The sequence below is a fragment of the Vibrio sp. 10N.286.49.C3 genome, assembly GCF_041469545.1.
GTDB classification, from domain to species: domain Bacteria; phylum Pseudomonadota; class Gammaproteobacteria; order Enterobacterales; family Vibrionaceae; genus Vibrio; species Vibrio tasmaniensis_A.
The window spans coordinates 1-57,671 of the sequence record NZ_JBFRKT010000020.1 but is presented as its reverse complement, the minus strand read 5'-3'; the positions used below and the strand labels follow the sequence as shown (position 1 = coordinate 57,671).

The 57,671-nt window shown below is 43.6% G+C and carries 53 protein-coding genes; 19 read left to right on the top strand and 34 right to left on the bottom strand.

What is annotated here, in order from left to right:
• Positions 1-212 precede the first annotated feature (212 nt).
• Together AB4180_RS09010 and AB4180_RS09005 are read left to right on the top strand one after the other, a co-directional pair.
• Positions 213-1,187, top strand: coding sequence for an integron integrase (locus AB4180_RS09010; protein ID WP_017097347.1), 975 nt, complete (start codon positions 213-215; stop codon positions 1,185-1,187).
• Between the two features lie 177 nt (positions 1,188-1,364).
• On the top strand, positions 1,365-2,738 hold the full coding sequence (locus AB4180_RS09005; RefSeq protein WP_017097346.1) for a cytochrome P450: 1,374 nt from the start codon (positions 1,365-1,367) through the stop codon (positions 2,736-2,738).
• Positions 2,739-2,795: 57 nt separating this feature from the next.
• Here AB4180_RS09005 and AB4180_RS09000 read toward each other — a convergent pair whose 3' ends face one another.
• The 3 genes from AB4180_RS09000 to AB4180_RS08990 form a co-directional block, all read right to left on the bottom strand.
• Positions 2,796-3,086 (bottom strand): hypothetical protein, encoded by a 291-nt coding sequence (locus AB4180_RS09000; RefSeq protein ID WP_102250206.1) that lies wholly within the window; start codon positions 3,084-3,086, stop codon positions 2,796-2,798.
• Between the two features lie 130 nt (positions 3,087-3,216).
• Positions 3,217-3,612 carry a DUF3465 domain-containing protein gene (locus AB4180_RS08995; protein WP_029222999.1) on the bottom strand — a complete coding sequence of 132 codons (396 nt, stop codon included), beginning with the start codon at positions 3,610-3,612 and terminating at the stop codon, positions 3,217-3,219.
• A gap of 67 nt (positions 3,613-3,679) precedes the next feature.
• Positions 3,680-3,931 carry a TIGR03643 family protein gene (locus AB4180_RS08990; RefSeq protein WP_102250209.1) on the bottom strand — a complete coding sequence of 84 codons (252 nt, stop codon included), beginning with the start codon at positions 3,929-3,931 and terminating at the stop codon, positions 3,680-3,682.
• Between the two features lie 517 nt (positions 3,932-4,448).
• Here AB4180_RS08990 and AB4180_RS08985 point away from each other — a divergent pair.
• On the top strand, positions 4,449-4,640 hold the full coding sequence (locus tag AB4180_RS08985; protein ID WP_009847119.1) for a hypothetical protein: 192 nt from the start codon (positions 4,449-4,451) through the stop codon (positions 4,638-4,640).
• A 209-nt stretch (positions 4,641-4,849) separates the two neighbouring features.
• Entirely contained in the window at positions 4,850-5,269 is a 420-nt protein-coding gene (locus tag AB4180_RS08980) for a BLUF domain-containing protein (protein WP_017097344.1), read from the top strand.
• A 93-nt stretch (positions 5,270-5,362) separates the two neighbouring features.
• On the opposite strand, the gene nrdF is transcribed toward AB4180_RS08980, so the two are convergent.
• From nrdF to nrdH, 4 genes are read right to left on the bottom strand one after another with little or no spacing between them, the layout of a single operon-like run.
• Positions 5,363-6,334 carry a class 1b ribonucleoside-diphosphate reductase subunit beta gene (nrdF, locus tag AB4180_RS08975; RefSeq protein WP_017097343.1) on the bottom strand — a complete coding sequence of 324 codons (972 nt, stop codon included), beginning with the start codon at positions 6,332-6,334 and terminating at the stop codon, positions 5,363-5,365.
• 16 nt (positions 6,335-6,350) lie between these two features.
• Positions 6,351-8,483 (bottom strand): class 1b ribonucleoside-diphosphate reductase subunit alpha, encoded by a 2,133-nt coding sequence (gene nrdE, locus AB4180_RS08970; RefSeq protein ID WP_102250205.1) that lies wholly within the window; start codon positions 8,481-8,483, stop codon positions 6,351-6,353.
• Entirely contained in the window at positions 8,476-8,874 is a 399-nt protein-coding gene (gene nrdI, locus AB4180_RS08965; RefSeq protein WP_009847123.1) for a class Ib ribonucleoside-diphosphate reductase assembly flavoprotein NrdI, read from the bottom strand. Before nrdI ends, nrdE begins: the two co-directional genes overlap by 8 nt.
• Positions 8,874-9,095, bottom strand: coding sequence for a glutaredoxin-like protein NrdH (gene nrdH / locus AB4180_RS08960; RefSeq protein ID WP_009847124.1), 222 nt, complete (start codon positions 9,093-9,095; stop codon positions 8,874-8,876). The genes nrdI and nrdH overlap by 1 nt, the downstream gene beginning before the upstream one ends.
• 185 nt (positions 9,096-9,280) lie before the next feature.
• On the opposite strand from nrdH, the gene AB4180_RS08955 reads away from it, so the two are divergent.
• The 6 genes from AB4180_RS08955 (at position 9,281) to AB4180_RS08930 (ending at position 14,841) form a co-directional block, all read left to right on the top strand.
• Complete coding sequence (locus tag AB4180_RS08955) at positions 9,281-9,649, top strand: iron-sulfur cluster assembly accessory protein (protein WP_009847125.1); 369 nt, start codon at positions 9,281-9,283, stop codon at positions 9,647-9,649.
• A 71-nt stretch (positions 9,650-9,720) separates the two neighbouring features.
• Complete coding sequence (gene sufB, locus AB4180_RS08950) at positions 9,721-11,217, top strand: Fe-S cluster assembly protein SufB (protein WP_102250208.1); 1,497 nt, start codon at positions 9,721-9,723, stop codon at positions 11,215-11,217.
• A 1-nt stretch (position 11,218) separates the two neighbouring features.
• A complete protein-coding gene (gene sufC / locus AB4180_RS08945) occupies positions 11,219-11,965 on the top strand; it encodes a Fe-S cluster assembly ATPase SufC (RefSeq protein WP_102250204.1) in 747 nt (248 codons plus the stop codon).
• Positions 11,955-13,211 (top strand): Fe-S cluster assembly protein SufD, encoded by a 1,257-nt coding sequence (gene sufD / locus AB4180_RS08940; RefSeq protein ID WP_241909281.1) that lies wholly within the window; start codon positions 11,955-11,957, stop codon positions 13,209-13,211. The genes sufC and sufD overlap by 11 nt, the downstream gene beginning before the upstream one ends.
• Positions 13,204-14,436, top strand: a complete 1,233-nt coding sequence (locus tag AB4180_RS08935) for a SufS family cysteine desulfurase (protein WP_102250202.1) — start codon at positions 13,204-13,206, stop codon at positions 14,434-14,436. Before sufD ends, AB4180_RS08935 begins: the two co-directional genes overlap by 8 nt.
• Positions 14,437-14,439: 3 nt before the next feature.
• A complete protein-coding gene (locus AB4180_RS08930; RefSeq protein ID WP_102250201.1) occupies positions 14,440-14,841 on the top strand; it encodes a SufE family protein in 402 nt (133 codons plus the stop codon).
• 116 nt (positions 14,842-14,957) lie between these two features.
• On the opposite strand, the gene AB4180_RS08925 is transcribed toward AB4180_RS08930, so the two are convergent.
• The 9 genes from AB4180_RS08925 to AB4180_RS08885 all read right to left on the bottom strand — a co-directional run bounded on the left by AB4180_RS08925 (position 14,958) and on the right by AB4180_RS08885 (position 26,997).
• Positions 14,958-16,841 (bottom strand): methyl-accepting chemotaxis protein, encoded by a 1,884-nt coding sequence (locus tag AB4180_RS08925; RefSeq protein ID WP_102250200.1) that lies wholly within the window; start codon positions 16,839-16,841, stop codon positions 14,958-14,960.
• Between the two features lie 298 nt (positions 16,842-17,139).
• Positions 17,140-18,711: a BCCT family transporter gene (locus AB4180_RS08920; RefSeq protein ID WP_004733395.1), complete on the bottom strand. Its 1,572-nt coding sequence runs from the start codon at positions 18,709-18,711 to the stop codon at positions 17,140-17,142.
• Positions 18,712-18,982: 271 nt separating this feature from the next.
• A complete protein-coding gene (locus AB4180_RS08915) occupies positions 18,983-20,581 on the bottom strand; it encodes a BCCT family transporter (RefSeq protein ID WP_102250199.1) in 1,599 nt (532 codons plus the stop codon).
• 169 nt (positions 20,582-20,750) lie between these two features.
• Positions 20,751-21,389 (bottom strand): response regulator transcription factor, encoded by a 639-nt coding sequence (locus AB4180_RS08910; RefSeq protein ID WP_004733393.1) that lies wholly within the window; start codon positions 21,387-21,389, stop codon positions 20,751-20,753.
• A complete protein-coding gene (locus tag AB4180_RS08905) occupies positions 21,382-22,737 on the bottom strand; it encodes a cache domain-containing protein (RefSeq protein WP_017078693.1) in 1,356 nt (451 codons plus the stop codon). The genes AB4180_RS08910 and AB4180_RS08905 overlap by 8 nt, the downstream gene beginning before the upstream one ends.
• A gap of 104 nt (positions 22,738-22,841) precedes the next feature.
• Positions 22,842-24,125 (bottom strand): TRAP transporter large permease subunit, encoded by a 1,284-nt coding sequence (locus AB4180_RS08900; RefSeq protein WP_009847136.1) that lies wholly within the window; start codon positions 24,123-24,125, stop codon positions 22,842-22,844.
• Between the two features lie 9 nt (positions 24,126-24,134).
• Positions 24,135-24,707 carry a TRAP transporter small permease subunit gene (locus tag AB4180_RS08895; protein ID WP_049779139.1) on the bottom strand — a complete coding sequence of 191 codons (573 nt, stop codon included), beginning with the start codon at positions 24,705-24,707 and terminating at the stop codon, positions 24,135-24,137.
• A 198-nt stretch (positions 24,708-24,905) separates the two neighbouring features.
• A complete protein-coding gene (locus tag AB4180_RS08890) occupies positions 24,906-26,000 on the bottom strand; it encodes a TRAP transporter substrate-binding protein (RefSeq protein WP_017060957.1) in 1,095 nt (364 codons plus the stop codon).
• 604 nt (positions 26,001-26,604) lie between these two features.
• Positions 26,605-26,997 carry a hypothetical protein gene (locus AB4180_RS08885; protein ID WP_004733388.1) on the bottom strand — a complete coding sequence of 131 codons (393 nt, stop codon included), beginning with the start codon at positions 26,995-26,997 and terminating at the stop codon, positions 26,605-26,607.
• A 220-nt stretch (positions 26,998-27,217) separates the two neighbouring features.
• Here AB4180_RS08885 and AB4180_RS08880 point away from each other — a divergent pair, with 220 nt between their 5' ends.
• Positions 27,218-28,048 (top strand): DUF2982 domain-containing protein, encoded by an 831-nt coding sequence (locus AB4180_RS08880; protein WP_102250198.1) that lies wholly within the window; start codon positions 27,218-27,220, stop codon positions 28,046-28,048.
• Between the two features lie 104 nt (positions 28,049-28,152).
• Here the strand turns inward: AB4180_RS08880 and AB4180_RS08875 are convergent, their stop codons facing one another.
• The 15 genes from AB4180_RS08875 to nrfB all read right to left on the bottom strand — a co-directional run bounded on the left by AB4180_RS08875 (position 28,153) and on the right by nrfB (position 42,888).
• The gene (locus AB4180_RS08875) at positions 28,153-28,806 is read right to left on the bottom strand and encodes an MBL fold metallo-hydrolase (RefSeq protein ID WP_004733386.1); all 654 of its coding nucleotides are present in this window, start codon (positions 28,804-28,806) and stop codon (positions 28,153-28,155) included.
• Between the two features lie 100 nt (positions 28,807-28,906).
• Positions 28,907-29,455, bottom strand: a complete 549-nt coding sequence (locus tag AB4180_RS08870; RefSeq protein ID WP_102250197.1) for a YcbK family protein — start codon at positions 29,453-29,455, stop codon at positions 28,907-28,909.
• A 199-nt stretch (positions 29,456-29,654) separates the two neighbouring features.
• Entirely contained in the window at positions 29,655-31,193 is a 1,539-nt protein-coding gene (locus tag AB4180_RS08865) for a murein L,D-transpeptidase (protein WP_102250196.1), read from the bottom strand.
• Between the two features lie 81 nt (positions 31,194-31,274).
• Positions 31,275-32,363 carry a DUF1513 domain-containing protein gene (locus tag AB4180_RS08860; RefSeq protein ID WP_102250195.1) on the bottom strand — a complete coding sequence of 363 codons (1,089 nt, stop codon included), beginning with the start codon at positions 32,361-32,363 and terminating at the stop codon, positions 31,275-31,277.
• Positions 32,353-33,414, bottom strand: a complete 1,062-nt coding sequence (locus AB4180_RS08855) for an imelysin family protein (protein WP_102250194.1) — start codon at positions 33,412-33,414, stop codon at positions 32,353-32,355. The genes AB4180_RS08860 and AB4180_RS08855 overlap by 11 nt, the downstream gene beginning before the upstream one ends.
• A gap of 158 nt (positions 33,415-33,572) precedes the next feature.
• Positions 33,573-34,961, bottom strand: coding sequence for a di-heme oxidoredictase family protein (locus AB4180_RS08850; RefSeq protein WP_102250193.1), 1,389 nt, complete (start codon positions 34,959-34,961; stop codon positions 33,573-33,575).
• A 110-nt stretch (positions 34,962-35,071) separates the two neighbouring features.
• Positions 35,072-36,331 (bottom strand): imelysin family protein, encoded by a 1,260-nt coding sequence (locus tag AB4180_RS08845; RefSeq protein WP_017083887.1) that lies wholly within the window; start codon positions 36,329-36,331, stop codon positions 35,072-35,074.
• Between the two features lie 176 nt (positions 36,332-36,507).
• A complete protein-coding gene (gene ribA / locus AB4180_RS08840) occupies positions 36,508-37,104 on the bottom strand; it encodes a GTP cyclohydrolase II (RefSeq protein WP_004733379.1) in 597 nt (198 codons plus the stop codon).
• A gap of 249 nt (positions 37,105-37,353) precedes the next feature.
• The gene (locus tag AB4180_RS08835) at positions 37,354-37,530 is read right to left on the bottom strand and encodes a hypothetical protein (protein ID WP_017098202.1); all 177 of its coding nucleotides are present in this window, start codon (positions 37,528-37,530) and stop codon (positions 37,354-37,356) included.
• A gap of 89 nt (positions 37,531-37,619) precedes the next feature.
• Positions 37,620-38,060 carry a heme lyase NrfEFG subunit NrfF gene (gene nrfF / locus AB4180_RS08830; protein WP_061021629.1) on the bottom strand — a complete coding sequence of 147 codons (441 nt, stop codon included), beginning with the start codon at positions 38,058-38,060 and terminating at the stop codon, positions 37,620-37,622.
• Positions 38,057-38,611 carry a DsbE family thiol:disulfide interchange protein gene (locus AB4180_RS08825; protein WP_004733376.1) on the bottom strand — a complete coding sequence of 185 codons (555 nt, stop codon included), beginning with the start codon at positions 38,609-38,611 and terminating at the stop codon, positions 38,057-38,059. Before AB4180_RS08825 ends, nrfF begins: the two co-directional genes overlap by 4 nt.
• A complete protein-coding gene (locus AB4180_RS08820) occupies positions 38,592-40,508 on the bottom strand; it encodes a heme lyase CcmF/NrfE family subunit (protein WP_102250192.1) in 1,917 nt (638 codons plus the stop codon). The genes AB4180_RS08825 and AB4180_RS08820 overlap by 20 nt, the downstream gene beginning before the upstream one ends.
• 128 nt (positions 40,509-40,636) lie before the next feature.
• Positions 40,637-41,611, bottom strand: a complete 975-nt coding sequence (gene nrfD / locus AB4180_RS08815) for a cytochrome c nitrite reductase subunit NrfD (RefSeq protein WP_102250191.1) — start codon at positions 41,609-41,611, stop codon at positions 40,637-40,639.
• Between the two features lie 2 nt (positions 41,612-41,613).
• A complete protein-coding gene (nrfC, locus tag AB4180_RS08810; protein ID WP_004733373.1) occupies positions 41,614-42,300 on the bottom strand; it encodes a cytochrome c nitrite reductase Fe-S protein in 687 nt (228 codons plus the stop codon).
• A 3-nt stretch (positions 42,301-42,303) separates the two neighbouring features.
• The gene (gene nrfB, locus AB4180_RS08805) at positions 42,304-42,888 is read right to left on the bottom strand and encodes a cytochrome c nitrite reductase pentaheme subunit (protein ID WP_004733372.1); all 585 of its coding nucleotides are present in this window, start codon (positions 42,886-42,888) and stop codon (positions 42,304-42,306) included.
• Between the two features lie 481 nt (positions 42,889-43,369).
• On the opposite strand from nrfB, the gene nrfA reads away from it, so the two are divergent.
• Together nrfA and AB4180_RS08795 are read left to right on the top strand one after the other, a co-directional pair.
• Positions 43,370-44,800: an ammonia-forming nitrite reductase cytochrome c552 subunit gene (nrfA, locus tag AB4180_RS08800; RefSeq protein WP_017101428.1), complete on the top strand. Its 1,431-nt coding sequence runs from the start codon at positions 43,370-43,372 to the stop codon at positions 44,798-44,800.
• A gap of 127 nt (positions 44,801-44,927) precedes the next feature.
• Positions 44,928-45,272: a rhodanese-like domain-containing protein gene (locus tag AB4180_RS08795; RefSeq protein ID WP_009848845.1), complete on the top strand. Its 345-nt coding sequence runs from the start codon at positions 44,928-44,930 to the stop codon at positions 45,270-45,272.
• 51 nt (positions 45,273-45,323) lie between these two features.
• Here the strand turns inward: AB4180_RS08795 and AB4180_RS08790 are convergent, their stop codons facing one another.
• Both AB4180_RS08790 and gyrA read right to left on the bottom strand, forming a co-directional pair.
• Positions 45,324-45,953 (bottom strand): hypothetical protein, encoded by a 630-nt coding sequence (locus tag AB4180_RS08790; protein WP_102250190.1) that lies wholly within the window; start codon positions 45,951-45,953, stop codon positions 45,324-45,326.
• 274 nt (positions 45,954-46,227) lie between these two features.
• Entirely contained in the window at positions 46,228-48,900 is a 2,673-nt protein-coding gene (gyrA, locus tag AB4180_RS08785) for a DNA topoisomerase (ATP-hydrolyzing) subunit A (RefSeq protein ID WP_009848847.1), read from the bottom strand.
• A gap of 258 nt (positions 48,901-49,158) precedes the next feature.
• On the opposite strand from gyrA, the gene ubiG reads away from it, so the two are divergent.
• From ubiG to yfaE, 4 genes are all read left to right on the top strand, one after another.
• A complete protein-coding gene (ubiG, locus tag AB4180_RS08780) occupies positions 49,159-49,902 on the top strand; it encodes a bifunctional 2-polyprenyl-6-hydroxyphenol methylase/3-demethylubiquinol 3-O-methyltransferase UbiG (RefSeq protein WP_017078713.1) in 744 nt (247 codons plus the stop codon).
• 507 nt (positions 49,903-50,409) lie between these two features.
• Positions 50,410-52,692 (top strand): class 1a ribonucleoside-diphosphate reductase subunit alpha, encoded by a 2,283-nt coding sequence (nrdA, locus tag AB4180_RS08775; RefSeq protein WP_004733366.1) that lies wholly within the window; start codon positions 50,410-50,412, stop codon positions 52,690-52,692.
• A gap of 101 nt (positions 52,693-52,793) precedes the next feature.
• Entirely contained in the window at positions 52,794-53,927 is a 1,134-nt protein-coding gene (nrdB, locus tag AB4180_RS08770; RefSeq protein ID WP_004733365.1) for a class Ia ribonucleoside-diphosphate reductase subunit beta, read from the top strand.
• Complete coding sequence (yfaE, locus tag AB4180_RS08765; protein ID WP_102250189.1) at positions 53,927-54,205, top strand: class I ribonucleotide reductase maintenance protein YfaE; 279 nt, start codon at positions 53,927-53,929, stop codon at positions 54,203-54,205. The genes nrdB and yfaE overlap by 1 nt, the downstream gene beginning before the upstream one ends.
• 248 nt (positions 54,206-54,453) lie before the next feature.
• Here the strand turns inward: yfaE and AB4180_RS08760 are convergent, their stop codons facing one another.
• On the bottom strand, positions 54,454-55,689 hold the full coding sequence (locus AB4180_RS08760) for a CinA family nicotinamide mononucleotide deamidase-related protein (RefSeq protein ID WP_102250188.1): 1,236 nt from the start codon (positions 55,687-55,689) through the stop codon (positions 54,454-54,456).
• A gap of 208 nt (positions 55,690-55,897) precedes the next feature.
• Between AB4180_RS08760 and AB4180_RS08755 the strand changes: the two genes are divergently transcribed.
• Together AB4180_RS08755 and AB4180_RS08750 are read left to right on the top strand one after the other, a co-directional pair.
• Positions 55,898-56,809: a DUF3943 domain-containing protein gene (locus tag AB4180_RS08755; RefSeq protein WP_102250187.1), complete on the top strand. Its 912-nt coding sequence runs from the start codon at positions 55,898-55,900 to the stop codon at positions 56,807-56,809.
• A 253-nt stretch (positions 56,810-57,062) separates the two neighbouring features.
• Positions 57,063-57,575 (top strand): glycine cleavage system protein R, encoded by a 513-nt coding sequence (locus AB4180_RS08750; protein ID WP_017098194.1) that lies wholly within the window; start codon positions 57,063-57,065, stop codon positions 57,573-57,575.
• The last annotated feature ends 96 nt before the right edge of the window (positions 57,576-57,671 follow it).

Genomic DNA, 57,671 nt, shown 5'->3' with positions numbered 1-57,671 from the left:
ACAGCTCTTAGACAGAAAAATTCTGCATTTAAATGTAGAATTTTTCTATCTAGTATCTTGATGAAGTTAACCATACCCCGTTTTTATGAAAACTAACAGCAACTTAAGCACTACGAGCATCTGCCTGAATCCCAAAATACAGATTTTTTCTATATAGCATGAATTGATGTGCCAAACTGAAACTCATGTATATATAACCAGTTAAAATTAAAATGCAAAAATCACCATTTCTAGCCTACATACAAGAGTATATGTTGGGGAGACACTATGCTCTTCGTACTACACAGGCGTACATTTATTGGATTCACCAGTACATTCTTTATCATAATAAAAAGCATCCCAGAAGTTTGACTTCAAGGCATGTAGAAGACTTCTTGACGCACTTAGTTGTTGATAGGAAGTCAGCACAGAAAACGCAGAGCCTAGCCCTCAATGCGATAGTCTTTTTATACAAAGAAATCATCCAAGAACCCATTGAACTTGATATGCAGTTTCGCCGTTCAGACAAATCCCGAAAGTTGCCAACGGTTATGACTCCAGAAGAAATTGGCAGGTTCTTTAACCACTGCTCACCTAACTTCAAATTACCTTACCAATTAATGTATGGGTCAGGCCTACGGTTGATGGAGTGTCTACGCTTACGAATGCAAGACATCGACTATGACTACAAATCAGTGCGAGTGTGGCAAGGAAAAGGAGGAAAGAACCGTATAGTGACAATAGCCCCCGAGCTTTTTCCCGCAATCAAGTTACAACAACAGAAATCCGCAGAATACTATCAGCAAGATATACATGATAAAGCTTTTTCTGGCGTATACCTGCCCGACTCTCTAGCTAAAAAATACCCGAGTGCAGAAAGAAGCTTAAATTGGCAATTTCTTTTTCCTTCTGCTCGTCTGGCCCCCGATTTACGAACAGGTGAATTACGTAGGCATCATATTCATCCAACAGCGCTACAAAAACACATTAAGGTCGCTAGCCAAAAAGCCGACATTGAGAAAAACATTTCCTGCCACACTTTAAGGCATTCATTTGCGACGCACCTTCTTCAAAGCGGTGCTGATATTAGAACAGTTCAAGAACAGCTTGGACATACCGATCTAAAAACAACGCAAATATATACTCACATCATAGATAGAGGAGCCAACGGCGTAATTAGTCCACTATCAAGAATATTCGTTAAGTAATTGTCGGGGAATCTCGGGTTCCGAGGTTTCGTAAACTTAGCGGCTAACCACTCACTTACATACCTTTACTTAACAAACCAGGAAACTTGCTAAATTAAATGGTGACTTTTACTTATCGCTCTAGCCGTAACTTCCGTATTGTTACGCGCCATCAATGATATACATAAGGAAATGCAAATGAAGCGAATTGAGCAACTACCAATGCCACCCACTTCTGGTGTTTTAGGACATGTGAGCTATTTAAAAAAGTCCAATGTTCATCAACAAATGTTGTGTTGGATTAAAGAGTACGGTGCTCATTTCCGTTTAAAGCTAGGCTTGAAGGATGTACTTGTATTGTCTGATGCAGCTCAAATCAAGTCCGTGCTAAAGTCTCGACCTGAGGAGTTTCGCCGCCTAAAGAATATCGAGAGTGTCTTTGATGAAGCTGGGCTTAATGGCGTATTCTCTGCTGAAGAGGAACGTTGGAAGCATCAACGAAAATTAACAGAACCTATGTTTCAGCCGGGTCATCTGAAAAATTTTCACCCTCAGCTAAGTGTGATTACGGAGCGTTTGGGAAAGCACCTTGAAATGCTAGCGGAATCAGGAGAAGTGGTCGAACTCGTAGCAGAGTTTAAAAAATACACGGTTGATGTAACATCTCTGCTAGCGTTCGGGGAAGACTTTAACTCTATAGAACAAACAACTGTGCCACTAAGTAAAAGCTTACAAAACGTATTTCCGGTAATAAATCAACGCTGTAGTTCTCCAATTCCATTGTGGCGTTTTTTCAAAACGAAAAAAGACAAGCTGTTTGATACCAGTTTGGAAGACATAGGGCATTTCGTTTATGGGTGTATTGAAAAACAACGCGCTCGTCTGGTTCACGAACCAGCCCTTAAAGACTCACCAGAGAACATGCTGCAAATCATGTTATTGGAACAAGAACAAGATTCCTCATTAACTGACCAAGATATTGTTGCAAATGCTATTACCCTTCTATTAGCAGGTGAAGATACCACAGCGAATACACTGGCATGGATGGCATTCTTAGTCAGCGGCAATCGCAGTAGTGAGTTGGCCTTACAAGATGAACTTGACGCCCTAGGGAAGAGAAAAGTCTTAGAATGGCCGCTTCCTCGAACACCTTATATGACAGCGGTGATGTATGAAGCCATGCGATTAAAGCCGGTAGCACCACAACTTTATTTGGAACCCACACGAGACACTCAGATTGGTGACATCGAAGTAAAAAAAGGCACGCCTGTTTTTGTAATGCTACACGCGAATGGTTTTGACCCTGATTTATTTGAAGATCCAACAACGTTTAACCCGAATCGTTGGGTAGAAAAAGATGGCGCTTCCTTCTCTAACCTTCAGCCGTTTGGTGGAGGAGCAAGGCTATGCCCTGGACGCTCATTGGCCATGATGGAAATTAAACTCGCCTTTCATACATTGTTTAAAGAATTCAGCATTGAGCCACAACAAGCCCCTGAAACTGTGGTTGAACAGTTTGCGTTCACGATGTCTCCCGTTGGGTTTAATGTAAAAATAACCAAGCGAAGCTAGCTTACAAATAGACCTATCGAGAGCCAATGATAGAGCCGAACTATCGGCTCTTTTCGTCTATTTCAACTCATCCAACACTTCATAGCATTCCGTGTCTATTTTCAGATAAGTACCTTGATCTAAAGCTATCGTATGAAATTCTGGGTCACCCACATCATTAACCAAATTGACTTCAAGCCAAATTTTGCCAAATTCATCGATATACCAAACTCGCCACAAAAGATTAGACTGTACAAGCAGCTGATAAAGCTTGTAGGTCATATACAAGTCTGAACCCGCTTTCTGTGATGCTTCAATGAGATCATCAGGAATACTAACGACTTGAACTAAATAATTCACTTCAATCATAAAGCCTCAAATTATTAAATTACAAAAAAACAAGTTACAACAAAACCCAGTGAGAGACATGCTTTCCACCGCCTATCTCTAACACTCTATAGATACTCTTTAATGGCAGAGATGCCATGCCAAGTGTCGTCTATTCGTATATTTTCCCATTATGCTTCAGCCAGCCATGAGCATGGTGATTCCGAGGGTCTTTGTGGGTCCAGTGCATCACGCCACCTTTCTTGTTCCATTCATACTCCCCATAAAATTCAACTCTATCGCCCTTTCTCAATCCCTGAATACGAGGAGCTAAATCAATATTATGTGCCACCAGCAAAGTTTGTCCGCTGTCGAGCCTTAAGATAAACTTCTGATGTCGAGAGCCTTTATTATCGTCTGGAAGCAATCGTGAAACTAAACCCGACCCACGTACTTGAACATCACTTTGGTGATTTTGGTAAGCTTGCTTAAGTCGCGCATCATTGGCCTGAACATGGCTGACACCAAAGCAGAGCAATACCAAAAATAGAGTAATAAACTTTTTCATTCCTTTTATTCCTTTCTTTTCCATACAGAGATATCCATTGAGGCTACAAATCTACGTAAGTATCAATTTAACGATGCTTATACTGAGTTGGGCAATAACCTCTAGATACATCTGACCTACGAAGTTTTACGTGCTTGGTAGAGCGCCCAGAAACGCGAGTACGCCACAACTTGAAACTGCCAAGCTTCAAACGACTGCGCATCAAGAGAATCACCTCTGATTCATTTAAACCAAATTGCAGTTCTATTGCTTCAAACGGCGTTCTGTCTTCCCACGCCATTTCAATAATTCTTGATTCAGTCTCTTTAGATAACATCATTACCTGCTCATCTTCAATTAAATGAACAGAATTACGTTCCTTCTTGCCCATTAGATCAAAGACTTATCGCTTAAATTGAAAAAACCCAACATCCAAAAAGCAACGGCAGAATTACTAATCCATCAAGTCATCAAGTCATCAAGTCATCAAGTCATCAAGTCAGTTTATGGCTAAAGATTAAAACAGGATGCCGAAGATGCGACATCGCAATAACCTGAACCAATACAAAGTAATTTCGAAAAACGTAAAACCACAAACCACACTAGTTCGATTTGTAACCACTTATTACATTGAATTTTTAGATAAATTTCTATCCCAATATTATACTGAACGGTGGTCACATTACGCCATATTTATCATAGGTAATACGACCACCCACCCTCTTATTCATCACATTTTGGAATGCCAAAATCATTCAATTGAACTCATCAACACAGCTTATTGATTAAGCAATTGAACTCATAACGTAGACCCTGTACGCTTACACTATGCACACGGTTACTTAATGGAGATCACAATGAACGAACTACTGACAAGCGCCATGGAACAGAAACAACGAACAACAGTGACCAGTTTATTCGCAAGGAATGGATTTAAGATCGCAGCCACTGATTTTGATGATGTGACTTTTGAACGTGAAAGCGTATTGGTCAATGTTCGATTCGATGCATCTTCCAACGTCGAATCGATTTCGGTTCTTAACGACTAACGAGAGACTCGATGCAAGCAGGTCGCTAGAATGATTGAATGAACAACATTCGGCTCATTTTAGCGCATCTTGCTAGCTGTCCTTTGCTACTTCATCACCATCCTCTCTTCCAAAAGCCACCGAGTGACAATTAGGCCAATAACTCGCAATTCCATGAGCTTGGCTTATATTTATTAATACCCTTTGAACAAAAATTCGAAATGATGCCTATGTTCCTAACTCGGTTAATTTATGTCAGTACACTTTCCGAATGTTGTGATTCCAAAGCACTGGATGAAATACTCACTATCTCACGAGACCACAATCGGCAGAGCCATCTAACAGGGCTTCTCAGTCATAATCAAAAGTACTTTCTTCAATGCATTGAAGGCTCTAGGGAGGCGGTAAACCATACCTACAATCACATCCTAAACGATAAGCGGCACGAGAGAGTGACCATACTGTATTTTAAGGAAGTTGATTGTCGAGAGTTTGGAGATTGGTCAATGGGAGACATTCCGCAGTCTAATTTGACTGAACTGTTGAACTTACAATTTTCGACTTCGGATCAATTTAACCCATACGAAATGTCTGGCGAAAGTGCTTATAAAATGCTTTTAGAGTTAAAGCAAAATCTGCCGTCTGAGTGACCTAATTTTCAAACGGCAAGCCTTAGAACGATGATGTCGATTCAAGGGTAAGTAATCCTCTTTCAAGCCCGAGTTCATACTCGGGCTATTCGTTCAAAAATCCCAGTCATCGTCTTCGGTCGCGACAGCTTTACCTATGACATAAGAAGATCCAGAACCAGAAAAGAAGTCATGATTTTCGTCAGCATTTGGCGACAGGGCGGCCATGATAGCAGGGTTAACCTGACACAACTCATCCGGGAACAATGCTTCAAACCCGAGATTCATCAATGCTTTGTTGGCATTGTAATGTAGAAAATGCTTCACATCTTCAGTTAAGCCAACAGGATCATAAAGCGATTCGGTATATTGTGTTTCGATTTCATAAAGAGAGAACATTAATGAATAAGCTTCATCCTTAACTCTCGCCTGTTCTTCCTCACTAAGAGATTGGTAAGCGAGTTGAAATTTGTATCCAATGTAGTAACCATGAATCGCCTCATCACGAATAATCAGACGGATCAAATCCGCTGTATTGGTCAGTTTTGCCCGACTCGACCAATGCATGGGTAGATAAAAACCAGAATAGAATAAGAAACTCTCTAGAAAAACACTGGCCACTTTTTTCTTTAGCGGATCGCCTTCAGCCAAATAATCATCGAGGACAATCTGTGCTTTTTTCTGTAACAGAGGGTTCTCTTCAGCCCAGCGAAACGCTTCATCAATTTGCGGCGTAGTACACAAAGTTGAGAAGACCGATGAGTAGCTACGAGCATGAACTGCCTCCATAAAAGCGATGTTAGTTAATACCGCTTCTTCATGAGGTGTTCTCGCATCTTCCATCAAGGCTGGCGCACCCACCGTATTCTGAATCGTGTCGAGTAACGTTAAACCGGTAAAAACTCTAATCGTTAGCGTTTGCTCTTCTTCAGTTAGTTGCTTCCATGTTTGAATATCATTGGATAAAGGTACCTTTTCAGGCAGCCAAAAATTAACCGTCAGGCGATTCCAAATCTCTAGATCTTTACCATCAATCATACGATTCCAGTTAATCGCTTGAACAGGTCCGGATTCCATTTTTTTCATTGCGTTTATCCCTTTATTACAGTGAGCACGACACGCACCCTTCGACTTGAGTACCTTCTAATGCTTTCTGTCGCATTCGGATGTAGTAAAGCGTTTTAATTTTCTTTTTCCATGCGTAGATCTGAGCTTTGTTGATATCTCTCGTCGTTACCTCATCGTCAAAAAACAAAGTTAATGAAAGGCCTTGATCAACATGTTCGGTGGCCGCTGCATAGACATCGATTATTGCCTTAGGGCCTATGGAAAAGGCATCACGGAAGTACTCTAAATTGGAGTTATTCAAATACGGCGCAGGGAAGTAAACTCGCCCAATTTTACCCTCTTTTCTTATCTCCACTTTAGCGGTAACGGGATGAATAGAAGCGGTAGAGTCGTTGATATAGCTAATTGAGCCTGTAGGAGGAATGGCCTGTAAGTATCGGTTGTATAGCCCTGAGCTCATGACGAGTTGTTTCAATTCGCTCCACTCAGACACGGTGGGTATTCGTATATCTAAACGGCTAAAGAGATCTTGGACCACGTCCAATTTTGGCGAGAAATCCTGCTGCAAATATTTGTCGAAGAAAGACCCATCACTGTAACTAGAATCTTCGAACCCTTTGAACGTACTCTTTTTCTCTTGTGCCAACTTATTGGAAGCCGCGAGACAGTGATATAAGACACAGGCAAAATAACTGCTGGTGAAATCAATGGCCTCAGGTGAATCATAGTGAATGCGTTCTCGAGCCAAAAAACCATGCAAGTTCATCTGACCTAAACCGATAGCATGACTTTCATCGTTGCCCTTTCTTATCGAAGGAACACTGTTGATTGCGCTCATCTCTGACACTGCATTTAATGCTCGAATTGCGGTATCAACGGTTTGAGATAGTCGACCTCCATCCAAGGCTTTGGCAATGTTGATCGAGCCTAAATTGCACGAAATATCTCGCCCGACATGACTATAGTTCAAGTCATCATCATAATTTGACGCCTCGTTGACCTGCAATATTTCAGAACACAAGTTAGACATATTTACACGCCCCTGAATGGGGTTAGCCTGATTAACCGTATCTTCGAACATAATGTATGGATAGCCCGACTCAAATTGGATCTCGGCAAGCGTTTGGAAAAGCCCTCTTGCACTCATTTTCCCTTTGCGGATCCTCGGGTCATCCACCATTCCATGGTACTTCTCCGTCACGCAAATTTCAGAGAAAGGTACGCCATACACTCGCTCAACATCATGAGGAGAAAACAAGTACATATCTTTGTTTTGCTTGGCTAATTCCAAAGTAATATCGGGAATGACAACACCAAGGCTCAAGGTCTTAATTCTAATTTTCTCATCGGCATTTTCTCTTTTTGTATCAAGAAATTGCATGATGTCTGGATGATGAACATTGAGATAGACAGCGCCGGCGCCTTGCCTAGACCCCAATTGGTTTGCATACGAGAAACTGTCTTCAAGCAATTTCATCACAGGGACGACACCTGAACTTTGATTTAAGATCCCCTTAATGGGCGCACCTTGCTCTCTTAAATTCGTCAGAAGTAAAGCAACACCACCGCCACGACGTGAGAGTTGCAACGATGAGTTAATCGCACGACCGATGCTCTCCATATTGTCTTCAATTCTCAACAAAAAGCAGGAGATCAATTCACCACGGCTCTTTTTGCCGGAGTTAATAAAAGTGGGCGTAGCCGGTTGAAAGCGCTGATGAATGATTTCTTCCATTAGTGCCAGTGCAAATTCACAGTCACCACGAGCCAGTAACAGTGCAGTCATAACCACTCGGTCTTCGAACCTTTCTAAATATCGCTTACCATCACGAGTTTTCAATGCATAGGAAGTAAAAAACTTATAAGCACCTAAGAACGTTCGGAATCGAAATTTGGCTTGATAGGCGTTTGCCCAGATTTGATGAAGAAAACTGCGATCATATTGCTCAATAACTTGAGCCTCGTAATATCCCTCTCTAAGCAAATAGTCGATCTTCTCGTCTAAATTATGAAAGAAAACGGTATTTTGATTAACGTGTTGTAAGAAAAACTGTCGAGCCGCTTGCTTGTCTGCCTCAAACTGAATCGTCCCTTGTTCATCAAGTAGATTCAACATTGCGTTTAAAGCATGGTAGTCAAGGGACTCGTTCTCAAAGTGGTTATCCATGATGTTTCCAAAATTGTTCTAACCCATTTGTCACGATATCAATATCGCTCTGGGTTCCAGATAGTTCGAAACGATACAACAGCGGCACATTGCATTTTTCAGCGACAATGGCACCTCCGCGAGCAAAAAGAGCTCCAAAGTTTCGATTTCCCGATGCAATCACACCTTTAATCAATGCTCGATTATTCGGGTTATTCAAAAGACTTATAACGGAGTTAGGCACAGCGCCTCGCCCCTCACCATCAGCATAAGTCGGGCATATGAGTACGAATGGTTGCTCAATCTCTAGCGTCCTTTCATTGGCCTCAGTAGGAAGCCTGATCGCAGGTAATCCTAGCTGTTCAACAAACCGCTTCGTATTCCCTGAGGCGCTAGAATAGTAAACAATCATTAACCTAACGCGCTGATCATGTCAGGTCTAAAACCGGACCAATGGCGGTCATTGGCGACAACCACGGGAGCTTGTCGATAACCCATTGATTGAACTCTTTCCATTGCGATTTCGTCGCACGTTAAATCAACAACTGTATGCTCAATACCTTTGCTCTGTAACGCCTTAACCGTTGCTGTGCATTGCACACACTGTGGCTTGGAATAAACGATGACATCCATATTATACAACCTCAATTAAATCTTAATGATAATCATTATTAATAAATAATGGCACATATAGTATTTGGGATTTATGTTTTGTCAACATATTGATCCCCGACCTAAAGACCATAGACAATACATGGTTGATATGCAAATGATAATCAATATCATCTATTATCACCAGTCAAATATGGAGCAGTAAGGTGAGTATTTCGAGTTCCGGTTCTAATGACATATCCATACATGATATGGAGTGGCAAGGCGTTACGTTAAGTGAAAGTGCCGCAAACAGAATTTCCCAGTTATCACATGGGCAAAAGCACTTCCACCTCACGGTTAAGTCCTCTGGCTGTACGGGGTTTGCATATGAAGTGGCGCTGATCGATTCGCCATCCGATGACGACATCAAGTACGAATCACATGACGTCATTTTCTATATTGCACTCAAAGCCCTACCTATGATCGATGGCACAGAGATCGACTTTGTGCGTCAGGGTTTAAACAGTAATTTTGTATACAATAATCCCAAAGTGAAGAACCTTTGTGGATGTGGCGAGAGTTTTGGAGTTTAACCATGTGCGCATTAGAAACGCAGTCTGAAGCTAAAACGCTACTTGACGTTGAAACGCAAACAAAAATTGAAATGCGACCAGACGCTGAAACGCGACCTGAAATTGACACGCAGCCTGAAGTTACAGAGTTACTGCACAGCAGTCACTATCGTGAAGGTTTCTACACTGATTTATCTTCAGATACTTTGTCGAAGGGAATCAACGAACAAGTCGTTCGAGCAATCTCCGCAAAACGTAACGAACCCGAATGGATGCTGGAGTTTCGTCTCAAAGCATTCCGTAAATGGCGAACAATGGAGGAACCGCATTGGTTAAAAGCCGATTATCCAGACCTAAATTACCAAGATTACAGTTACTACTCCGCACCAAGTTGCTCTAGTTGCGACAAAGATAGTTGTGATAAAGATAGTGATGATGGCTCGAATGAATTTTTAACCGAAGAAGTCGAGACAGCCTTTGAAACACTTGGGATTCCAGTTAGAGAAGGTTCTGAAATTGCTGTCGATGCAATCTTCGATTCAGTTTCCGTCACCACTACCTATCAAAACGAACTGAAAGAACTCGGAATCATCTTCTGTTCATTCAGCGAAGCTATCCAAGAATACCCTGAACTCGTGCAGCAATACCTAGGCACCGTTGTTCCACCAGAAGATAACTTCTTTGCGGCTTTGAATGCCTCTGTTGCCTCTGACGGCACTTTTGTTTACATCCCGAAAGGTGTGAGATGCCCAAGAGAACTCTCTACCTACTTTCGAATAAACCAAGCAAAAACAGGCCAGTTTGAAAGAACAATTTTAGTGGCTGATGAGGACTCATACGTCAGCTACATTGAAGGTTGCTCTGCCCCGATGAGAGATACCTATCAGCTTCACGCCGCCGTCGTAGAAGTCGTCATTCACAAGCGTGCTGAAGTTAAATATTCCACAGTGCAAAACTGGTTCTCAGGAGCAGAGGATTCACAAGGCGGCATACTCAACTTTGTAACCAAACGTGCGGTTTGCGAAGGCGAGTACAGCAAAATGTCTTGGACTCAATCAGAAACAGGTTCTGCGATAACGTGGAAGTACCCAAGCGTAATTCTCAAAGGAGACTACTCTGTTGGTGAGTTTTTCTCCGTCGCTTTAACGAATGGCGTTCAACAAGCCGATACCGGCACTAAGATGGTTCATATAGGAAAACACTCTCGCTCTACCATCATTTCAAAAGGGATTTCAGCAGGCAAAAGCCAGAACAGTTACCGAGGGCTGGTTAAAGTCACCCCTAACGCAGAAGGTGCGAGAAACTTCACTCAGTGCGATTCAATGTTAATCGGCGCTGAATGTGGGGCTCACACTTTTCCTTATATCGAAGTCAAAAACCCGTCTGCTCACGTTGAACACGAAGCGACGACCTCTCGAATTGGCCAAGATCAACTGTTTTACTGCACCCAAAGAGGGATCAGTGAAGACAACGCGATATCCATGATCGTCAATGGTTTTTGTAAAGACGTATTTTCAGAATTACCACTCGAATTCGCTGTTGAAGCGCAGAAACTTCTATCAATCAGCCTCGAGCATAGTGTGGGATAAAATGTTAGAAATTAAAAATTTACATGTCAGCGTTGAAGAAAATACTATCCTAAAAGGTATTAACCTAACTGTTAAACCTGGTGAAGTTCACGCAATTATGGGACCGAACGGTTCAGGAAAAAGTACCCTATCCGCCACACTGGCAGGCAAGGATGATTACGAGGTCGTCAGTGGTGAGATTGTTTTCAAAGGTCAAGATCTTACAGAGCTAGATCCAGAGGAAAGAGCCGGTGAAGGGGTATTTTTAGCCTTTCAGTACCCTGTCGAAATTCCAGGTGTCAGTAACAAACTCTTTCTAAATACAGCTCTCAACGAGGTTCGTGAATATCGAGGCTTAGAACCGATCGATCGTTTTGACTTTGAAGATCTATTGGAAGAAAAAGCGCAATTGTTGAAGATGCCGGAAAATTTACTCCAACGCTCTGTCAATGAGGGATTCTCTGGTGGAGAGAAAAAGCGCAATGACATTCTACAAATGGCGGTGCTCTCACCTGATCTTTGTATACTAGACGAGACCGACTCCGGTCTAGATATTGATGCTCTTAAAGCCGTCTCTGAAGGTGTAAACGCGCTACAGAATGAAAAACGAGCTTTCATTTTAGTCACGCACTATCAACGTATCCTCAATTACATCAAACCAGATTTCGTGCACGTGTTGTACCAAGGGAAAATTGTAAAATCTGGTGACCATACGTTAGCTCAAGAATTAGAAGAGAAAGGCTATGGGTGGATCATTGATGAACAATAAACATTCATTGCTTGATTCATTTGAAACCCTTGTTCGACCGCATGAGTGGCAAAAAAAACAATGGTCTAAATTGCTTGGGGTTGAGTTACCGTCCCCTCAACATGAGGACTGGAAATACACGCCTCTTGACCGATTAAACGAACTAGAGCTAAGCAGCGCACCACAGCAGTCGACAGCTAACACGCCATACAACAAATTCAGTTTAGACATTGATGCTTATCGATTAGTCTTCGTCGACGGCTTCTTTTTAGCTCGATACTCCGACTGGATTCCAAAAGTTCGAGTGACTCCCATCTGCGCGCTCTCTCCAATTGAAATCGATGAACTATCTCGTTCAATAAAGCCAGACGCTTTTACCTATATTACTGATGCTACCGCTTCAAGTGGCATATTAATCGAAGTCGAAGCGAATACGCAGATATCGAAACCTATTTATCTTCTGCATATCAATTCCGGAAAACAAGGTGATGTATCAAGCTACAGAAGCCATATTGAAGTCGCAGATCATGCGGAAGTCACCGTCATCGAACACCATGTTTCACAAGGTAGTGGTAGAGGCGTAACATTATCTCGCTTAACACAACACGTTGGTTGTGGTGCCCACTATCATCACACCAAAATTGTCGAAGAGGCCTTGAGCCAACATCACTTCGGTCACAACGATTTGGTGGTTAATGCGCATGCTAGCGCCTACTCTTGTTGCTTGCTCTACTCCGGCCAATTGATACGACATCAAGTAAGTTCAGAACTGACTGGCGAACAAGGTTTTGTCGCTATGGACAGTATTTCCCTACCTCAAGGTGAGGCAGTTTTTGATACTCGCACCTATTTGAAACACAACTCTCCCCACTGCCAAAGTGAACAAAATCATAAAACCATCGCTCGAAACCAATCTAAGTCTGTTTTCGACGGCATGATCTATGTTGACCCTACCGCGCAAAAAACAGACGGGAAAATGGACACCCACAGTCTGATTTTAGGCGATGACGCCCAGGTAAACTCTAAACCTCAATTAGAGATTTATGCCGATGATGTCAAATGCAGCCATGGTGCAACAACAGGGCAAATCGACCCAAACCAAATCAACTACTTACGCTCTAGAGGTATCCCAAAAGAACGAGCCGAGCACATGATTACCTCTGCGTTTGTCATTGACGTTACCGAGAGAATTAAACACCCCGCCCTAAGACAATCTGCGATAGATAAAATCAATGCGTCACTCAATAAAGGATGTCCAAATGATTGATTCGAGCGAAAATACAAGCCCTTGGTTTAATGACTTCCCAGCTCTAAGAACTCAAGTTTACGACAAGCCTTTGGTCTATTTAGACAGTGCTGCGACGGCCCAAACCCCTCAAGTCGTTATAGACCGCATGACTCAGTTTTATCAACATGATTATGCGAGTGTTCATCGAGGTGTCCATTACCTAAGCTCTAAAGCAACCGAAGAAATGGAACAAGTGAGAGAAAAACTTGCTCAGTTCATTTCAGCTAAATCCCGAGAAAGTATTGTTTTCACCAAAGGGACGACAGAGGCCATCAATCTCGTTGCTAATAGCTATTTACGCCCTAGGTTAAAAGCAGGTGACGAAATCATCGTGACGGAGATGGAGCATCACGCCAACCTTGTTCCTTGGCAGATGCTTTCTGAAATTTATAATGTCAACATTCGTGTTTGGCCAATGGCAAAAAATGGCTATTTGAATCTCAACGACCTTGTCTCGTTAATGAATACAAAGACAAAGCTGCTGGCGATTAGCCACGTATCGAATGTTCTAGGCCGCGTAAACCCAATTAAAACGATAGTCAAAGCTGCACATAAAGCAAAAGTCCCCGTGTTAGTCGACGGGGCTCAAGCTGTCATGCACCATAAAGTCAATGTGACGGACCTCGATTGTGATTTCTACGCCTTCTCTGGGCACAAATTGTATGGCCCGACAGGCATCGGCGTGCTTTATGCAAAAAAAATACACCTCGACAACATGGTGCCATGGGAAGGCGGCGGAGCCATGATCGATCAAGTGACACTGCCTTTAGGAACCTCGTTTGGCCAAGCTCCGTGGAAGTTCGAAGCGGGCACTCCGAATATTGCAGGCATTTTAGGTTTAGGCGCCGCTTTAGACTATATAGAAGCTATCGGCTTCAAAGAGATCTCTGACTATGAAAAAAATGTAATGAATTATTTGGTAGAGAGCATTAGACAGATACCAGCCATAGAGCTCTATGGCGATGATGATAACCGCACGGGCGTTTTGGCTTTTAATATGAAAAATCAACACTCTTTTGATGTGGGTTCATTCTTAGATAGATATGGTATTGCGATTCGTACCGGACATCTCTGCGCAATGCCCCTTATAAAACGACTCGGTCAAAACTCGCTGTGTCGCGCATCGATTGGCATGTACACAAGGCCCAAAGACATAGACGCCTTGTGCCAATCACTAAAACGAATCCACCAACTGTTAAGGTAGCTTATGTCCCCTGAAAAGCTCCAGAAAAACTTCGAGCGATGCGCTGACTGGGAAGAACGTTATATGTATTTGATAGAATTGGGGGACCGATTAGAGCCCTTCCCTGTGACAAAGATGAATAAAACACATCTTATCGCAGGCTGCCAAAGTCATGTATGGCTAGATCTTTCCGTCAGTCAACAGAACAAAATGTCGATACAAGCGACCAGCGATTCTTCATTAGTTAAAGGTTTGCTGGCATTGGTGTTGATCGCCTATAACAACCAACAACCCGCGAGCGTTCTAGAATTCGATATTAAAGACTGGTTCCGCCAGCTAGACCTAAAATCTCAGCTTAGCGCCAGTCGGAGTCAAGGTTTAGAAGCCATAATAAAACATATTCGGTGTCACGCTCGGGCTGTTTAACCTTCAATAAACAATAGCCCAGCATGATTAGATCACGACATTTTGCTTCTTCTAAAAAGCGAACATAAAAAAGCCCCAACTTAAGTTGGGGCTTCGTTCTATCTATCTATCTATAATTACAGCTTAAAACGGCTGATTTCATTTTCTAGTTCATTAGACAGTTCAGAAAGCTGAGCAGCTTGTTCTGCAGCTTGGTGCGCTTCACCTGCTAGCTCGTTAGATACGTCACGGATTCCTTCAGTGTTACGAGTAATCTCAGACGTTACTGACGCTTGCTCTTCTGCAGCAGAAGCAATTTGAGTCGCCATATCACTGATACGTTCAACAGCAGCATGAATTTGCGTTAAGCTAGCGGCCGCTGAGTTTGAATCATCAACACTTGTTTCGGCAAGCGTTCGGCTATCGTTCATGATACTTACCGCTTTGCCCGTTGTACCTTGCAGTAATTCAATCGTTTGTTGAATTTCTTGAGTTGAACCGTGTGTACGTTGGCTCAAAACTCTCACTTCATCAGCAACAACCGCAAAACCGCGACCTTGTTCGCCAGCACGGGCAGCTTCAATCGCCGCGTTAAGTGCAAGTAAGTTAGTTTGTTCAGCAATGCCTTGAATGTTAGACAAGATAGCGTTGATGCTATTGCCGTGCTCTTCTAGCTCAAGAATCACGTTCGTTGCAACTTGAACTTCTTGTGCAAGGTTTTGGATTGAGCTTTGAGTCTGTGTAACTTGACCCGTACCGTGCTCACACGCGCCAACGGCCTCAGATGAATTCTGTGCAGTTTGATCAGCGTTACCCGCAATCTCTTGTGTTGCTGCAGCCATTTCGTTCACGGCTGTTGCTACCATATTGATTTCGTCTTGTTGCATCTGAATGCGAGCACTACGCTCTTCAGCTTGAGAAGCTGTTTGACGTGCTTGGTTACCCAATGCAGCAGACACTTCACTTAGCTTGAGTACCATGGTGTGCATGTTGCCTACAAAACGGTTGAAGTTTTCAGCAAGCTTACCAATCTCGTCATCGCTCTTAGGCTCAAGACGTTGAGTAAGGTCGCCCTCACCTGAAGCAATTTCTTCAAGTGCCGCTGAAACACGGTTCAAATCACGGAATAGGAAGCTCACTAACCAAGACACTAATACGATTACGATTAACGTAATAATGACCGCCGTTGTGATCAACTGAGTAAGTAGTGTTGAGTGGTTCGCTTCTTCTGTTGCTTTGTCCATCTGAACCGCGAAGATCCAGTTAGTGTTAGGCACCTTCGTGAAGTAAAGCAGCTTCTCTGCGCCGCGCTCTTTGATGATCTCGATGCTACCCGTACGCACTGCGTTCTCGATAATTGGCATAGAGATGTCGTTTGAAAGCTGGCTTACCGGCTTCAGGCTCAGTGCTGAATCTGGGTGCGCTAGGAATGTGCCGTCAGAAGCATCAATTAGCATTGCGTAAGCGTTGTCACCAACATCAAGGCTGATTACATCGTTAACCAATTGGTCGATAAGTACGTCTGCACCCACTACACCAACAAGTTTGCCGTTATGACGCACAGGTTCTGCAATCGTTACTAGCAATGCTTTAGTGATCGCATCTTGGTAAGCAGTGGTAATGATTTGCTTACCTGCAGCGTTTGCTTCTTGGTACCAAGGACGTTGACGAGGATCGTAACCAGCGCGATTACGTTCAGGATGTGAACGGTACATTCCGCCTTCTGGAGTACCTAAAAAGATATCGTCAAAGCCACCCGCTACACGAGCTTGCTTAAGGAAAGGAACAACATCATCCTCTCGTGAAAAGTCATTAAATGCTGATGCGATATCGGTGCGGATATCAATCCAGTTTTTAATACCTTCAGATGCTGCTTCTGATACGCTTTCAGCTCGCAGGTATACGCCGTTACGAGTCTGTTCAAATAATTGGTTTGCTGATAACCAAGTTAACGCTGTTGCCATAACGACAACAGCAGATAGGCTAGCACCTATTAACTTCTGCTTAAGTGTTAGTTTCATGTCAAAGTTTCACGAGTAGTGGGAAATCTCGCGCATACTACCCAATATCAGTATTAAATTCGAGCGATTTTATAATTTAATAACGTAATATAATTTTAAGCAAACCATTGGCTTATCTAATGTCAATTACTTGGCTAATCGCCAAATTTAAGACGTTATTTTGAAGGTAATTCCATCGAAATATACTGTTCTCTAGACTGTAAAATAGATACAAAAAAGGCAGGAGAGTTTCCTCTTCTGCCTTTCTTTTTATTTTATATTCGACTTCAACCAAATGGAAAGTCGATTAACGATCAGTCTATCGCTTCTCGGTGCGCATACCCATTAGCAAGCTAACACACATCAGTAATAGAATGATGGTGAATGGCAATGCCGTCGATATTGCGCCCGCTTGTAGAGCCTGTACTGCTTCAGTACCACCAACCCACAATAGAGCTACTGCAATCGCACCTTCTAGGAACGCCCAGAACACACGTTGAGGTACAGGCGTATCAACTTTACCACCCGCGGTGATGCTGTCGATAACTAGAGAGCCTGAGTCAGACGATGTAATGAAGAATACTAGAACTAAGATAACCGCAATGATTGATAGCAGCGTACCGAACGGTAGAGCATCAAACATTTGGAACATCGCTAGTGATACATCAGTCAAACCATCTTGACCAAGGATACCAACGTTATTCACGATTTGGTCAATCGCCATACCACCAAATACTGACATCCAAATGATAGTAACAGTCGTTGGAACAATCAGAACCGCTGTAATGAACTCACGAACCGTACGGCCTTTAGAAACACGCGCGATAAACATACCTACGAATGGTGACCATGAAATCCACCAAGCCCAGTAGAATACCGTCCAACCGTGCATCCACGCTTCATCTTCACGACCATGAGGGTTACTCAAAGGAATGATGTTTTCAACGTATGCCATAAAGGTTGTTGGGATAGAACCTAAACTCACCGCATAGCCGATTAGAGCCACTAAGATAAGCAGTAGGAAAGCAACCAACATGTTGATGTTACTGATAACTTTAACGCCGCCATCAATACCGCGAAGCACTGACACGACCGCTAATAACGTTACTACTGTAATAACAACAACTTGTAACCCTAAGCCAGCCTCGATTCCGAAGACATGTTGAATACCACTTGCTGCTTGTTGTGCACCTAAGCCCAGCGACGTCGCCAAACCAAACAGCGTTGCAAGAACCGCCAGAATATCAACAATATGACCAGCCCAACCCCACGCTCTATCACCCAAGATTGGGTAGAAAATAGAACGAATAGAAAGAGGCAATCCCTTGTTGTAAGAGAAAAACGCAAGTGACAGTGCTACTACGCCATAAATCGCCCAAGGGTGTAGACCCCAGTGATACATGGTTGCACCTAGCGCTAACTTAGCAGCTTCTGGTGTGTTGGGTTCAACACCTAACGGGGTTTCAAACCAACCCGTGAAGTAAGCCGCTGGCTCAGCCACACTCCAGAACATCAAGCCGATACCCATACCTGCGGCAAACAGCATCGATAGCCAAGAGAAGAATGAGTAATCTGCCGTCGCATCAACACCACCAAGGCGGATTTTACCATACGGAGAAACAATTAAGCCTAAGCAGAAAACAACGAAAACATTACCCGACCAGATGAAAAGCCAATCAAACGAATTGATGATCTGGCCTTTAACGCCATCTAGTGCTGCCTTTGCTGAAGCGGTATCTGTAATCAGAATACCGATCAGGAACAAAGCAATAAGTCCTGCACTGATACCAAATACTGGGTTATGAACATCAAAACCCCATTTTTGGACGTTATCTTGACCGACAGTGTAATCCGTACTGTCGATACTGTATTTATCTATACCTTTAGTCATTATCCCTCTCTACGGAATACTAATAGGGTCTATTGACCTCGTATTCCTTACTTACCTGCGACTTAATCACAAACTCGAACATACAATCCAAGTAGTACAAGCTGTTGTCACAATAATTCAAATACTTGGATGTCTGAAGTTTAGCAGGTTAACTTATTGTTTTCAGTAAACCAGAATCGGTTCGATTAATTTTCCAACAAAATTCACGAAATCACTTAAGTATATGACGAAAAAAAGGCCGACCCTGTCGACCTTTATTCAGAAAATACTTTTAGCTCAAAGCATTTTGCTGGTTAACTAATTGATTTTCAGTTCGTAAACCTAACAATAAGCTTAGGCACATAAGCAATAATATGAACGCAAATGGTAGCGCCATTGATACCGTTCCAGCTTGCAGTGCTTGAATGGATTCCGTACCGCCAACCCACAATAGAACGGCTGCAATCGCACCGCCCATCAACGCCCAAAATACACGTTGAGGAACAGGAGCATCAACTTTACCGCCAGAAGTAATGCTGTCGATAACTAATGAGCCTGAATCTGACGAGGTGATGAAGAACACCATAATCAAACCAATCGATACTACAGAAAGCATAGAACTCATTGGCAGCGCATCATAAGTGTGGAATAGAGAAAGCGTAATATCTTGCAAACCATTCACGCCTATCTCACCCACCTTGTTCGCCACTTGATCAATCGCGATACCACCGAAAATAGCCATCCAGATGATGATTACTGTCGTTGGGATGAACAATACAGCGACGATGAATTCACGAATAGTACGACCTTTAGAAATACGAGCGATGAACATACCAACGAATGGTGACCAAGACATCCACCAAGCCCAGTAGAATACCGTCCAGCCTTGCATCCAGGTTTCATCATCACGACCATGAGGATTACTTAGAGGAATAAAGTTTTCAATGTAGCCCATTAGTGCGGTTGGGATTGCTTTAATACCCGCCATACCACCAGCGATCGTCACAAAGATAAGTAAACCCAAAGCAACCAACATATTGATGTTACTCAGAACCTTTACACCACCGTTAATGCCGCGAATGACTGACATTGTTGCTAAGAAAGTAACCACTGCGATAACAACTAGCTGCATGCCAATACCACCATCGGTACCAAACACATGGTTAATACCACTGGTCGCTTGTTGTGCGCCTAGGCCCAGTGATGTTGCAAGGCCAAATAGTGTTGCCAATACCGCCACGATATCAACAATATGACCAAACCAACCCCAAGTTCTATCACCTAATAGTGGGTAGAAGATTGAGCGAATAGAAAGCGGTAAGCCTTTATTGAATGTGAAGAAAGCGAGGGCTAGAGCAACAACAGCGTAAATCGACCAACCGTGAAGACCCCAGTTGTAGATGGTTGCACCTAATGCCAACTTAGCTGCTTCAGGAGAATAAGCTTCAACACCGAGCGGTGTTTCATACCAACCTGTAAAGTAAGCGACGGGTTCAGCTACACCCCAGAACATCAGGCCAATACCCATTCCTGCCGCGAATAACATCGACATCCAAGACAGGTTAGAGTGCTCTGCTTTGGCATCATTGCCACCAATACGTATCTTGCCATACGGGGAGACAATGAGGGCAAAACAGAAGATAACAAAGATGTTGGCTGCCCACATGAAGAAACCATCGAAGTTACCGATGACTTTCCATTTGATTCCATCCAGTGCCGCTTTTGCGGTTTCTGGATCTGCGACTAGAAGTGCAACCAAGAAGACAATGATCGCTCCTGCACTGACTCCAAATACCGGGTTGTGAACATCAAAACCCCATTTCTGAACGTTATCTTGTCCTACTGTATAATCGGTATTTTCAATACTATACCTATCTTTTACAGGCTCCATGCTTCCTCTCTAATTGGTAGCGCACAGTTTGCAACATTGCATTCTGCACCTAAATTTCGAAAAGAAGAATATCAACCTGTCGCAAAAATACTAAAAAAACCTCCAAAAAGCAGGGCTGAATTACACATTTAGTAATTAAATTACACATTTAGTGTCATTTAGCGTACGATTACTCCACAAGCCCCGAATTGACAGCGTACTTAGCAAGCTCTGCCGTAGAGTGAATATCCAGTTTATGCTTGATGTTTTGTCTGTGGGTTTCAACCGTTCGGTAACTGATATTCAAACCCTTCGCGATCTCTTTACTGCTCTCCCCTTTTGCGACTAATTTCAATACCGCTTCTTCACGCCTGCTCAATGGATTTTTCACAGATTGCGTGGGAGTAATCGGCTGAGTGAACAAATTCTGTGTCACTTTTTCACAAAAATAGGTCGAGCCTTGATTGACCGTTTTGATCGCTTGCACCATTTTTTCAGCCGAAATCTCTTTCAACATATAGCCGACTGCGCCCGATTGCATCACCTTCATGATGTATTCACGGTTGTTATGCATAGTCAGCATCAACACCTTCGCTTCTGGGTCTTCTTCTTTAATCAGATGGGTCGCATCAATGCCGTTCATGATAGGCATGCTGATATCCATCAACACCACATCAGGGCGCAGAGACTTAACGACCTCAACCGCTTCTAATCCATTACTGGCCGTACCTATCACGCTAATATCTGGCTCAAGTTCCAATCTCGCCATAAAGCCATCCAATACCACTTGGTGATCGTCAGCGATCACAACTCGAATAACTTCACTCATTCATTAATCCCTCTAGTGTCAGTAACACTGTAATTTCCGTTCCAAGGCCAATCTCACTCATCAATTCAAAATCACCACCGATGAATTCCACTCGCTCTCTCATGTTACGCAGACCGATCCCTCGTTTTTCCATCGCTTTATAGGTGTTGAAACCGACACCGTTGTCTTGGATTAGAAGCTGTAACACGTTGCCAATTTGCTGTGCGATAACCGTTACTTTGGTCGCTTGTGCGTGTTTCTCTATGTTATTTAAGGACTCTTGCACCACTCGATATAAGGTCGTCGCGGCCTCTGATTTCAATTTTCCGGGCTGAGTACTAAACAAGGTTTCAACCTCAATGCCCGAGTGCGCCTGAAAATCCAATAACAACGAAGACAGCGCCGCTTCTAAGCCGATATCATCCAAAGAACTTGGGCGAAGTTGATGCGAGATGTGCCTCACCTCTTCGATCGCTCGCATCAATGAATGCTGCGACTTATTCAAATGCGCTTTGAGGTCTTCATTTTGTAACTTATTACCAAGTAGTTCTAAGTGGCAACGACTTGATACTAATAATTGATTAATACCGTCATGTAGCTCTCGCGCTAAATGCTTCTTCTCGTCTTCTTGGAACATCACCGTCTTATGCGCCAGTTCCTTCAGGTTATTATCTGCAATCCGATGTTCATGCATGTTAATGGCCAACGTCAGCACGATAATAACCGCCACTGTTACACTGAGAATCACCACAATCGAGAAGAACGTGGTTTCAATATTCTTGTTGATCGCAGCCTGCATCGAAGCCACTTCTTGGTGCACGTCTTCAATATACAAACCCGTGCCAATCATCCAATCCCAACGCTCTAACCAAGCAGCGTAACTCAGCTTAGAGACCACTTCCCCTGTCGAGGGCTTTTGCCACAAATACTGGTGGAATCCTCCTCCGGTTTGCGCCTCTCTTAGTAGGGCTTCTATCAGAAAATCACCATCTTCATCTTGCAATTGAAGCAGATTTTTTCCAATCAATTCCGGCTGTATTGGATGAACCAAATTGGTTCCGTGGCGATCATATGCGAAGAAATAACCATCAGAGCCATATCTAAGTTTAGACAATATGGTTCGAACTTCTTTTTTGGCTTGCGCTTCTTTGATATCGGGGTCGTTGTAGATATGTTCGATCGCATCGAATGCGAGGTCGACCGTGTCTTTGAGGGCGTTTTCACGCGACTTGATTAAGCTGTCTCTGAAGATCTCGACCTCTTTCGCACCCAACGTCTTGGTTTGGTGTAACGAGATCCAACTTATGCTCGCCGTGACCAGTAGCAACGGGAGTAGCGTCAGCAAAATCAGCTTAGCTTTTAGAGGCATTCCTTTCCCTCACAAAAAACGGCTTACTGAACATCAATAAGCCGTTTTACTTTAGCAATTTATAGATAGCCGTTGAAACATATCATTCACATTCTTGGCTTCACTCACATTCCATAGAAAGAAGGGAAAGCGAGAAGTGATCCAAGTACGAGGATTTGAATCAGAATGAACGGCATCACGCCTCGGTAGATGTCTTTTGTGGTGACGCCTTTCGGTGCAACCCCTTTCAAATAGAACAAACTAAAACCAAATGGCGGCGTTAAGAAGGAGGTTTGTAGGTTCATCGCGATAAGGATTGCGAACCAAGTCATGTTGATTCCCATCAGTTCAGCAACAGGCGCAATAATCGGCACAATGATGAAACAGATTTCTACGAAGTCGATGAAGAAACCCAGAATCAAAATCACCAACATGGTAATGATCAAGAAACCCCACTTCTCACCTGGCAGTTGTAGCATCCACTCTTCAACTAGATAATCACCACCAGTGTAGGTAAACGCCATTGAGAATGCCGTTGCACCCAACAAAATAGCAAATACCATTGCCGTTACTTTCACCGTCTCTTTAGAGGCGTCATACACCATCGACCAACTAAACTGACCGTAGAGCAAAGCGAGTACCATCGCACCCGCACCACCCAGAGCAGCAGACTCTGTCGGCGTAGCAACACCCGCAAAGATAGAGCCCAATACGACAATAATCAGCGCGAGTGGCGGTATGATTGCTTTCAATGCGTTGATGACTTCTTGTTTACGGCTGATGGAATCATCACGCTCAATTGGTTGAGCGGCTTCAGGGTTAAGCTTCGCGTATATTAAGATATAAACGATATAAGCCCCCACTAACATCACGCCCGGCCAAATCGCGGCTTGGAACAAGTCACCTACCGGAACACCCAATACGTCCCCCAATAGAATCAAGACGATGGATGGCGGAATGATTTGCCCTAACGTACCAGACGCACAGATGGTGCCGCAGGCTAAGCCTTTGTCGTAGTTGTACTTGAGCATGACGGGCAACGAGATAAGCCCCATTGCCACTACTGAAGCACCCACTACCCCTGTTGATGCGGCAAGTAGTGAGCCCACCAGCACGGTCGAGATAGCAATACCACCTCGAACACCACCAAACAGTCGTCCCATAGACTCAAGTAACTGCTCAGCAAGCTTAGTCTTTTGTAGAACAAGTCCCATGAAAACAAACAATGGAACGGCCATCAGCACCGTATTTTCCATGATTGATTGAATTCGATATGGCATGAAGGCAAACATTTCGATGCCTTCCGCCCAAACACCAAAGATTAGCGCGATACCACCAAAGGTAAACGCCACCGGGAAGCCTAGTAAAAGTGCAAACAAGGCTACGAAAAACATTACTATTCCAATCATGTTCAGCCTCTACTTATTCTTTGTATGAATATTGTTTGCATGCGTGTTATTTGCATGGATGAGATGGGGATTAAAAATTTTGTTCAACGAGTGCAGGATCAAACCGACTCCGCTGAGTGCCATCAAGAAAAATGACAGTGGAATCATGGCTTTGATGATCCATCGATATGGCAGGCCACCCGGGTCACCTGAGGTTTCGCCGAGGTTATAACTCTCTTTGGCAACATCAATACCAAACCAAGCAACCAGCAAACAGAAAGGCATCAGAAAGATCAGTGTGCCTAGCAGGTCAATAATGGCTTGCGCTTTAAAGCTCAATTGTTCGTAGAACACGTCTACTCGAACATGACCACCTGCCTTGATGGCATAAGGAACACCTAATAGAAAAACGGCGGAGAAAAGGTGCCATTCCATCTCTTGGAAAGCGATTGAGACATCATTGAAGGCATATCTCATGACAACGTCATACACAACGTTAGCGATAAGTAGAATGAACAACATACTGGAAAGCCATCCCAGTGCATCACCGATACGATTAAACAGGCGTTCAATATAAATTAGACTTCGCATTCCCGACTCCATGGAATTTGAAAAGACATCGCGCAGCACAACTAACCCAAACTAAAAACGATTCAGTTTATAGCTAGCAATAGGCACGACGTAGAAAGGGTTCTTGGGCATTTAATTATTATGGTTAAAATGAACCCGCCGCTTAGTCACTCTTAGTTACCTAACAAGAATAGCTTTGGGTTCATTTAGCTTCAGTTCAAAAACTGTCGATTATTTCGCTTGGCTATTTAAATAAGCTCTGTGTGAAATATCCGTCCATGAACGTACTTGCTCTAGGTAGCTTGCTTGTGAAGCTTGAATCTCTTTCGCCAGCTCATCTTTCTCAGCATGTGCAGCAAGTAGGCGATCGTTCGCTTCTTTCAGCGCCGACATTACTTCTGGCGGGAAATCTTTAACTTGTACGTCTGGGTATTCTGTTTTCATTGAAACCCAGTTCTTGCCACTTTCGTGCGTTGCTTGTGTGTACATGTCGTAAGCCGCCGTACGCATTGCAACACGCAAGATTTCTTGTAGGTCTTCAGGAAGCTTGTTCCATGTACGCTTGTTCACTAGGAATTGAAGCTCTGAACCCGGCTCATGCCAACCGGTGTAGTAGTAAGGCGCGATTTTGTGGAAACCCATACGCAAATCAAGAGATGGACCTACCCACTCTAGTGCATCGATTGTGCGACGCTCTAGAGATGTGTAAAGCTCACCTGGGGCAATATTGGTAGGTTTAGCGCCTAGCTCCGCTAGAATCTCACCAGCAAAGCCAGGAATACGCATTTTCAGACCTTGTAGGTCTTCCACACTGTTGATCTCTTTTTGAAACCAACCGCCCATCTGGATATCCGTATTACCACCTGGGAACGACATCAAATTATGTGGAGAGTAAACCTGCTCCATCAACTCCATACCACCACCGTGATAGAACCACGCATATTGTTCAGCTGGCGTCATACCGAAAGGCATAGAAGTGAAGTAAAGCGTGTTTGGAACTTTACCTTTCCAGTAGTAAGAGCCTGAGTGCCCCATGTCGTATTGACCAGACTTAACCATGTCAAAAACGCCAAGCGGTGCTTTGTGTTTGTTCGCAGAATCGATTCTGATTTGCAGTCGACCGTTCGACATTTTCTCAGCCATCGCAGCCATGTTCTTCGTCGCGTCACCGAATACAGGGAAGTTTGGTCCCCATGTTTCAGCAAGCTTCAAGCGATAAACCTTATCAGCAGCAGTTGCACCAGTAGCGACCAAAGCTAAACAAGCCGCTGCAGTAACTGCAACGTTTTTAAAAACTCGTGTGAGGGAGTTAGAAATGAGACTCATATTCACGTCCTTTGTTGGGTTAACACTCTTTCTATGAGCATTTTTTATGATTCAACATAAGAGTGCACCGTGATGTAGCAACAAGATATCAGGGAGAGCACGCACGACGGACTCACATAAACTGCGTATTAGACCAAAGGATTACGTAGAACTACGTAGGAGATAATTTAGCGATGTCGATTTTAAAGGCTCTGGGAGATTCGTTAGGGTAATTAGTATTGATAAATACCTAAGTAGTTATAGTGAAACTGCATTAACAATTGATTTCCATTTCGTGAGGAAGCTCTATTCTCGTCACACATCGAATACGCACTTAAATGCATTTATCCATATAAATCAAAGTTTCAGAGAATTAGAGGTCCTACTTTGGTGCCTACTGATTCGAAACATGGGACACGCGAAAGACAGGTGAATAACGGAAGAGGTCAGCCGATTGGAAGTAATTCTTCTGGGGCTAGGTTCGAATATGAGTATGGGGTCGAGTTTAGGATTTAGGATTTAGGATTTAGGATTTAGGATTTAGATTAACATGATCCGCCAGATACAAAAAAGCCTCGAAAATCGAGGCTTAAAAACTTAACGAAGCGAATGTAATCCCACAGGATTAGATAGCTTTGTAGATAACCTTGTTACCTGCAAGTTGCTCTTTCGCTACTAGGTTTTCTTCAAGAAGTTTTTTCAATGCGCCTGTTGCCCATGAAGCTGCTTTCGCGTCTTCTTGACCAGCTGCTAGGCCGATACCTTTAGGGTTAATGCCTTCAGCATTGCTAACAACGATGTCTAGAACTTGTTGTTGCTTAGGAGTCAGTGCTACTGCAACTTCTTTAGTTGCTGCTACTGCTTTCTCTACCGCTGGTTTTGCTGCTACAGTTTTTTCTGCTACAACTTTCTCTGCGACAGGCTTCGCTTTTTTCGGCGTTGCCACTGCTTTAACTACAGCCGCTTTAGTGCGTTTCTGCAGTTTAGCCTGCACCTTACGCTTATGAGCAAGTCTCATTGAATATTTCTCCAGTTCACTGCTCTTTTCGCAGTGGTGAAAATTTGAAGCGCGATTTATACCAAAAAACAGGAGCTATTTGTAGAGTGAAGCGCCGAAAGTCGACGAAAAATACCGATATTGTCTACTAGCGTCTATTATTTAATCATCGACTTATCAATTCAGGGTCATATACACTGGTTATCCATCCAGACAAAAATATGAAAACTTGGTGTTGCCTATGGACACTCGTCACCTTACAAATTTCTCTTTGCCTTCGTTCACACGTTCGTACCGTATTCTGGCCGTTGTTTTAGGCTTCGTTTGCTTGATCGTTGCTCTGTACAGTGACAATCCAAAGTTACTGATCGTGGGTGCATTTTGCATTATTGCCCTACTCGGAACTGGTTATTATTTAATGTTGCGCAGCAGAGTGATGTTCACTCTCACACCAACTCATTTTCAGCAGCATTTTTATAAAGGTGGGTGGGTTTTAAAGTGGAGCAATATTGAAAAGATTGGCCTGTGTACTTACGAACAAGATGGGTGGCATCAACCTCTTCCTTGGGTTGGTATCAAGGTTAAAGATTACTCGCCCTACCTCGATTCAATTTGCCCTAAAATCACCTGCGAGTTATTGCTGAGCCAGCGAGCACTTTTGTATCTGGGCGCCAAGCAAGCGGGTAAAGAGTCAAACTTTGAAGATATGGTTCTCGACTCATCGCATTACCATGCTCGCTGCACTGAGAGCGGTTGTGTGGAACTGAACAGATATAAAGAGTCACAAAATACTGACGAGGTTATCTTCAACGATAGCCAAACACAGACTAGCCCAGGTTCATCCCATGAATCGAAATCCCATAAATCGACATCCCATAAATCGAATGCGCAAAACGCAGTGATTAAAGACTATTCCGGGTTGCAGGCGATGCTAGCGAATAGGATGAAATATCAGAGGGGTTTCCACGGTTACGATATTTTCATATCAACTCAAGATTTGAATATGAGTGGAGAAGAGTTTATTGGACTTGCTCGACGCTACTTGGCGGCTGCCGAGCGTCTTTCTGATTAAAATTAAACAGGTTTAAAAATAAACTCGCACGCAATAAAAAAGCTTAGCTTTCATAGGAAAAGCTAAGCTTCATTTTCAATCGTTCTTCTATTAAATCAGAAGACCTAGTACAGAGGCATTTCATCCGCTACGAATGGGTTTGATGCGCGCTCACGGCCAAATGTAGACTCAGGGCCATGACCCGGAACGAATGTTACGTCGCTGCCTAGTGGCCAAAGCTTAGTCTTGATTGAAGCAATCAGCGTGTTGAAATCACCTTGAGGGAAATCCGTACGACCAATAGCACCGTTAAATAAAACATCACCAACAAACGCCATGCGCGCTTGCTCGCTGAACAGTACAACGTGACCTGGCGTATGACCCGGAGTATGAATCACATCAATCACTTGGTTACCAAAAGTCACTTTGTCGCCCTCTTCCAACCATGTGTTTGGTTCAAAAGCTTTGCACAGTGGGAAACCAAACATCTGGCTTTGGTTCTCTAAGCCTTGAAGCCAAAAGTTATCGGCTTTATGCGGGCCAACAATATTCACGTTCAAGATCTCAGCAAGCGGTACAGTGCCGCCCACATGGTCTAGGTGACCGTGCGTCAGTACCAAGTTCACCACTTTAACACCTAGCTCTTCAATGATCGCAGCCAACTGTTGAACGTCACCGCCCGGATCGACAACGATGCCTTCCATTGTCTCATCACACCACACAATTGAGCAGTTTTGAGAGAAAGAGGTAACAGGGACAACTTGATACTTGAGAGACATATACAAACCTTAAAGGGCAAACTGAAATTTGGGCAAACTATGACATTGGATGTCTACTTTGACAAGTCCCTACCGTTTCGCTCGCAATCTAAGCCTAGCGCTACCAGCTGCGAACTGGGCCAGTATCGATATGGATAAAGTTGCTACGTGCATAATAACCTACACCACCCGCGTTCAGGCTTTTGGCTACGTCTCTTAATTCTTTTAGGTTGACGCCATCAATACGGAAATCAATCGCTTTACCCAACATGTGATAGCTCTTCTTAGCTACGCCACTCGACTTAGAGCGCAATGCTTCATTGGTCGCAGGAGAGCGGTAACCAGAGATGATTTGAACTTCTTTTTGAATACCTAAGACATTTTGAATCTGAGTGATCTGATCAAACAGGTTCTTATCCATTGGGTGAATTTCATTACGGCGGAAATCGCGACATAGTTTGCTGAGGCGTGCCATCTCATCACCAACATAGTTAGTGCCATCGAAATAACAGGTCTCTAATCGTTCACCAGTGTGAAGATTGTTCATGCTAATCGTTCTTGGTTGATCAGGGTATGAAGCAAAAGCGATAGAAGGAGTAATTGAGACGACAACAGCGGTACCACCAGCGTAAGTCAGAAACTGACGGCGTGAAAATAAACTTTGAGACATACAGCAAAAAAACCAATTAGATCGAACGAAAAATGCACGATACATAATGGTAATTGCTGCGTCAACGTACAAAAACCGCCCAAAAGGTTAGTATTTGTAACCTTTGCACGGTTAGTTATTGATCCACATTATAATTTTATCAATAGAAGCTTGGTTGTCATTTTTTGGTCAAGATCACCCTTATTGGCTTCAGTGATAATTAACCACCCTCTTTATCATATTGATAGATGTCACCACGATACTGTATGCCCCCTTCTTCAAACAATACGGTTTGATAAATGATATGTACGGGGATTCGCTTCTTGAGTCGCACCTTAGTATTAGGAGCAAGGTCATCACTTTGGTTAGGTACTTTCCTTACCTTGGTAGCAAACAACAACTCAGCCAATTCCTCTGCATGTTCAACACGTATGCAGCCGGAGCTATAAGCACGGAAGTCGTCATTAAACAGACCTTTACTTGGCGTATCGTGCAGATAGATAGCTCGCTTGTTAGGCGTATTGAACTTGTACAAACCTAATGCATTACGCGAGCCTGCCTGCTGACGCATTCGATATGGGAAAGAATTGAAATTGATGGTCTGCCAATCGATCTCAGTGGTGTCGACCGTCTCCATAGTGCGCCAACCGTCAATCACTTGGAAGTTGTGTGTATCTAGATAGCTTTCGTCCGCTTTCACCTTAGGCAAGATGTCTTTGACCATGATTTTCCATGGCACATTCCAAGTCGGGTTTAGGATGACCGAATCGAGATTTATCTCTAAAAGTGGTGTTTTTCGCGACTTTCTGCCCACCACGACTTTGGACTCAAAGACCTCTTCGCCATCTTCCCAATACTTCATATCAAAACTAGGGACATTGACGACGATGAGAGAGTCTCTGTCTCTTGGCCACAAACGAACACGTTCGGCATTCAGAGCCAATGAAGTCACTCGATCATCAAAGCTCATGTTGATCCATTTGATCGTATCCGGCCCAACGATCCCATCGTCTGTAAGGCCGTGCATTCGCTGAAAAGATTTAATCGCTGTTTGCAGATCTTGGTCAAATACAGGGAAATCGACCGCGATCATCGAGGTATCAACACCAACCAAAGCAATGCGCTCAATAAGAATAGTTTTGTCTGAAAGCTCATCACCTAAGCGTTTCAACCCTTTCTCTCTGTATCGCTCTATATTGAGTTCAGACGCAGTTTCTAGCACGGAGTAGGTCGCCTTGAATTGGTCAAAATCCCCAACAGGCGGCGCATAGGACAATACCATTTCTAATAAGTAATCGTTGGTGACACTGCTTTTCAATCTCATCAGGATATGTGGAGAAGGCGCAGGCAACTTGGAATGCAGCTTGCCCGAGAAATACCACTCTTTACCGGCAAGTGGCGCATTCTCAACGTAGCTTAGGTAATAAATAAAGGTATCGGTTAATAAGATGTCCAACTCTTGCCATTGCCCACGAGTTTGATAGTGGCGGATTTGTTTTAACTGACGATCGAAAAGAGGCGCCATTTGCGCTTGTTCGAGAAGCGACAACTGGAATTCAAACGCTTTAACAAGTTCCGGTGAATCCCAAAGGATAGGAAGAGAAGAGTCTTGATAAATACTCTGGGTGAGCTCTGGATAAATCAGCATAAAAGAGAGTTCTGAATCAGCCGGAATGAAACGGCTCTCGTCAGAACTCGTATAGCTCCATGCATGCACAGAAACTAACACCAATAATCCACAGAAGTATTTTGCTAACATGCTTAACCCCATCACCAATCATCTCGTAAGTATGGCAAAGAAATAGGAGTAAGCATGTTATTTTTTAAGGAGTTTTATGAACTAGATTGCACTCCAGTGGTTATCCCACTGGACCGATGATTGCTGGGTTGATTTCTCATAAGGCTTGTGTTGGCTCACCACACTGCCCGCTCCAGAGCTGAGTCGAAACTCACCATCAAGTAGCACTGCGCCAGAAGCATCAGACAACGCAGAGAGTTCCACTAACTCTTTAGTCTCTTTAGACCAAATACCATAACAGTTGCCTCTTGGCGAAGTCGCAATAATCCAATCATCTGACGCCGCAATACTGGCGATATAGTGATTGAACCTTGCCCACTGCTCAGGCTCTGCGTCCAGTGATTCAAACTGCCCGCCTTTAGTGTGCATCGCCAAAAGTGAAGGGTACTCATCTGGTTCACCTCGATATTGCTGACCACATAGTACGGTTTCAGCACCATCATGCGCTAAGTGTCGAATGCTCAGCTTCTTGTCTAGCAATTCAACCTGATCAAGCAGCGCACCTTCAGGTGAAACATAACTTAAACTCGGTTGCATTGAATTCAAGTTTTTCGGTGTTCTACCGTCAGTATGAACGCCGCCAACGCCAATCGCGAGATTACCATCCGGCATGATGATCACTTCATGAGGGCCAATACCAAAGCCAGTGAACTCCTCGACCTTACGATAGCCTTGTGCGACATCGTAAACACCTATCACACCTTGGCTGCTGTCCGTTTTCCCTTCCGTGGCATACAGTAACTTGCCATCTAATGAGTAAACGCCATGACCATAGAAGTGGCGATTGTTACCTTTCACGACCATCTTGATCTGCTGACCATTTTTATAGTCAAACACCATAAAATAGTCACCAGGACGACGAGCAAAAACCACCGCATGTGATGATGTTGGGCAAATCGCGACACCATGCCCACGATCTGGGATCGGCAGCTGACTCAGCGGCATACCATATTCGTCAGCCACAACCGCTGAATATTGGCCACGACCATTCAGCGCACAACCGATCAGTTGAGGATCATTAGATGTGCTTGCGGCGCCAGAGCGACTAGCGCAGCCAAACGGAAGTACAGGTACAGCTGCACAACCCAGTGCAGCCTTGAGTAGCGTTCTTCGTGTAGTATCAGTCACCATCGGTAGCATTAAATCCTATTACCACGCCAAGCTCTATCGCCACTTCTTCATGAATCAAGTACTTCAAACGTTCTAGTTTGTTGTATTGAGTCAGCACATTTCGATAGCCCTCTTTGCTCTGCAGCAACTCGAACAAACTTGAGTCTGTAGGCCAAGTATCTAACGTTAGCGTGAACTGGTCAGCAACACGGTCAGCAAGGTCATTTAAGCCCTTCTCTCTCAACAAGCCGTCTAAGCCATTGCCATCGGCTAGGTACAAATTCTGAAGTGCTGCTACATTCGCTTTTAGTTGAGTCATCGAAGTTTGTGCACGCCATGATTCTGAGAAGTAAGGACGCGGATGACCGATTTTAGCCATCGGACGACTCAGCTTTTTCATGCTGTAATCAAGTTGGTTGGTCAATAAAGCGATGTATTCAGACTCCCAACGAGTCTCGTCTAACGCTAGCCAAGGGTTAACCTGCCATGCCTGTGCAATCGAAGATGACTTAATCGCTAAGTTTTCAGTAATCGCTTGTGATGATTGGCAGCCTAGTGCTTTGTCTTGAAGCAGTGGCGATTGCTCGTCATAAAGCGACCATTCCAACGCACCCAGCCCTTGAACGGTCACGCTCTGCTGTGCGATTTCGTCTTGAGACCATGCTTTATCCTGCTGAGTCAATTGACGCATTTTAAGACCGGTGGTGTTCTTCTTATCAGGCCAAAATTGAATATTCCAGCTCTCTTCAAGTGCCGCAGTTGGGCCTCTTTCTTGTCCTTGCAGTGCCATCCAACTGTTCATGGTGAGCTGCCACTGACTTTTCAAAGCATCTAACTCAACATCATTAGTTTGGCAGTAACCCTGCATCAAGACTTCTAGCTCATTGGCTTGCTTGGCGAATAGGACGGCAGAATCAAACTCTTGTTGATAGACACTGCGACTGATGTGGTCGGTCGTATCAGCTTGATAAGACACACCGTTAACCTCAGATGAAGCAGCTTGTTCACCCGATGATTGGCAGCCTGCCATGATTAATACCGACAAAGGCATTAACAAAAATTTATGCGTCATGCTGTTACCTTACTTCCTAATTTTTCTTTTAATTATATGAGTTCATTAAATACCAAACGACCGCTGACCTCGTATTCCTACAAGTTCAGCGGTGCTAAGTGGTTTGATAGCGGCTTTCTTAAGTCACTAGCCGTTAACTAAACTGAATTCAACTCAGCCTATAACGAGTTTAAGAACGCCAATAGCGCTTCACGTTCGCTGCTACTAAGAGCTAAAACGTTTTGTTTCGCCATTTCTGCTTCACCGCCATGCCAAAGTACCGCTTCCATAACATTTCTTGCTCGACCATCATGAAGCAGGAACGTATGACCATTCACTTCTTTGGTATAGCCTAATCCCCATAATGGCGTCGTACGCCACTCTTGGCCGTTGGCAAGATATTCAGGGCGATTGTCGGCTAAGCCTTCCCCCATATCGTGCAACAACATATCGGTATACGGACTGATTAATTGCTTAGACAACGCAGGTAACCCTTCACGCTCTGCTGTGCGAATTTCAGCTTGGTGGCAACTCTGACAACCAACGTCTTTAAATAGTTTTTTGCCTTGCACGACGGCTGGGTTGTCTACGTTACGACGAATAGGGACCGCTAGATGCTGCGAATAGAACTCAACAAAATCTAGAATATTGTCGCTGACTTCTGGCTCGCCTCCATTCGGAAAATCATCACAGGTTGATTGTGCTGATGTGCAGTTTTCATTCGGGAATAAGCGACTCGTTAAGCCCAAATCACCGTTAAACGCCGCCGCATTTTGCTGCATTAGGTTTGGCTGGCCAGCTTTCCAACCGAATCGACCCAACGCCATTTCGTTAGTTTGAACATCAAGAACGTAGTTCGCTTTGCCTGAAACACCTTGCTTGTCGGCCAACTGCTGTTTAGCAAATCCGAGAATTGTTTCTTGCGGGATGCTTTCAAGTAAACCAAGGCCAATCATCGGCGGCGCAACACGAGCTGAAAACTCAGTTTTAGGATGCATCTCGCCAAAGGCAAGATCAGTAATCTTTAAAATTGGTTTACGCAAAGTAACGACAGTACCGTCTTTGAATTCAACAGGAACATCGGTGTAGCTGATGTTCACTTTGCCCTCGGGTTTTACACCTTGAAGCGCGAAATCTTGTAACTGGCCGCCGTAAGTTGGTTCAGGAATACCACCATCACGAATGAAGGCTTGTCTCTGCTCTGGCGTTTCAGCAGGGATACTTAAGCGGACCAACAATGAAACCGCGTTCTGGTCATCTTTTTCAGGCGCATGACCACGACCATCTTTGATGTGACAGTTTTGACAACCGTTGGTATTGAACAATGGACCTAATCCATCACGCGCATCGGTTGATGACGGCGCAGGAACCCAAGGGTTTCTAAAGAAGCTGTTACCTACGCTGAAATCCAAACGTTTGCTCATTGGAAGGTTGGCTGCAGGAAGAGAAAAAGCGTTCGCGCCCTCTTTCTTTACTGTGGTTTTGCCTCCAGAGTAGGTTTCATGGGCGTGCAATGGAGATAAGAAAAACAGTGCGGTTAATAGTGAGGCTGAGAGATACGACTTCATACATTGCCTTGCTGTGTTTTTGATTTTAGTTTTTATTAGAGAGTAACTTTTTTGAATAACAAACAATTAAGGGCTCAATGAGAGCCCTTTATGATTTTCGTCTCGGGTTCTTAGAACTCGTGATCAGCCGTGTCTGGGTTAAGGCTATCAATACCAATAACACCAGCAGCACGCTCAATCGCAGCCGTTTGAGACACTAGAGCAACAATTGTTTTGTTTACTAGTGCATTACCTGCAGCGTTGTCAGCAGCAATTAGCTGATCGAAGTGCTGGTTATTTTTCTCTGCAGAAACAACAAGCTGACCAACTTGTGCACGTGCTAGATCAAACTGCTTTTGAATCTCTTTCGCAGCTTGCTCGTCTTTTTGTTCAACTAGGTCAAACAGGCTAGGGCCTGAAAGTAGAGAACCATCTTCACGCTTGTACAAGCCAGTGTATACGTTGTAGATACCTTGCTCGTTGTAGTAGTGAGAGTTGTGCGTGTTATCAGAGAAACAGTCGTGCTCATCTTCAGTAGAGTTTGCTTCTAGTGCAACCTTCATACGCTCACCCGCTAGTTCACCTAGAGACAGTGAACCCATGCCAAATAGCATTTTACGTAGGCCGTTGTCGCTAGATTCAGAAAGAAGCTCTTGACGGTAGTTTCCTTTCTCGCCTTCAGCCCACTGTTTTTCCATCCATTCTAGATCTTGGATAAGCAATTCAGCTGATGCTTTTAGGTATGCGCCACGACGGTCACAGTTACCATTAGTACACTCAGCGCCAACAACGAAGTCAGTGTAAGCACGCTCACCTGCACCGCTGTTTGTGCCGTTTAAATCTTGACCCCAAAGTAGGAATTCAATCGCGTGGTAGCCAGACGCTACGTTTGCTTCAGAGCCACCGATCTCGTTGAGATCTGCAATTAGTTCTGGAGTAATGTTGGTTGCGTCTACCGTTGTCTGACCAATTTGGAAAGTTTTATTAGCAACGATGTTTGCGCTAGCGCCTTCGTTACCAAGCTCATATTGGTAATCAGTCGAAACGTAATCGATTAGGCCTTCATCAAGTGGCCATGCGTTCAATTGGCCTTCCCAATCGTCAACAACAACGTTACCAAAGCGGAATACTTCTGACTGTTGGTAAGGTACGCGAGACTCAAGCCAAGCTTGTTTTACTTGTTCGAAATTGCCAGCAGAAGGAGAAGCTAAGAAGGTATCAATAGAAGAGTTCAACGCTTTTGCTGTAATTACTGAATCTGCAAACACGGCATGAGCAATATCTGCGTAATGTTCTACAACTTGATCTTGAGTTACTGCTGCGAAAGAAGAAGCAGAGGCAAAAAGGAGTGACGAAGTTACGGCTTTTGTCACTAAAGATTTAATAGTCATGAAGCATCCTTGTTGAGTTTTAAATTATTATTCGTAGTAATAGTGCAAACCATTATCATTTGCACTACGGATTGGAATAATACAAACTTACAATTTTATTGCAAGATAAATACAAAAAAACCTCACATATGTGAGGTCTTTAAACATTTTTATGTTAAGCGCAACAAAGAGGCTAATCAGATATCCAGATTATGCTTACCGTGTGAGACTTTTGCCTTCAGGTAGCTTTCATTACCCGACTTAACATGAGCAGAGGTGTTCACCACTTCTTCAATCTCAATACCAAAAGATTTCAGCTCATTGATTTTCTTGGGGTTGTTAGTGACTAGGCGAATTTTTGTGGTTCCTAAAGCACGAAGCATTTCTGCCGCTTCAGTAAAATCACGCAAATCATCACCGAAACCTAGATGGTTATTGGCTTCGTAAGTGTTCATACCTTCACTTTGCAGGCGGTATGCATCGATTTTATTGTATAAACCAATACCACGACCTTCTTGGCGTAAGTAAAGAATCACTCCACCCGTCTCACCCATAATTCTAATGGTTTCGTCTAGCTGCTCGCCACAATCACAGCGAGAGGAATGGAAAACATCACCAGTCAGGCACTCAGAGTGCATACGAACAAGAGGTATGTCTTGTGTCTTGTCTGCTGATTTAAATATCACAGCAACATGCTCTTTATCTGTTTTCAATCCATGAAAAGACAGAAGTTCAGCATCAATACTGCTTGTTACCCCTACTTTGAAATCTATTCTGGCACGCACTTCCGCCATAGCTATACTCACTTGAAAATTCGATGTATTTAACAACACTACATTATATGTCTAGGCAATATTTTGTAGCTAACTATCTAATGATAGACACTATGAGGCTGTTAACAATTTTTTTCAAGGTCGACCATGCACTAATTGTTATATTATAACAATAATTTTTCAGGTAACAAAAAACCCCACATTGGGATGACCAGCATGGGGTTATAAATTAATCAGATGCGGCTAAGGCTACGATTTTTTACAGAACGATTAACTTATTTGAGTTTGCTTCCAGATGACAAGCTGAACCCAAGCGTTCTCTAATTCGGTTAACTCTTCTTGAGTAAGCGTAGAAATGCTCGACTTTGCACTGTATTTTTCTGCCCATTTGTCAGATCGGACACGAGTATGGAACTCTTTCTTTAAATTTGAGATTACGTTATCCACAGATACATCCTTATATAACAGTGCTTAGCCTTTATAATCCTTTAATGTTACAAAATACAGGTCAATTGGTAAACAGTAATACATAATTTTTATGAGCTCTTTCTAACACTTTTTACTGATAAATATATAAATAAGAGAAATAATACGCTCGGAAGTAGCCAAAGTAATAAGTTTGAAACACTCATTGCTGGTTTATAGAGCACAAATTCACCGAACCTTTCCGTCATATATTGAGTAATCTCATTATTACTCTTCCCTGCTTTCACCATATTGAATACAACGAGGCGTAAGTCTTTGGCAATTGGAGAGTTCGACTCAATCAAGTTTTGATTCTGGCATTGCGGGCAACGTAGGGTTTTTGCCAATGTAATAGCGCGCTGCTGTTGTTCTGGGTTTTCAAACTCAAACAGTTCAACTTGAATACTCGTATCCTTATTACTGGCTGTAAACAGATCTTCTGCCAAAATCGGAAAACTAATAACCATAAGCGTAGACAGCACAACGAGTGCTTGTATTAAAGGCTTCATCATCCATTCGCACCATCAAAATACATCGCAAGTTCTTCTTGCCACACTGATTCGTTGATCACGCCCAGTAACTTCTTAATGATTTGGCCGTCAGCGTCGACCAGATACGTTTCAGGAGTACCGATTACGCCGAGTTCTAACGCTAGCTTACCTTGAGGATCACTGATCACCGTTGAGTACGGATTGCCATCGCTCGATAACACATTGATCGCTGCCCCGGAGTTATCTCGATAATTGAGCCCAACAATTGGAATACCTTTATCATGAAGTTTGAGCAAAAAAGCGTGCTCAGTTTTACATATACCGCACCACGAAGCCCATACATTAACCAGTTGATAAGGGTGCTGAGTGACATCAGCCAACGTAATTTCCTGTTTACTACTGATGCCTTCACTATTCGCTAACGCAGTAGATATGAATTCTGGGAATGCCCTTTTTTGCTCCGACACAATCGTCGATTGCTGCTTATTATTGAGCGCAAAGGCAAAACCCAACACCACCATTAATGCCAAGATAATTAACGTAATGAGCTTGTTACGAACGCTGGTATGCATACTGTGACGCCTTAACGGTTTTCTTTTTACGATGAGTCAATGAGAGTAAAGCGCCAAGAATGGAGAACAACCCACCAAACCAGATCCAGCGTGCATACGCCTTGTACTGCACTCGAAATGCATAAGCGGTGGAATCGACTTTCTCGCCCATGGTGATATAAACATCGCCATGCCAGAACCACTTCATTGCAGGCTCACTCATGTTCATGACTCGAACTTGGTAGTGTCTTCTTTCTGGCGCGATGGTAAAGCTTTTATCGCCGGCATCTAAGTTTAGTATCGCCTTCTCTGCGGTAAAATTTGAGGCGACATAAAGCTCGGTATCACGATGAGAAAGCGTCCAATCCATGAACTCTACTTGTGCGCCTGGGCTTAGTTTATAGCTGCGCTCAAATGAGTGATAGCTATTCATTGCAGCACCTACAGCGAGTACTGCAACCCCGACATGAGCAAAGGTCATCACCCAGACTTTGCGTTGGAACTTAGAACTTCGGGTAACCACTAAGCCGTAAATATGCGTCAGTAACACCCAGAATGCGAGGCCCCAAGTCAGCAGTGCCATCATTTGGGTCTGCTCGACTTGCAAAGCGTAACAGGCGAACCCTAGACCAATAGATACTAGAACGATAAGCGTAATAACACCTTTAGTCGCTTGAGGTTTAATACTCAGCAAAGGGGCTAAGCCGACGACGGCTAACGCAAGCAAAGCCAAAGGAGCAATCAACAGATTAAAGTAAGGCGCACCTACCGATATGTTCCCCAACCCAAGCAGTTCAAAGACCATTGGATAAAACGTACCAAACACCACAACAGCGGTCGCCAGGACAAAAATGAGCACTGCAACTAGGCTTAAAAAGCTCTTACTCGCGAAGCTAGTAATCGGGTTAGATTCAAAAGACTCTCCTCTGATGATAAGCAGAGAAAATGAGCTCACCAGTACCAACACTAATATAAGTAGCAGTGCGATACCTTTGGTTGGGTCAACAGCAAAAGCATGCACCGACGTTAATACGCCAGAACGAACAATAAAGGTGCCTAAGATACTCAAACAAAACGTAATGAAAGCAAGGCTGAGAGACCATTTCAAGAGCTGTTGTTTGCCCTTAGCAACGCCTAGACTGTGCAGTAAAGCTGTTGAAGTAAGCCACGGCAACAAGCTGGCATTTTCAACAGGATCCCAGAACCACCAGCCGCCCCAGCCTAATTCGTAATACGCCCACCAAGAACCAAGAATGATCCCTACAGTTAAAAAGATCCAAGCGACTAGACACCAACTGCGACAATGGGCAACCCAATCAAACTCAATAGGATCAACCAGCAAAGCGGCTACAGCAAATGCCAGCACCACAGAAAAACCGACATAGCCAAGGTAAAGTAATGGAGGATGAAAGATCAGTCCAACATCTTGCAACATTGGGTTAAGGTCACGCCCTTCTAGCGGCAAGATCGAGTTCATTTCAAATGGATTTGATGCGAATAACGTGAACCAAGCAAATATCGCGAGCAGTAGATTCATTACCCACAACACACGGCTTTGGTATTCATTCGAATAGTGTTTTTGTAAGGCAATAACGCCAGACCAGACGCTGATCGTCAGTACCCAAAACAACAAGGAACCTTCATGGCCTGCCCATACGGCTGCGAGCTTAAAAAATGAGGGTAATTGAGTATTTGAATGTTCAGCGACATAGAGAATAGAGAAGTCATCACTGACAAAGGCGTAGCCAAGCAATGCAACAGAAGTGAGAGAAAACAATGCACTTGAAAGAGAGAAACTGCGGACTAAACCTATATTTTGCGTCCGTTTGTTTAGCATTTGATAAAACGAATGCACACCAATAATGCTACTGAGTACAGCAACCAACACTAAACTAAACAGCCCCAAAGAACCGACCATATCACCTCAATAAGGCTCCGCTTGAGCAGAGCCGATCTGAACACGCATCTCATGTTTATTTAAAGCATGTTCATTAATAAGCAGATATTTAGTATCTAACATCTGCTCACTAATAAACTTGAGCAAAATTAAGCTATCGTTAACTGCCCTGCATAAAGAACAAAAGTTCGTAGCATCAATACGCCCATTAGGCTTAGCGAAGTCACGGAGAAAATATACACCGAGCTATGGCGGATTGAGGTTGGTGTAACGGCATTCAGCAGCAACGGTAAAACCATACCGACACCGATGACACCATACCAGAACCAACTCGCCCAGAAACCACTGCCTATTGCGTTCCATACTGCTTGCTCACTTTGACCACCAGCGAAGATAAGCCCAGTAAAGAAAGTAATTAGAACAAACAATTCAAACATCACGACTGGACGTTCGAATCCGTGAATCCATGAAATAGTCGGGCTATGAGGTGATTCTTTAAAGACCAGCACACCAAATAAAATACACGCCGCCGCTCCCGAAGATAAGCTCGAGAATAAGAACAAAATCGGCAGCACTGGGTTATTCAATAGTGGGAAAGCATTTAAAGCTGAAAGCAAGAATCCGGTATAAGCGGCAAGCATAAGAGCAAGAACAGCTAAGAATATTTCCAGAGCATTCTCAAACACTTCTAATTTGCCAATCCAATTGCCGACAAAATCAAGTCGCCCTTTTAGCCATGCTTGATCATTCAAGAACACGACTATTTGATCTCTAAATATAATGCCGATCCAAAGGAATAAGATCACCATATATACTTGGAATAAGATCACACCCATCGACATCACAGACGTTGGATTATAGAAGATCATGATCTTCCAAAAGGATAACGGTTTTGTCAGGTGGAAAACCAAGATAAGCAGACCTGAAATGATCCCAAATGGCGCAAGAAAAGCCGTGGCCTTTAACACACCATTATGAGCAGGATCGCCTTCAATGACCTTACGTTTTAGGTAAATGGAGATCATTACGGCACCCGCTGACATCCCCGCGAGAAATAGATAGATTGCTATAATCCAGTCCCATACCACGGTACCAGACTGAAAAGCTGCGTCCCATGCACTCATAATCAAATCTCCCCTTTTTGGTGTGGCACTTTATAGAGCTTTGGCTGAGTACCTAGATAAGCTTTATCTCTGTAAACCACCTCAGATTGAAGCACCTGGTTTATCTCACTCTCAGGGTCATTTAGATCGCCAAAGACCAGCGCATTGGTCGGGCAAGATTCGACACAAGCAGGCAGCTTCCCTTGTGCAAGATTGGTATCACGACAGAAGTTACATTTATCTGCGGACTTGTTCTCAGGATGGAAAAAGCGCACTTGATATGGGCAAGCCAATAGACAATAACCACAACCGACACACTTCTCTTGATGAACGTCGACAATGCCGGTTTTTTCATCTTTGTAGGCCGCGCCTGTTGGGCAAACCATCACACAAGGTGCGTTATCACAATGCTGGCAAGAGTTACGAGTAAAACGGTAATCAACATTGGGATATTCGCCTTGGGGCTCACTCTTAATAATTTCTAAGCGCGATACACCTTCAGGTACTTTATTTACTTCACGACATGCTTCGGTACAGGCGGTACAACCAATACAAGCGGTTTCGTCATGAATCATTCCATAACGTTTAGTGCCATCTTCTTGAACATTAGCTAGCGTCTTGCGACTTGTTACCGCCGCAGTTCCCGCTACACCTGTGGTAAAAATAACGGCACCAGCGCCTGCTAAAAAGTTTCTTCTTGAGCAGCTCATAGATTACTCCTCTTCTTTCTTCTGGTTGAAGTCTGAATGGCAATCCACACACAGCTTGATGGTTTGCTTCTTATCTAAGCCCAACACCTTTGCTTCAGTCGCATGAACATCATGGCAGTTTGAACACGTTAAGTTTTGCGCGTGAACATCGTGAGTCCAACTCGCTTCACGCAGATCATCAGGCTTGTGACAATCGATACATTGGCTATTGGCATCTAAAATTAAGCTAGGGTCTAGGAAAACCTTTTCAGTTCCCGGTTGTGATTGAGCCTCGCGATACTTCACCACTTCAGGCGCACCTTCACGGTGGTCGGGGCTAATAGAACTATGACAGTCGGTACAATTTACTTCGCGGCCAAGCAAAGCGTGTGCACTTTCACCATGTGAACCCAATACCGTTTCTTTTGAATCTTTATGGCATTGAACACACTTGTAGTCTTTGTCGCGGATTAATTCGACTTCATGTCTTGTTGATTCTCCTACTGGCGTAACAGCAGGCTCAGCAACAGCATGAATGGAATAACCATAGAGGCAGAATGCTAGAAGGGATTTAAGCATTATGACTATGGCCAATTTAATATTGCCCATTTTATCCTTTCCTTATACCGGCATTATTTAACTCTCAACTAAATAATATTCCGGTTAAACAAAAGTACCCTTAAACGATATTATTACCGCTTAAATGATATCAATTCTTATTTTGGATAAGCCACAACGCTTTCTATAGTTAGAATATACCTCTAATTAGGTAATACGAAATTTGGATAGGTTAATCTGTGAACGCAATCACCCTATTTATACCATGGTCAATTTAGGTAATTGATTGTTATATATGATAATAATTCTCAATTAAATTTTAATACCACTAACCACCAATACCTCTTTAGGGGTATATAAACTTCAACGTGATTGAAGTCACTACCGTTAATTGATCTAAGACAAGCTATATCCAACACGTAACAAAATGTGTTTGTTTATGAATTAATATAAACAGGAATTCTCCAGTTCTTAATTTGAATAGCAAACTCACAACGCTTGGTATAAGAATCAGTATATTGGAGATATCACTGTGAAAAAGCATTGGATACGTAATTCGGTCACAGCACTATTAATGGTTAGCGCATCACTAGCAAGCGCGACCAGTTTTGCTGCGTCTGAACAAAAAGAAATTGGCGACCCTCGTAACGACCAGTTCGAGCAAAACCACCCAGATCAATATCATTCATGGAGACAGACTTCAGAAAGCGAAGTTATTGAAGACGCACTAAAAGAAGATCCAAACATGGTCATCATGTGGGCTGGCTACGGCTTCGCAAAAGATTACAACAAAGCACGCGGCCACTTTTATGCCATTGACGATGTAAGACAAACACTTCGTACTGGCGGCCCAACGGACGAAAGCTCTGGTCCAATGCCAATGGCGTGTTGGAGTTGTAAGAGCCCAGATGTCGCTCGTGTTATCGAAGAGCGTGGTGAAGATGGTTATTTTGAAGGTAAATGGGCGCGTCTTGGCAACGAGATCATTAACCCTATTGGCTGTTCAGACTGTCACGATACCCAAAGCGAAGGCTTTAAGAATGGTGAGCCAGCATTGAAGGTGACTCGTCCTTACGTTGAACGAGCATTTGAAACGATTGGTAAAAAGTTTGATGAACAAAGTCGTTTAGACCAACAAGCTTCTGTTTGTGCTCAGTGCCACGTGGAATACTACTTCACAGGGCCAACCAAAGGTGTGAAATTCCCTTGGGACCAAGGTACAACCGTTGGCGACATGGAACGCTACTATGATGCAATCAACTTTAAAGATTGGACGCATAAAGTATCGAAAGCACCCATGCTGAAAGCGCAACACCCAGGTTTCGAAACATGGCGCGAAGGTATTCACGGCAAAAACAAAGTTGTTTGTGCTGACTGTCATATGCCGAAAGTGACCAAAGAAGATGGCACCGTTTATACCGACCATAAAGTGGGTAACCCATTCGACCGCTTCGAAGATACGTGTGCAAACTGTCACACTCAATCGAAAGAAACTATGCGTAACATCGTTTCAAGCCGTAAAGCGCAAGTACTAAACATGAAGCTGACTGCTGAGAAACAAATCGTTGCTGCTCACTTTGAAGCAGGCGCAGCATGGGAAGCGGGTGCGACAGAGCAAGAGATGGAACCTATCTTACTCGATATCCGTCACGCTCAATGGCGTTGGGACTACGCTATCGCGTCTCACGGTATTCACATGCACGCACCTGAAATCGCTCTAGAAGTGCTAGGTACTGCCGTTGACCGCGCCGCGGATGCTCGTACTAAGATTGTTCGTCTACTGGCGAAGAAAGGCATCACCGATCCAATCGAGATTCCAGATATCTCGACAAAAGAAGCGGCTCAAAAAGCGCTTGGAATGGACATGGATAAGATGAACGCAGAGAAACAGCACTTCTTAGACACGGTTGTTCCTAAATGGGAAGAGCAAGCTGAAAAGCGTGAAGCCAACTACGAATACTAGTTTCTTCCATTAGACCATTAAGTAAAAACCAGTCACACTATTGTTGTGTGGCTGGTTTTTTTAGGTTTTAGGGGAATACAGATCAATATCGAATCCCCGATCCACTCGCCAATTCAAGGAATAAACAATGAAAATCTTACTTTCGCTTTCGGCATTATGTATTGCACTACTCAGTTCAAGCGTTCACGCATCTGAGCGTGCTGAGACAGGGTGGGAATTAATAGAGAAAGGTGCATTAGTGGTTGATGTCAGAACACCTGCAGAGTTCGAACAAGGGCATCTAGACAACGCCATCAACTACCCTCTTTCTGAAGTGGCTACTCACTTTGCTAAGATAGATAAAGACCAACCCATCGTGTTGTACTGCCGCAGTGGCAATCGTTCAGGGCAAGCTTATCAATTCTTGCGCGCTCAAGGGTTTACTCAAATCCACAATGCTGGTGGCTTAATCGAAATGCAGGAAAACCAATAGTCTTCGAAATGAGATCTTAAGTAAGATCGCCTCTTTAGCAATTAGCCAAGCTTAACGGATCATCTGTTTGGCTTGGTTGATCGAATGGATAATAGAGACACGATCAATGCCCTTCTGATTGGAATCTAAGATTTGAGTCCACGCATAGATCGCTTGTTGATAGCGCATGCTGATGAAGTGATCGGTCGCAATCAACATCAATGCCGTACGATCATTGGGATCAAGCTGCATGGAGTGCTCCAACAACGCATTAACATCATCACTCATCGCTTGAGAGCTAAGATAATAAAGTGCTGTTGCTTTGGCAGCATAGAGGCCAGAAGGCGCTTGAGGATCTAAGCGAATCGCATAATCGTAGCAAGTGAATGCCGCATCAAACTCCGCTTTCTGCATGTACACACCACCAAGCTTAAACCACAAGTCGGATTGATTCGGGTCTTGCTCAAGGCTTTGCTGAAGCTCATCTTCGAAATCTGTTGCCGTGTAGTTATTGCTATCATCCAAAGGAAGTTGAGGTAACTCTTGTTTCAGTTGAGACCAGACCAGCACGCTCAAAGCCACCGCAGTAAGAGAAATCACCACATTGCCTTTTAGATGGCTGCCATTGTTGCTCGCGGCAATAACGACCGCGATCAAAAACAGACTCATTAGTACCAACGCAACCAACAACCAGATATCCATTCCACATCCCTTTTATTTAGATCTATCTCTACTCTATCGTTTTCGCACTGTCTCGTTATTGATCAAAGTTTGGCGTTCGAGATTTAGTATCAAACTTTTGCATAAAAGCGACGGGTTAAGGTTGGTGCTAAAACCTAAGCCATAAGCCATAAGCCATAAGCCATAAGCCAAATGAGAAGAGAAGAGAAAAAGAGTGAAATGACAGGCAATAAAAAACCGAGCACTTAGGCTCGGTTTTTTCATTGGTAAGCTTAATTACTTAACGTAATCGAGATTACTCAGTGTCTTGCTCGCTATCACTTTCAGAGCCAGAAGCATCAGATGCTTGCTCTTCACTTGATTCAGAAACAACAGCCGTTTCAGCGTTTACTGCGTCAGCATTTGCTTCTTCAGTTTCTTCGCCTTCAACAATCTCAGCTTCTTCTACTTCGTCGATACGTTGTAGACCTACAACATTCTCGTCTTCAGCAGTACGAATCAGTGTTACACCTTGAGTGTTACGACCAACTTGGCTTACTTCCGCTACGCGAGTACGTACTAGTGTACCTGCGTCGGTGATCATCATCATTTCATCGCCTTCTTCAACCTGAACAGCACCAACTACTGGGCCATTACGATCAGAGACTTTGATAGATACTACACCTTGCGTTGCACGGCCTTTCGTTGGGTATTCAGCCAGCTCAGTACGCTTACCGTAACCGTTTTGAGTCACAGTTAGGATATCGCCTTCGTTTGAAGGAACAATCAGTGAAACCACTTGATCGTCTTCTGGAAGCTTCATACCACGAACACCAGAGGCAGTACGACCCATTGGACGTACTTTGTCCTCGTTAAAGCGAACAACTTTGCCCGACTTCGAGAACAGCATGATGTCGCTATTACCGTCAGTAATATCAACGCCAATCAGTGAATCATCGTCACGTAAGTTAACTGCGATTAGGCCGTTAGCACGTACGTTTGCGAATTGATCCAGTGATGTCTTCTTAACGGTACCGTCGCCTGTTGCCATGAAGATGAATTTCTCGTTAGAGAACTCAGAAACAGGCAGGATAGCCGTAATACGCTCACCTTCTTCTAGAGGAAGAATGTTAACGATAGGCTTACCACGAGCCGTGCGGCTTGCTTGAGGCAGTTGGTAAACTTTCAAGCGGTACGTTTTACCACGAGTAGAGAAACATAAGATGTTATCGTGAGTATTAGCAACAAGCAGACGCTCAATGTAATCCTCATCTTTCATCTTAGTTGCACTCTTACCTTTACCACCACGACGCTGAGCTTCGTAGTCGCTTAGGATTTGGTACTTAACGTAACCTGCGTTAGAAAGCGTTACTACAACGTCTTCTTGAGCGATTAGCTCTTCCATGTCGATGTCATGAACCGCTGCTGTGATTTCTGTACGACGTTCGTCGCCATAGATATCACGTACCGCTTCAAGTTCTTCACGGATAACTTCCATCAAACGCTCAGTGCTTGCAAGGATATGCATTAGCTCAGCGATCTCTTCTAGAAGTGCTTTGTATTCGTCTAGAATCTTCTCGTGCTCAAGGCCAGTTAGGCGGTGAAGACGAAGTTCTAGAATAGCTTGCGCTTGAGTTTCCGTTAGGAAGTATTGACCATCACGGATACCGTATTGGTCTTCAAGCCAATCTGGACGGGCTGCATCAGTACCAGCACGTTCAAGCATTGATGCAACGTTACCAAGATCCCAACCACGAGATACTAGACCAACTTTAGCTTCTGCTGGTGTTGGTGCGTTCTTGATCAGTTCAATAATTTCATCAATGTTTGCAAGCGCTAAAGATAGAGCTTCCAAGATATGTGCACGGTCGCGCGCTTTCTTCAATTCGAAGATAGTACGACGTGTCACAACTTCACGACGGTGATCAACAAAACACTTCAACATATCTTTAATGTTGAAAAGTTGTGGTTGGCCGTTGTTCAGAGCAACCATGTTGATGCCGAAAGTTGTTTGCAGTTGAGTTTGTGAGTAAAGGTTGTTTAGTACAACTTCACCGACAGCATCACGCTTACATTCAATAACAATACGCATACCATCTTTATCAGATTCGTCACGCAGTGCACTGATGCCTTCAACTTTCTTGTCTTTTACAAGTTCTGCAATCTTCTCGATCAGACGAGCTTTGTTCACTTGATACGGAATTTCAGTAACGATAATAGTTTCTTTACCGTTCTTTTCCGTTTCAATTTCAGCTCTCGAGCGCATGTAGACTTTGCCTCGGCCAGTCTTATATGCATCGACAATGCCCTTACGGCCACTGATTAATGCTGCTGTCGGGAAGTCTGGACCCGGGATGTAGTCCATTAGCTCATCAATAGTGATGTCTTCATTATTGATAAATGCTAAACAGCCATCAACAACTTCGCCAAGGTTATGCGGCGGGATGTTGGTAGCCATACCTACTGCGATACCAGAAGCACCGTTAACCAATAGGTTTGGTATTTTTGTTGGTAAAACTGCTGGTATTTGCTCGGTTCCATCATAGTTAGGAACGAAGTCAACCGTATCTTTATCAAGATCCGTTAATAGCTCACCAGCTATTTTTGACATACGAACTTCGGTATAACGCATTGCCGCAGCTGAATCGCCGTCAACCGAACCAAAGTTACCTTGGCCATCGACTAACATATAGCGTAGTGAAAACGGCTGAGCCATACGAACAATTGACTCGTATACCGCACTATCACCGTGTGGGTGATATTTACCGATTACATCGCCTACTACACGAGCAGACTTTTTATATGCTTTGTTCCAATCATTACCTAATACATTCATCGCGAACAAAACGCGGCGGTGTACTGGTTTTAGGCCATCACGCACATCTGGAAGGGCACGACCAACGATGACGGACATCGCGTAGTCTAGGTATGAACCTCTAAGCTCATCTTCAATATTTACGGGCGTGATCTCTTTCGCTAGATCGCTCATAGAGCCATTTTCCCTCTATAGTCAGATCGTATTTTTGAATACGTATAAGACCGAAAAATATAACACAAATTTACCTACGGAGGCATCACTTTCCCTCTCCTTTTACCATCTTGTGACCCTTGTAGCCAATCTATTGATGAGAAATTGCACCTCAGCGTCATATCTTGCTGAAACATGGTCACTTTACACCCAATAAACTAGCAAAATTGTAGATCTTCTGGTCAGCAGGAAAAGGCAAGTTATAATGCCTGCAATTTCATGGATGCATTATTTAACTTGGAAATGCCGATTATGACTAAATCACAGAACGTAGACCCAGCAGAAATCAAAAAATTCGAAGACATGGCGTCGCGCTGGTGGGATCTAGAAGGCGAGTTTAAGCCACTACATCAAATCAATCCGTTGCGCTTAAATTACGTGCTAGAGAAAACCGAAGGCCTTTTTGGTAAGAAAGTTCTCGATGTTGGCTGCGGCGGCGGTATTCTGGCTGAAAGCATGGCTGTAGAGGGTGCGGTAGTCACCGGACTAGATATGGGTAAAGAACCGCTAGAAGTCGCTCGTCTGCACGCATTAGAAACCGGCACCAAGCTCGATTACATCCAGAGCACCATTGAAGACCATGCAGAGCAAAACCCACACACTTACGATGTAGTGACGTGCATGGAAATGCTAGAGCACGTTCCTGACCCACAATCAGTTATCTCGGCTTGTTCAAAATTAGTGAAACCGGGCGGCCATGTGTTCTTCTCAACATTGAACCGTAACTTTAAGTCTTACCTGTTCGCTATTGTTGGTGCAGAGAAGTTACTTAAGATTGTGCCAGAAGGTACTCACGACCACGAAAAGTTCATTCGCCCTGCTGAGCTTATCAAAATGGTTGATAACACTCCGCTTCAAGAACTAGGGATTACAGGACTACACTATAACCCGTTAACGAACACCTACCGTTTAGGCCAAAAAGTCGATGTGAACTACATCGTTCACACTCAAAACTTGGGCTAAAAAATATCGGTAGCCCTACCGTAAAATATTTTGTAAAAAGACGAATGAAAAGAGTTGCAATTACCATAAGTTTGCGACTTTTTTCAGTCTAAATTTCGTGCGCTAGCTTCCATTTTGACCACCTCGATTTAAATTTAATCGTCCAAAATCCATTGCCTATTTTACCCAAAGATCAAGGGATTTTTTTTTATGGGCGTGCAAAAATAAAGCATCCTTAAAAGGCGACTTTTGTACAATCAAGTCTCGTCTAACGTCATCAGTTAGTGGTCACTTACAGTTTTTTTTCAATCCACCACTTATCCACAAGCAACCCCATTTCTTTACCTTGAAAAATATCAGTTGTAGCACTATCTTGTAACCCAACAAACAAATGACCCCTATATGTTGTGTTTGAACTACAATATATGGGTAGACCAAGATCACAAAGCCGAAACGTAATTTACAAAAATTACACAGAAATACACAAAAACACGGCCTTGTTCAGTTTTGTTAGGGAAATTAAGCAGAATGAACCAACAACTTACTGTTACCAAGCGTAACGGGCGCAAAGAAACGATCGATTTAGAGAAAATCCATCGAGTGATCACATGGGCAGCTGAAGGCTTGCACAATGTTTCTGTATCACAAGTAGAATTGAAAGCTCACATTCAGTTTTACGATGGCATTACCACGACTGACATTCATGAGACAATCATCAAGTCAGCAGCGGATTTAATCTCTGAAGAGACTCCTGATTACCAATATCTAGCAGCACGTCTGTCAGTGTTCCACCTACGTAAAAAAGCGTACGGTGAATACGAGCCGCCTGCACTTTATGACCACGTTGCAAAACTGGTTGATATGGGTAAATACGATAGCCACTTAATGGAAGACTACACGAAAGCTGAATTCGAAGAGCTTGACGCGTACATCGACCACAAGCGTGACTTAAACTTTTCTTACGCGGCGGTTAAGCAGCTTGAAGGTAAATACTTCGTACAGAACCGTGTAACAAAAGAAATCTACGAGAGTGCTCAGTTCCTTTACATTTTAGTTGCTGCGTGTTTATTCGGTAAATACCCGAAATCGACTCGTCTTGACTACATCAAACGTTTTTACGACGCCTCGTCTACGTTTAAGATTTCTCTACCTACACCAATTATGTCTGGTGTACGTACGCCTACTCGTCAATTCAGTTCATGTGTACTGATTGAGTGTGGTGACAGCCTTGATTCTATCAACGCAACAGCAAGCTCTATTGTTCGTTACGTATCTCAACGTGCTGGTATTGGTATCAACGCAGGTCGTATCCGTGCGCTTGGTTCTGAAATCCGTAATGGTGAAGCGTTCCACACTGGCTGTATCCCTTTCTACAAATACTTCCAAACAGCTGTTAAATGTTGTTCTCAAGGTGGTGTTCGTGGCGGTGCAGCAACGGTGTTCTACCCACTATGGCACGGTGAAGTTCAGTCTCTATTAGTACTGAAAAACAACCGCGGCGTTGAAGAGAACCGTGTTCGTCACATGGACTACGGCGTACAGCTGAACAAGCTTATGTACTCTCGTCTTGTTCAAGGTGGCAACATCAGCCTGTTCTCACCTTCTGACGTACCTGGCCTTTACGACGCGTTCTTCGAAAACCAAGAGCGTTTTGAAGCACTTTACGTGAAGTACGAAAACGATCCTTCAGTGAAGCGTGAAACGGTTAAAGCCGTTGAGCTTTTCTCTCTGCTAATGCAAGAGCGTGCTTCTACTGGTCGTATCTACATTCAGAACGTTGACCACTGTAATACACACAGCCCGTTTGATTCTGAAGTAGCACCTGTTCGTCAATCGAACCTATGTCTAGAAATCGCGCTACCAACTAAGCCGCTTTCTAACGTAGAAGATGACGAAGGTGAGATTGCACTATGTACGCTTTCGGCGTTCAACCTAGGCGCAATCAACGAGCTAGACGATCTGGCTGAACTTTCTGAACTGGTTGTTCGTGCTCTAGATGCACTACTTGATTACCAAGACTACCCGCTTCCAGCAGCTCGTAAGTCGACAATGAACCGTCGTACTCTAGGTGTGGGTGTAATCAACTACGCATACTACCTAGCGAAGAATGGTGTTAAGTACTCTGATGGCAGTGCAAATGGCCTGACTCACCGTACTTTTGAAGCAATTCAATACCACTTACTAAAAGCGTCTGTTGAACTAGCGAAAGAGCAAGGCCGTTGCCCATCTTTCCACGAGACCAACTACGCGAAAGGCCTACTGCCAATCGATACTTACAAAAAAGATATCGACTTAGTATGTGAAGAGCCGCTGCACTACGATTGGGACACGCTACGTGAAGAGATCATGGAGCACGGTCTGCGTAACTCTACGCTAACAGCGCTTATGCCTTCTGAGACTTCGTCTCAAATCTCGAACGCGACTAACGGTATCGAGCCACCACGTGGTTATGTATCAGTTAAAGCGTCGAAAGACGGTATCCTGAAGCAAGTTGTTCCAGATTTCCTAAATCTTAAAGACAACTACGAGCTACTTTGGAACATTGGTACTAACGACGGTTACCTACACTTAGTGGGTATCATGCAAAAATTCGTTGACCAAGCTATCTCTGCAAACACTAACTATGATCCAAGTGTTTACGACAGCGGCAAGGTACCAATGAAGCAGCTGCTTAAAGACTTGCTAACAGCGTACAAGTACGGTGTTAAGACGCTTTACTACCATAACACTCGTGATGGTGCTAAAGACGACCAAGGCGACGCAGTTCAAGTGCCGGAAGAAGATTGTGAAGGCGGCGGTTGTAAGATCTAAACCGCAATAAACATTAAGACCCCAGAGAAGTTATCTTCTCTGGGTTTAAAGCATTAACAGGGTCCGTTTTATTGCGGGTCTTTAAAGGATTTGAGGCATTTATGGCTTACAGTACTTTTTCTCAACAAAAAAATGACCAGCTAAAAGAACCAATGTTCTTGGGTCAGTCGGTAAACGTTGCACGTTACGACCAACAGAAATTCGAAATCTTCGAAAAGTTGATCGAAAAGCAGCTTTCTTTCTTCTGGCGTCCAGAAGAAGTAGACGTGTCTAGCGACCGTATCGACTACAACAAGCTTCCTGAGCATGAAAAGCACATCTTCATCTCTAACCTGAAGTACCAAACACTTCTAGATTCAATCCAAGGCCGCAGCCCTAACGTTGCCCTACTTCCTTTGGTATCACTGCCAGAAGTTGAAACTTGGATTGAGACTTGGTCATTCTCTGAAACGATTCACTCTCGTTCATACACGCACATCATCCGTAACATCGTGAATGATCCAGGCGTAGTATTTGACGACATCGTTGAAAACGAAGAGATCCTGAAACGTGCGAAAGACATCGCGTTTTACTACGATGATTTGATCAAGCTGACGGCTGACTACCACCGCTACGGTGAAGGCAACCACAACATCAACGGCGAAGACGTTAAGATTTCACTTCACGACCTGAAGAAGAAGCTTTACGTATGTCTAATGTCTGTAAATGCACTGGAAGCGATTCGTTTCTACGTAAGTTTCGCATGTTCATTCGCATTCGCTGAGCGTGAGTTAATGGAAGGTAACGCGAAGATCATCAAGCTAATCGCTCGTGATGAAGCACTTCACCTTACTGGTACGCAGCACATGATCAACTTACTACGTAATGGCCAAGATGACTTCGAATTCATGCAGATCGCTGAAGAGTGTAAGCAAGAGTGTTTCGACCTATTCAAAGAAGCGGCTGAGCAAGAAAAAGAGTGGGCAGAATACCTATTCAAAGATGGTTCTATGATTGGTCTAAACAAAGATATTCTTTGCCAATACGTTGAGTACATCACTAACATCCGTATGCAGGCTGTTGGTCTAGGTACCGCTTACCCAGAAGCAACGTCGAACCCAATTCCATGGATCAACGCTTGGTTGTCTTCAGATAACGTTCAAGTTGCTCCACAAGAAGCTGAAATCAGTTCTTACCTAGTTGGCCAAATCGACAACGAAGTAAAAGCTGACGACTTTGAAGGGTTTGAGCTGTAATGCCAACAATCAAAATCAACAAGCTGACTTCTATTGAATCTAACCCTTCAAATACTCTATTGGAAACAATGGAACAAGCAGGGTTAGAGCCAGAATACAACTGCCGAGATGGCCACTGTGGCGCTTGCCGCTGTACGTTGGATTCTGGTGAAGTCGAGTACGTTGGTTTTGCTATGGCTTACACACAAGCCAATGAAATTTTGCCATGCATCTGCAAAGCAAAAACTGAGTTATCGCTGAGTAACGTTATTCACAGAAATAAGCAAAAAAGTGCTTAATACTTGTACTTAGATCTTATACTTTGATAACTAGCTACTTAGCGCGATTAGTACAATGTTGAATCGTTAACAGACAAGCTTAAAAATTTAAGGGCCCGATAATCTTCATTATCAGGCCCTTTTTGTATTTCATGTTGGCTCAATCAGACAACTCGCTTATTGCACCAACTCGGCTTTATTGATGTATATAATTTATTACATATATAGCTTTATAGCTTTAATTTGGACTTTATAGCGTTGACTTGGTTTTATAGTACCGCTTTAGGAATAAACATGTCTTTCAATCGCTTAACCGAAGAGTAAGTACCAAACATCGGTTTGTTGTCTAAATGCCTTCTCAGCATATCGGCAGCAACGGTCTTAATCACGTTGCGTTGGTCTTCGCGTGAGTACTGACGATAAAACTCAAGCACCTGTCCCCACTCTCCTGCTTCAGTCGACAATGCGACGCTAAATGTGTTGCCTTCTAATTTTCCAGTAACCAAAGCCAGTTCTGTACCGCACTTCTCTCTTGTAGCGCCAGCCAGTGCAAAGGTTGCGGCTAATGGATCACTCTTTTCAAGTTCGCTCTCTTTTGGCTCAGCCATGACCCATGAATGCCCAAAGCAGTCTTCAACCTGCTCATTCAATTGCAGCCACGCTGATAGGGCGCCTTTGGTCGACACTTCAGATACAGATAACGTCTTCTTTTTTTCCGCCATGATGTGTCCAATATGGTCAATCATTGGCTCATCAACGCTCACGACATTACTCTCTAGGAGCTTGTAAACCATTTGCAGAAGCTTAACGCGAGTTTCTAAGTCTGCCTTAGGACCAAACAGTTTGACCTCAATAAAAGGCAGATAAGAGCGGTAGCCAAGTTCATAGCCTGCAGGAAGCTTAAGCTGGTCTAACACATCCGAGATACCCGACTCAGACAAACCAAACGTAAACAATCGACTGCATTCAGAGGCAACCACTTGAGGGTAGGTACGCGACAAGTCAGGAAGAATCTCAAACGTAACCATACGTTTGAATTCACTCGGTACACCAGGAGTAAAATAGAAAGTAGCATCGTTGATTTTCAGCTTGAAGCCGCAAGCCGTACCCACAGGATTATCAACAATCTCTGAACTCGCGGGCAATAAAGCTTGCTTAAGGTTACTGTCAGGCATCGGCATGCCACGTCCAGAGAACATCTCTTCCATACGAGTCAGCCACTCAGGGAACATGACAAGCTTTTGATCTGAGGCCGCAGCCGCAGCGGCCGCACTCATATCATCAGTTGTCGGCCCCAAACCACCATTGACGATAACCACATCATAGTTGAAGCTCAGCATCAGCAGTTCTTCAATCAGAGCGTTCATTTGGTCGCCCACAGTTGAACGCTTTGCCAAAGCAAAGCCGTGCTGATAAAACTCAGCAGACATCCAAGCTGCGTTTGTGTCGACAATGTCCCCATGAAGAACTTCTTCACCAGTGCTTAACATTGCGATTTTCGTCATATTTATATCCCTTGTGGCCATTAAAAGACACGGCATTATTTACAAACTAGTCTAAGGTTGAGTTTGAGTCATTCACCTTTTCACAAATATTACTAATGCTTAATCTAAGGTTTTCTTAGGAAAAGCAATAAATTATTAGTTCCCTAAACTAAGCATTTAATAGATAATTGTGACTCGGATCAATTATTAACTTCTCATGGAGACCCTTGTGGCCAAATCACCGTTACTAACGAAGGTTACTGCTGCATTTACAATGCTAATGTCAGTTAACTCGGTTGCAAGCCAATACGACTTCGACCAACCAATCAACCTTTCTTATTCGGATGAATGCGCTCAAGATTACTGTGTTAATGAAAGCTTGTACACCTATAAGCCTAGTAACAATTATGCGCTAAGCGAAACAAGCAACCAATATGATTTAACGATCGAAAAACAACCACTCTACCTTACCGTTAGCGATGGCAAAGATTGGGATTACCTCATGGGCCAAACTTATACCATTCTTGGTTTAAGTGTCGCAACCGTTGGTCTCATGACGCTTTTACCTGAAAGTATCACTAAGTGGGATGATGACCAGCGTGATATCAGTGCACTAGGTAAAAAATGGAAAGATAACGTTTCTGAAGGCCCAGTATGGGACCGTGATGAACACTTCCTAAACTACGTAATGCATCCGTATTTCGGTGGTGTTTACTACACCGCAGCTCGACATGCTGGTTATGACGAGTTTGAGTCTTTCTTATACTCTTGGACAATGTCGACATTTTTCTGGGAATACGGCGTAGAAGCGTTTGCTGAAGTACCGTCATGGCAAGATATCTTTATTACACCATTCTTTGGGGCTGTTGTCGGTGAAATGATGCTAGAAGCAGAGCAAGACATTGTTGCTTCAGGTGGCGAAGTGATGGGCTCTCAAACCATGGGTGATGTTTCATTATTCTTCCTCAACCCTGTTGGCCATATCCACTACTGGGTAAGTGATGCATGGGGTGGTGACGCAGAAGTTAATCTGAATACTAACCCTTGGTGGGATAACAAAGACGCAGCACGATTCGCCTACGATGCAGGGGCAACATACGACTCTCAGTTTGTTGGTATGAACTTTAAAGTAACGTTTTAAATCGACTTCCAGTCTCTGAACTCTATGTTACTGCATTTCAAATAAATGCGACAACTCTTCTAAAAGCGGCTCTCTAGCCGCTTTTTTTGTGCCCTACTCTTCATTCTCTTTTTTTTGCATCACAGCTTAGTTTCAAAAATTGACACAGGTCAAACATTGTTCGATGTAACCTTCTACACTGAAATTAAAGAACTTTATCACGTGATATCAAACATTTAATTAGCAACGAACAATTGAGACTTTGGGGGCTGATATGAACAGTACATTTATCGTAAACTTTATCGGACAAGCATCACCAGCAACAATCAAGCAACTTGCTGCGGTTACTCACGAAAACGACGGGAAATGGCTCATCAGTAAAGTTAACTTTATTGAAGATCAAGTTGCAGGCGTATTAAAGATTCAACTTCCAGCCATCAACGAATCAATTGTTAAGGATGCTTTCAGTGCCAATGCTGACTTGATCGTACAGTTTGTTGATTCAAACCACACTCACAACGCACAAGACACAATCCATCACCTAAGACTCGACTCTAACGACAGAGCGGGTATCGTCAACGAAGTGACACATGTACTAGACAGACAAGGGATCAGCATTCTTGATATGGATTGCCACCGAGTCTTCATCGCTGGCGGCGGTGGTGTTAGCTCAAGCTTATTTACTTCCAAGATTGCCGTTAAGCTACCAATCGAAGTTTTGATTGATGATGTCGTGAATGAATTAGAAACGCTCAGTGAAGATACTCGAGTGATGATTGAGAGCTAACGGATAGCATTTCACTTCTATCCTTACTCTTTTCTCTGGTAACAGTTATCTATAAAAAAAAAGAGCAGCTCACCGGCTAATGCCGTTCACTTAAGA

Bases quoted from the DNA above. Each gene is read 5' to 3' on its own strand.
- AB4180_RS09010 (WP_017097347.1), top strand. From the start codon at position 213: ATGCAAAAATCACCATTTCTAGCCTACATACAAGAGTATATGTTGGGG.
- AB4180_RS09005 (WP_017097346.1), top strand. From the start codon at position 1,365: ATGAAGCGAATTGAGCAACTACCAATGCCACCCACTTCTGGTGTTTTA.
- AB4180_RS09000 (WP_102250206.1), bottom strand. From the start codon at position 3,086: ATGATTGAAGTGAATTATTTAGTTCAAGTCGTTAGTATTCCTGATGAT.
- AB4180_RS08995 (WP_029222999.1), bottom strand. From the start codon at position 3,612: ATGAAAAAGTTTATTACTCTATTTTTGGTATTGCTCTGCTTTGGTGTC.
- AB4180_RS08990 (WP_102250209.1), bottom strand. From the start codon at position 3,931: ATGATGTTATCTAAAGAGACTGAATCAAGAATTATTGAAATGGCGTGG.
- AB4180_RS08985 (WP_009847119.1), top strand. From the start codon at position 4,449: ATGAACGAACTACTGACAAGCGCCATGGAACAGAAACAACGAACAACA.
- AB4180_RS08980 (WP_017097344.1), top strand. From the start codon at position 4,850: ATGTTCCTAACTCGGTTAATTTATGTCAGTACACTTTCCGAATGTTGT.
- nrdF (WP_017097343.1), bottom strand. From the start codon at position 6,334: ATGAAAAAAATGGAATCCGGACCTGTTCAAGCGATTAACTGGAATCGT.
- nrdE (WP_102250205.1), bottom strand. From the start codon at position 8,483: ATGGATAACCACTTTGAGAACGAGTCCCTTGACTACCATGCTTTAAAC.
- nrdI (WP_009847123.1), bottom strand. From the start codon at position 8,874: ATGATTGTTTACTATTCTAGCGCCTCAGGGAATACGAAGCGGTTTGTT.
- nrdH (WP_009847124.1), bottom strand. From the start codon at position 9,095: ATGGATGTCATCGTTTATTCCAAGCCACAGTGTGTGCAATGCACAGCA.
- sufB (WP_102250208.1), top strand. From the start codon at position 9,721: ATGCGACCAGACGCTGAAACGCGACCTGAAATTGACACGCAGCCTGAA.
- sufC (WP_102250204.1), top strand. From the start codon at position 11,219: ATGTTAGAAATTAAAAATTTACATGTCAGCGTTGAAGAAAATACTATC.
- sufD (WP_241909281.1), top strand. From the start codon at position 11,955: ATGAACAATAAACATTCATTGCTTGATTCATTTGAAACCCTTGTTCGA.
- AB4180_RS08935 (WP_102250202.1), top strand. From the start codon at position 13,204: ATGATTGATTCGAGCGAAAATACAAGCCCTTGGTTTAATGACTTCCCA.
- AB4180_RS08930 (WP_102250201.1), top strand. From the start codon at position 14,440: ATGTCCCCTGAAAAGCTCCAGAAAAACTTCGAGCGATGCGCTGACTGG.
- AB4180_RS08925 (WP_102250200.1), bottom strand. From the start codon at position 16,841: ATGAAACTAACACTTAAGCAGAAGTTAATAGGTGCTAGCCTATCTGCT.
- AB4180_RS08920 (WP_004733395.1), bottom strand. From the start codon at position 18,711: ATGACTAAAGGTATAGATAAATACAGTATCGACAGTACGGATTACACT.
- AB4180_RS08915 (WP_102250199.1), bottom strand. From the start codon at position 20,581: ATGGAGCCTGTAAAAGATAGGTATAGTATTGAAAATACCGATTATACA.
- AB4180_RS08910 (WP_004733393.1), bottom strand. From the start codon at position 21,389: ATGAGTGAAGTTATTCGAGTTGTGATCGCTGACGATCACCAAGTGGTA.
- AB4180_RS08905 (WP_017078693.1), bottom strand. From the start codon at position 22,737: ATGCCTCTAAAAGCTAAGCTGATTTTGCTGACGCTACTCCCGTTGCTA.
- AB4180_RS08900 (WP_009847136.1), bottom strand. From the start codon at position 24,125: ATGATTGGAATAGTAATGTTTTTCGTAGCCTTGTTTGCACTTTTACTA.
- AB4180_RS08895 (WP_049779139.1), bottom strand. From the start codon at position 24,707: ATGGAGTCGGGAATGCGAAGTCTAATTTATATTGAACGCCTGTTTAAT.
- AB4180_RS08890 (WP_017060957.1), bottom strand. From the start codon at position 26,000: ATGAGTCTCATTTCTAACTCCCTCACACGAGTTTTTAAAAACGTTGCA.
- AB4180_RS08885 (WP_004733388.1), bottom strand. From the start codon at position 26,997: ATGAGACTTGCTCATAAGCGTAAGGTGCAGGCTAAACTGCAGAAACGC.
- AB4180_RS08880 (WP_102250198.1), top strand. From the start codon at position 27,218: ATGGACACTCGTCACCTTACAAATTTCTCTTTGCCTTCGTTCACACGT.
- AB4180_RS08875 (WP_004733386.1), bottom strand. From the start codon at position 28,806: ATGTCTCTCAAGTATCAAGTTGTCCCTGTTACCTCTTTCTCTCAAAAC.
- AB4180_RS08870 (WP_102250197.1), bottom strand. From the start codon at position 29,455: ATGTCTCAAAGTTTATTTTCACGCCGTCAGTTTCTGACTTACGCTGGT.
- AB4180_RS08865 (WP_102250196.1), bottom strand. From the start codon at position 31,193: ATGTTAGCAAAATACTTCTGTGGATTATTGGTGTTAGTTTCTGTGCAT.
- AB4180_RS08860 (WP_102250195.1), bottom strand. From the start codon at position 32,363: ATGGTGACTGATACTACACGAAGAACGCTACTCAAGGCTGCACTGGGT.
- AB4180_RS08855 (WP_102250194.1), bottom strand. From the start codon at position 33,414: ATGACGCATAAATTTTTGTTAATGCCTTTGTCGGTATTAATCATGGCA.
- AB4180_RS08850 (WP_102250193.1), bottom strand. From the start codon at position 34,961: ATGAAGTCGTATCTCTCAGCCTCACTATTAACCGCACTGTTTTTCTTA.
- AB4180_RS08845 (WP_017083887.1), bottom strand. From the start codon at position 36,331: ATGACTATTAAATCTTTAGTGACAAAAGCCGTAACTTCGTCACTCCTT.
- ribA (WP_004733379.1), bottom strand. From the start codon at position 37,104: ATGGCGGAAGTGCGTGCCAGAATAGATTTCAAAGTAGGGGTAACAAGC.
- nrfF (WP_061021629.1), bottom strand. From the start codon at position 38,060: ATGATGAAGCCTTTAATACAAGCACTCGTTGTGCTGTCTACGCTTATG.
- AB4180_RS08825 (WP_004733376.1), bottom strand. From the start codon at position 38,611: ATGCATACCAGCGTTCGTAACAAGCTCATTACGTTAATTATCTTGGCA.
- AB4180_RS08820 (WP_102250192.1), bottom strand. From the start codon at position 40,508: ATGGTCGGTTCTTTGGGGCTGTTTAGTTTAGTGTTGGTTGCTGTACTC.
- nrfD (WP_102250191.1), bottom strand. From the start codon at position 41,611: ATGAGTGCATGGGACGCAGCTTTTCAGTCTGGTACCGTGGTATGGGAC.
- nrfC (WP_004733373.1), bottom strand. From the start codon at position 42,300: ATGAGCTGCTCAAGAAGAAACTTTTTAGCAGGCGCTGGTGCCGTTATT.
- nrfB (WP_004733372.1), bottom strand. From the start codon at position 42,888: ATGGGCAATATTAAATTGGCCATAGTCATAATGCTTAAATCCCTTCTA.
- AB4180_RS08795 (WP_009848845.1), top strand. From the start codon at position 44,928: ATGAAAATCTTACTTTCGCTTTCGGCATTATGTATTGCACTACTCAGT.
- AB4180_RS08790 (WP_102250190.1), bottom strand. From the start codon at position 45,953: ATGGATATCTGGTTGTTGGTTGCGTTGGTACTAATGAGTCTGTTTTTG.
- gyrA (WP_009848847.1), bottom strand. From the start codon at position 48,900: ATGAGCGATCTAGCGAAAGAGATCACGCCCGTAAATATTGAAGATGAG.
- ubiG (WP_017078713.1), top strand. From the start codon at position 49,159: ATGGATGCATTATTTAACTTGGAAATGCCGATTATGACTAAATCACAG.
- nrdA (WP_004733366.1), top strand. From the start codon at position 50,410: ATGAACCAACAACTTACTGTTACCAAGCGTAACGGGCGCAAAGAAACG.
- nrdB (WP_004733365.1), top strand. From the start codon at position 52,794: ATGGCTTACAGTACTTTTTCTCAACAAAAAAATGACCAGCTAAAAGAA.
- yfaE (WP_102250189.1), top strand. From the start codon at position 53,927: ATGCCAACAATCAAAATCAACAAGCTGACTTCTATTGAATCTAACCCT.
- AB4180_RS08760 (WP_102250188.1), bottom strand. From the start codon at position 55,689: ATGACGAAAATCGCAATGTTAAGCACTGGTGAAGAAGTTCTTCATGGG.
- AB4180_RS08750 (WP_017098194.1), top strand. From the start codon at position 57,063: ATGAACAGTACATTTATCGTAAACTTTATCGGACAAGCATCACCAGCA.